Origin of the sequence: Pseudomonas sp. B34(2017) (assembly GCF_002112915.1) — a bacterium.
Taxonomy (GTDB): domain Bacteria; phylum Pseudomonadota; class Gammaproteobacteria; order Pseudomonadales; family Pseudomonadaceae; genus Aquipseudomonas; species Aquipseudomonas pharyngis.
Genome location: NZ_NEJA01000001.1, coordinates 791,141 through 848,207, shown reverse-complemented (window position 1 = coordinate 848,207; position 57,067 = coordinate 791,141). Strand labels below are relative to the sequence as shown.

Sequence of the window (57,067 nt, the reverse complement as noted above, 5' to 3'; positions counted from 1 at the left end):
CGCTGGCCCCGGTGCTCGCGCGGCGTTTCGGTGCCGAGCGGGTGGTCTTGGGGATTCTTCTGACACTGGCCGGCGGCATTATCCTGCGCAGCAATTTCGGTGAGATCGGTCTGTTCGCCGGCAGTGTGGTGGGTGGCGCGAGCATCGGCATCATCGGCGTGTTGCTGCCGGGCATCGTCAAGCGTGACTTCGCCAAGCATGCCGGCACCATGACCGGTGTCTACACCATGGCCCTGTGCCTGGGTGCGGCGATGGCGGCGGGGTCCACCGTGCCACTGAGTGAGCACTTCAACCACAGCTGGGCCATGGGATTGGGGTTCTGGGTGATTCCGGCGCTGGTTGCTGCGGTTTTCTGGCTGCCGCAAATCGGCCAGAAGCACGGTGCGCACAACGTTGCCTACCGGGTGCGCGGTCTGCTGCGGGATCCGCTGGCCTGGCAAGTGACCTTGTACATGGGCCTGCAGTCGTCGCTGGCCTACATCGTGTTCGGCTGGTTGCCGTCGATCCTCATCGGTCGCGGGCTGACGCCAACCCAGGCCGGTCTGGTGCTGTCCGGTTCGGTGATCATCCAGCTCGCCAGTTCCCTGGCGGCACCGTGGCTGGCCACCCGGGGCAAGGATCAGCGCCTGGCGATCGTGGTAGTAATGGCGCTGACCCTTGGCGGCCTGTTCGGTTGCCTGTACGCGCCGATCGAAGGTCTGTGGGGCTGGGCGATCCTGCTGGGCCTGGGGCAGGGCGGTACGTTCAGCCTGGCGCTGACCCTGATCGTGCTGCGCTCGCGGGATTCCCACGTGGCGGCGAACCTGTCGAGCATGTCCCAAGGCTTTGGCTACACCCTCGCGTCCATGGGGCCGTTCGCGGTCGGCGTGGTGCACGACTGGACCGGCGGCTGGAACGCCGTGGGCTGGATCTTCGGCATCATCGGTGCCGGGGCAATCCTCGCCGGCCTCGGTGCCGGTCGCGCGCTGTACGTGCAGGTGACAAGCGAAAAGGTCTGACGCGCACACATTGTCGGTATTCGGAATGCGAATGCCGATAGTGTTTCGCGCGGTTGCGGATTATCGTGCTGGCAATCTGTACATTTCCTGGAGATTGCCCATGAGTGAAGTAGCCCACAGCGCCCTGATCACCCGTTTCTACCAGGCTTTCCAGCGCCTCGACGCCGAGGCCATGGCCGCCTGCTACACCGACGACGTAGTGTTCAGCGATCCGGCCTTCGGCGAACTGCGCGGGCGCGATGCCGGCGACATGTGGCGCATGCTCACCACCCGCGCCAAGGACTTCTCCCTGACCTTCGACAACGTCCGCGCCGACGAACGCAGCGGCGGCGCCCACTGGGTGGCGACCTACCTGTTCAGCCAGACCGGCAACGTCGTGATCAACGACATCCAGGCACGCTTCGTCTTCCGTGACGGCAAGATCTGTGAACACCACGACCAATTCGACCTGTGGCGCTGGTCGCGTCAGGCGCTGGGCTTCAAGGGCCTGCTGCTTGGCTGGACGCCACTGGTGCGCAACGCCGTCCGCGCCCAGGCGCTGAAAGGGCTGAAGGCATTTCAGGCGAGTCGCTGATAAGATCGCCGCCTGTTTTCCTTACGCCTGAATTGTCCCGTGATCAGCCTCAGCGAAAATCCTCCCGATGCCGACGTTCCAGTGAACAAGGCCTGGTTCGTCTACCTCGTACGCGCCGCCAACGGTTCGCTGTACTGCGGGATCAGCGATGATCCCGTGCGCCGTTTTGCCAAGCACCAGAGCGGCAAGGGCGCGCGGTTCTTTCTCTCAAGCCCGGCGATGGCGCTGGTCTACACCGAGCGTTGTCGCGACAAGGGTGATGCGTTGCGTCAGGAGCGGTTGATCAAGAAGCTCAGGAAGAGTGCGAAGGAATGTCTGGTGGCGTCTTATCGGCCTGATTGATCGGGGGCAGGCGGTAGAAGTCCCTGCATGTCGAAGGCGCTGCCTCAGGCAAGCGGCAGGCGAAAAAAAACCGCCTTTGCGGGGCGGTTTTTTCGGCAAGCATCGGTTTGCGGCCGCGCTTGGTGCATCTCACTGAATACACTGGCGTGGCTGAAGACTATTCGCCTTTGCGCCCATTATCAACCTGACTGATCAGTTCCCATCAGCCGGATCCGTAGGCTGCGAACGAATTGCGCGCTAAGCTGCTGGCTCACTTTCTGTGCGGCGGAGCCGAGCATGTCCGAGTTGATTCTGCATCATTACCCGACCTCTCCATTCGCCGAAAAGGCCCGGCTGCTGTTGGGTTTCAAGGGCTTGTCCTGGCGTTCGGTGCACATCTCGCCGGTGATGCCGAAGCCGGACCTGACTGCCCTGACCGGTGGCTACCGCAAGACCCCGGTGCTGCAGATCGGCGCCGATATCTACTGCGACACCGCGTTGATCGCCCGCCGCCTCGAGCAGGAAAAGGCCCAGCCGTCGTTCTTCCCGGAAGGTCAGGAGATGATCGCCGCCAGTTTTGCCGCCTGGGCCGATTCGGTGGTGTTCCAGCATGCGGTGAGCCTGGTGTTCCAGCCGGAATCGGTGGCGGTGCGTTTCGGCAAGTTGCCGCCGGAAGCGATCAAGGCCTTCCTCGCCGATCGGGCCGGGCTGTTCAGTGGTGGCAGCGCGACCAGGCTGTCGGCCGAGCAGGCCAAACACAACTGGCCGACTGTCATGGCACGTCTGGAGCAACAGTTGCAGCGTGAGGACGGTGACTTCCTGTTCGGTGAGCCTTCGATTGCCGACTTCGCCATGGCCCATCCGCTGTGGTTTCTCAAGGCCACGCACGTGACGGCGCCCTTGGTGGATGCTTATCCGGCAGTGTCGGCGTGGCTGGGGCGTGTGCTCGGTTTTGGCCATGGCGCGGCCAGCGAGATGAGCTCGGAGGAAGCACTGGAGATCGCGCGCAGTTCGAAGCCAGCGGCGTTGCCGGACGAGGAATTCACTGATCCGAACGGGTTCGTGGCAGGTCAGCAGGTGCTGATCGCCGCGACAGACTACGGCGTTGATCCGGTGGCCGGTGAGCTGGTGTTTGCCGGTCGAGAGGAGCTGATCCTGCGCCGTGAAGACGAACGTGGCGGGGTGGTGCATGTGCACTTCCCGCGTTTCGGTTTCCGAATCGAGAAACGCTGAAACAAATGAGGGAGCTCTTGGGCTCCCTCGTTCATTTCAGTGCAGCGAGAATCTCGTCCGGATCGAACCCGCGAATCAACGTGCCATTGACGTCGATCAGCGGGATCCCGCGCCCGCCCAGCGCTTCGTACGCCTTGCGTGCCTCGGTATCCTTCTCGATATCGAATTCCTTGAACGCAATGCCTTTCTGGTCGAGAAAGCGCTTGGTCTGCTTGCAGTAGCCGCACCAGTCCGTGGCGTACAGCACGACATGGGCGTTGGCGCGAACCTGCTCGGACGACATCTGCGACGGGTTGAACACCCGCTCGATCTTGCCCCAGTTCTGATAGACCACAACCACCAGCAGAACCAGCAGAACCTTTTTCAGCACATTGCCGAGCATCAGTTGCGGCGCTTGAGCTGATCGGTCAGCGAGGTCGGCAGACCTTTGATGACCAGGGTCCCGGCTTCTTCGTCGTACTCGATTTTCGAGCCCAGCAGGTGCGCTTCGAAGCTGATCGACAGGCCTTCGGCGCGACCGGTGAAGCGGCGGAACTGGTTGAGGGTGCGCTTATCCGCCGGGATCTCCGGCGACAGGCCGTAATCCTTGTTGCGGATGTGATCGTAAAAGGCTTTCGGGCGTTCTTCGTCGATCAACTCCGAGAGTTCTTCCAGGCCCATTGGCTCGCCGAGCTTGGCCTGGCTGCTGGCGTAGTCGACCAGGGTCTTGGTCTTCTCGCGGGCGGAATCTTCCGGCAGGTCTTCGCTCTCGACGAAGTCGCTGAAGGCCTTGAGCAGGGTGCGGGTCTCTCCGGGGCCGTCGACGCCTTCCTGGCAGCCAATGAAGTCGCGGAAGTACTCCGAGACCTTTTTGCCGTTCTTGCCCTTGATGAACGAGATGTACTGCTTGGACTGCTTGTTGTTCTGCCACTCGGAAACGTTGATCCGCGCTGCCAGGTGCAGTTGACCGAGATCGAGGTGGCGCGACGGCGTCACATCCAGTTCATCGGTCACCGCCACGCCTTCGCTGTGGTGCAGCAGGGCGATGGCCAGGTAATCGGTCATGCCTTGCTGATAGTGGGCGAACAGCACGTGGCCGCCGACCGACAGGTTCGATTCTTCCATCAGCTTTTGCAGGTGCTCGACCGCGACCTTGCTGAACGCAGTGAAGTCCTTGCCGCCTTCCATGTATTCCTTCAGCCAGCCGCTGAACGGAAACGCACCGGACTCCGGATGGAACAGCCCCCAGGCTTTGCCCTGTTTGGCGTTATAGCTCTCGTTGAGATCGGCGAGCATGTTCTCGATGGCTGCGGACTCAGCCAGTTCGGAGTCACGGGCGTGCAGAACTGCGGGTGTGCCGTCGGGTTTTTTGTCGATCAAATGGACGATGCAATGACGGATCGGCATAGGCTTCTCGGCTGGTGGAAGGGAGGAGGGCGGGCTCCCCCGAAAAAGCGCCCAGTGTATCGCAACCACTGGATTTGGCGCGGGGTGAAGGGCAAATCCGGGTCAGCCGACCGCCCTTATGCATTTATTTACCGATTTAGCGCAATAAACCTGACCATTTGGCTAGCTGGAGGCGGATATTTCCTTGTCTCTGTGCTAGTTTTGCCCGGTCTTGTGCGAAGTCACCGCGACAAGCATGCATTCAGCTTTTGTCAGGTCGAACCAAACCTTGATTTCGGCATCTATAACCCCGACTCGTCGTGGTTATCGCCGAGGGTGCCAGATCCAGAAGATCGGGCTCGATGGCTGACACTGCACTCTGCAATCCATATGAATTTGATAGGGAAGGAACACTACATGGCTCTTACTAAAGACCAACTGATCGCCGACATCGCTGAAGCTATCGACGCGCCGAAAACCACCGCGCGTGCCGCTCTGGACCAACTGGGCCAAATCGTTGCCGATCAGCTGGAAAACGGTGCCGAAATCACTTTGCCAGGTATCGGCAAGCTGAAAGTGACCGAGCGTCCTGCCCGCACTGGCCGTAACCCATCGACTGGCGCTGCCATCGAAATCCCTGCCAAGAAAGTGATCAAGCTGGTTGTGGCCAAAGGCCTGACCGACGCTGTGAACAAGTAAGACGCAGCGATAAAAGAAAACCGTGCACCGGAGTGATCCGGGCACGGTTTTTTTGTGCCTGCCGATTGTGTTTCAGCAGTAGCAGCGGCTGCTTTGCGAATTAGCGCCGCCCCAGCTGAAACGTATTACGTGCGCACCCAGCGTTCGCGCCGCCAGATCTGCTGCTCGGACTTGGTCTGGAAGGTCCAGGCGACGAAGCGGCTCTGCTTTTGCCCCTGTGACATCTCCACCACCTGGCTTTCCAGCGCGCCGGCCTTCTTCAGTGCGGTTTCGATGGCAGGCAGGTTCGAGGCTTTCGAGACCAGGGTGCTGAACCACAACACCTTGTGCGCAAAGTTCGCGCTTTCGGCGATCAGTTGCGTCACGAAACGCGCTTCGCCGCCTTCACACCACAGCTCGGCCGACTGACCGCCGAAATTCAGCACCGGCAGTTTGCGTTTCGGGTCGGCCTTGCCCAGGGCTCGCCATTTACGCTCGCTGCCCTTGGTGGCCTCTTCCATCGAGGCATGGAACGGCGGGTTGCACATGGTCAGGTCAAAGCGCTCGCCGGGTTCCAGCAGGCCGATGAGGATGTGCTTGCGGTTCTCCTGCTGGCGCAGCTGGATGACCTTGTTCAGGTCGTTGGACTGGACGATAGCCCTGGCGGCGGCCACGGCGGTCGGATCGATCTCCGAGCCGAGGAAGTGCCAGCGATATTCGCTGTTGCCGATCAGCGGATACACGCAGTTGGCGCCCATGCCGATATCCAGCACGTTGACGATGGCGCCGCGCGGAACCACGCCGTCGTTGTTGCTGGCCAGCAGGTCAGCCAGGAAGTGGATGTAGTCTGCACGGCCCGGCACCGGTGGGCACAGATAATCGGCCGGGATGTCCCAATGCTGGATGCCGTAGAACGACTTGAGCAGCGCCCGGTTGAACACACGCACTGCATCGGGACTGGCGAAGTCGATGCTTTCCTTGCCGTACGGGTTGGTGATCACGAACTTCGCCAGTTCCGGCGTGGTCTTGATCAGCGCCGGGAAGTCGTAACGACCCTGATGGCGATTGCGCGGATGCAGGCTGGCCTCTTTACGCGGCGCCACGGGCTTGGCCGGGGTGGCGGAGTCAGGCTTCTTGCGCGCAGGTTTCGGTGTACGTGGGGCGTTCATGGGCGTGGTCGATTCGGGTAGGGCTGAAAGTGGCGGCCATTGTCCCACAGGGAGCCGTGTTGTTGGCCGGAAAAGTGCCGGGCACAAAAAAGGGAGGCCGTTGCGGGCCTCCCTTTTCAGTGCGATACGCCGTTACAGGCTGGCAATCCGCGCGTGCTGCTCGGCCAGTTTGCCCAAGGCCTGTTCAGCCTCGGCCAGTTTGGCGCGCTCCTTCTCGATGACTTCGGCCGGGGCCTTGTCAACGAAACCGGCGTTGGACAGCTTGCCGCCGACCCGCTGGACTTCGCCCTGCAGACGCAGGATTTCCTTGTCCAGGCGCGCCAGCTCGGCGCCCTTGTCGATCAGACCGGCCATCGGCACCAGCACTTCCATCTCGCCGACCAGCGCAGTGGCGGACAACGGTGCTTCTTCACCAGCGGCGAGAACGGTGATCGATTCCAGACGCGCCAGCTTCTTCAGCAGCGCTTCGTTTTCGGTCAGGCGACGCTGGTCTTCAGCGCTGACGTTCTTCAGGTAGATCGGCAGTGGCTTGCCCGGGCCGATGTTCATTTCGCCACGGATGTTGCGCGTGCCGAGCATCAGACCCTTGAGCCATTCGATGTCGTCTTCGGCCGCCGGATCGATACGCTCTTCGTTGGCCACCGGCCAAGGTTGCAGCATGATCGTCTTGCCCTGAATGCCGGCCAGCGGCGCGATGCGCTGCCAGATTTCTTCAGTGATGAACGGCATGAACGGATGCGCCAGGCGCAGCGCCACTTCCAGTACCCGAACCAGTGTGCGACGGGTGCCGCGCTGGCGCTCGATCGGTGCGTTTTCGTCCCACAGCACGGGTTTGGACAGTTCCAGATACCAGTCGCAGTACTGGTTCCAGATGAACTCGTACAGCGCTTGCGCCGCCAGGTCGAAACGGAACTGATCCAGTTGACGGGTCACTTCGGCTTCGGTGCGTTGCAGTTGCGAGATGATCCAGCGATCCGCCAGCGACAGCTCGTAGGCTTCGCCGTTCTGGCCGCAGTCTTCGCCCTTGTCCAGAACATAACGCGCGGCGTTCCAGATTTTGTTGCAGAAGTTGCGATAGCCTTCGACGCGGCCCATGTCGAACTTGATGTCGCGACCGGTGGACGCCAGCGAGCAGAAGGTGAAGCGCAGGGCGTCGGTGCCGTAGCTGGCGATGCCGTCGGCGAATTCGTCACGGGTCTGCTTCTCGATCTTCTTCGCCAGTTTTGGCTGCATCAGACCGGAAGTGCGTTTCTGCACCAGGGTTTCGAGCTCGATACCGTCGATGATGTCCAGCGGGTCCAGGACGTTGCCCTTGGACTTGGACATCTTCTGGCCCTGGCCATCACGCACCAGACCGTGCACGTAAACGGTCTTGAACGGAACCTGCGGCGTGCCGTCCTCGTTCTTGATCAGGTGCATCGTCAGCATGATCATCCGGGCAACCCAGAAGAAAATGATGTCGAAACCGGTAACCAGCACGTCGGTGGAGTGGAATTTCTTCAGGAACTCGGTCTTTTCCGGCCAGCCCAGGGTGGAGAAGGTCCACAGGCCCGAACTGAACCAGGTGTCGAGAACGTCGTTGTCCTGTTGCAGCGCAACGTCCGGGCCGAGGTTGTGCTTGGCGCGCACTTCGGCTTCGTCGCGACCGACGTAGACCTTGCCCGACTCGTCGTACCAGGCCGGAATCCGGTGGCCCCACCACAGCTGACGGCTGATGCACCAGTCCTGGATGTCGCGCATCCACGAGAAGTACATGTTTTCGTACTGCTTCGGCACGAACTGGATGCGACCGTCTTCAACGGCAGCAATCGCAGGCTCGGCCAGCGGCTTGGTGGACACGTACCACTGATCGGTCAGCCACGGCTCGATGACGGTGCCGGAGCGGTCGCCTTTCGGCACTTTCAGATTGTGGTCGTCGACGCTGACCAGCAGGCCGGCGGCGTCGAACGCGGCAACGATCTGCTTGCGCGCTTCGAAACGCTCGAGACCGGCGTATTCGGCCGGGATCTTGCCGTCGATGCTGTCGTTCAGCGTGCCGTCGAGGTTGAACACCTGCGCTGCCGGCAGCACGTTGGCGTTCTTGTCGAAGATGTTCAGCAGCGGCAGGTTGTGGCGCTTGCCGACTTCGTAGTCGTTGAAATCGTGGGCCGGGGTGATTTTCACGCAACCGGTGCCGAATTCAGGATCGCAGTAATCGTCGGCGATGATCGGAATGCGGCGGCCGACCAGCGGCAGCTCGACAAATTTGCCGATCAGGGCTTTGTAGCGCTCGTCGTTCGGGTTCACCGCGACGGCGGAGTCGCCGAGCATGGTTTCCGGACGGGTGGTCGCGACGATCAGGAAATCGTTGCCTTCAGCGGTTTTCGCGCCGTCGGCCAGCGGGTATTTCAGATTCCACAGGAAACCTTTCTCGTCGTGGTTTTCCACTTCGAGGTCGGAAATCGCCGTGTGCAGTTTGGTGTCCCAGTTGACCAGACGCTTGCCGCGATAGATCAGACCGTCTTCGTGCAGGCGCACGAAGGCTTCTTTAACGGCTTCCGAGAGGCCGTCGTCCATGGTGAAGCGCTCGCGGCTCCAGTCCACGGACGAGCCGAGACGGCGGATCTGACGGCTGATGTTGCCGCCGGACTGATCCTTCCATTCCCAGACTTTCTCGAGGAATTTTTCGCGGCCCAGATCGTGGCGATTCTGGCCCTGGGCTTCGAGTTGACGCTCCACCAGCATCTGCGTGGCGATACCGGCGTGGTCGGTGCCCGGCTGCCACAGGGTGTTGCGACCCTGCATGCGGCGGAAACGGATCAGGGCGTCCATGATCGCGTTGTTGAAACCGTGACCCATGTGCAGGCTGCCGGTGACGTTCGGCGGCGGAATCATGATGGTGTAGGAGTCGCCCGCGCCTTGCGGGGCGAAGTAGTTCTCGGACTCCCAGGTGTTGTACCAGGAAGTTTCAATGGCGTGCGGCTGGTAGGTCTTATCCATGCGCGGCGGGACCCTATTGGCATTTATTCAGGAAAAGCCGGGAAGTATAGCTGGGGGGGCAGCGGCAGGCTACAAGCTGCGAGCCGCAAGCTATTGTCTGCGGACTCAGGCAGCTGTGGATTTCAGAAGGTATGCGGCTTTTGCTCGCCGCTTAAAGCTTGCCGCTCGAAGCTGCGGCGAGAAGCCGTTCCATCCGCGCCTCGAGGCGACGTTTGATTTCGGTTTCGATGTGCGGAGCGAAGTCGTCGATCACGTCCTGCATGATCAGTTGCGCAGCGGCGCGCAGTTCGCTGTCCAGGTGCAGGATAGCGTCGGGGCCTTTCTCCACAGGCGCAGCGGCAGATTGCGGAGCAGGCGTTGGCGCGGGTGCAGCTTCGACGGCTTGCGGTGTGTTGTCGACCGAATCGAACAACATCGGAATCTGTTCCTGTTCGCCATCATCGACCGTGTCGGTCAAAAGCGGCGGTTGCAGGTTGTCATCGCCGAGCAACTGGCGGATCGACTCGAGGTCGTCCAGCAGGTGCGCGGGTTTTTGCAGCGGTTTTGGAGTGTCCATCGGCGTACTCAGAGTCGCTGTAAACGGTGGTCTTGCAGAGGATAGCCCTGTTCGCGGTAGAAACGGAAACTCTCCCGCGCCGCAGTGCGGATCGCCGGATCTTCCACCACCACCTCGGCAACGCGGGCGAATTTATTGGCGAAAACCGGGACTTTCAGGTCAAGGTTGACCAGTAAGTCTGTGTGCTGGCCGCAGTCATCGCCCAGTCCCAGCACGATCAGTCCTTCCGGTTCGCTGTCGGCCGGGCCATGAGGCACGAAGGTTTCGCCCTTGAATGCCCACAGTCGCGCATCGAGATCATCACGCTGGGCGGCATCGCTGCAATGCAGATAGATGCGATGGCCCATGCGCCAGGCTTTATCGGTGAGCTTGCAGGCAAAATCCAGGCGAGCCGAAGGATCGGCGCTGGGCAGGATATAAAAGTCGACTTTGGTCATTGCGGTTCCTGAGCTGCAAGCGGCGCCCCTCAAGAGAGGCGCCGCTCGCAGTCATCGGTTTCAGGCTTTGGCGCGGTCCAGCAGGTACTGGGTCAGCAGGGGAACCGGACGGCCAGTGGCGCCCTTGTCCTTGCCGCCACTGGTCCACGCGGTGCCCGCGATATCCAGGTGCGCCCAGTTCAGGTTCTTGGTGAAGCGCGACAGGAAGCAGGCGGCGGTGATGGTGCCGGCTTTCGGACCGCCGATGTTGGCGATGTCGGCGAACGGGCTGTCCAGTTGCTCCTGGTACTCATCGAACAGCGGCAGTTGCCAGGCGCGGTCGTCGGCAGCCTTGCCGGCGCTCAGCAATTGCTCGATCAGCTCGTCGTTGTTGCCCAGCAGGCCCGACGTATGGGCGCCCAGAGCAACGACGCAGGCACCGGTCAGGGTGGCGATGTCGATCACCGCTTGCGGCTTGAAGCGCTCGGAGTAGGTCAGTGCATCGCACAGCACCAGACGGCCTTCGGCGTCGGTGTTGAGGATTTCCACGGTCTGGCCGCTCATGGTGGTGACGATGTCGCCCGGGCGCGAAGCGGTGCCGCTCGGCATGTTCTCGGCGCAAGCCAGGATGCACACCAGGTTGATCGGCAGTTTCAGTTCCAGCACGGCGCGAAGGGTACCGAACACGCTGGCGGCACCACCCATGTCGTACTTCATCTCGTCCATGCCGGCGCCCGGTTTCAGGCTGATACCGCCAGTATCGAAAGTGATGCCTTTACCGACCAGTGCGTACGGCTTCTCGGATTTCTTGCCGCCGTTGTATTGCATGACGATCAGGCGCGGCGGCTGGGCGCTGCCCTGGCCGACGGCGTAGAACGAACCCATGCCCAGGGATTTGATCTTCTTCTCGTCGAGGACTTCGACTTTCAGATCCTTGAACTCTTTACCGAGGTTTTTGGCCTGTTCGCCCAGGAAAGTCGGGTGGCAGATGTTCGGCGGCAGGTTGCCCAGGTTACGGGTGAACGCCATGCCGTTGGCGATCGCGGTGGCGTGGTTCACGGCGCGTTGCACTTCGGCCTGAGCGGCCTTGATGGTCAGCAGGGTGATTTTTTTCAGGGCGCGCGGTTCGGCTTTCTGGCTCTTGAACTGGTCGAAGGTGTATTCGCCATCGACCAGGGTTTCGGCCAGCAGACGGGTCTTGCCGTAGCTGTCGCGGTTCTTGATGATGATTTCATCGAGCGCCAGCACGGCGTCGCTGCCACCCAGGCCTTTAAGCGTGTTGAGGATGCCGGCGACGATCTTGCGGAACGGACGGTCGCCCAGTTCTTCATCCTTGCCCACGCCGACCAGCAGCACGCGTTCGGCTTTCAGGTTCGGCAGGCTGTGCAGCAACAGGCTCTGGCCGACCTTGCCGGCCAGGTCGCCACGCTTGAGCACGGCGCTGATGGCGCCGCCGCTCAGTTCGTCGACCTGTTTGGCGGCAACGCCGAGTTTGCGGCCTTCGCCGACGGCAACCACCAGGGTGGCGGTTTTCAACGTTTCTGGGCTAACGCTTTTTACAACCAGTTCCATGTCCGGATCCCTGAATGAATGGTCAACACGCAGGCGTTCGACGTGTCCGCCGTCGCCTGCTTATAGAGAGAAGAGGCGCAGGCCAGTGCCTGCGACAGAGGCGGCAGTTTGAACCTCGCTCACCGCGCCTGACAACCCTCGGTTGTACGATCTTCAACGGATTGCATGCTTGCGTGAGTGTGCGCAGTGACAGGCGCCCTCAATCACAGGATAATGCCGCATCTTTTTTGACGGCTCTGCCTTGCGGGCCCGTCGATACGTTTGCTTGTTTGGCCGCCTTAGCCTGACAACCCTGGAGTGTCTGGTTTGATCGTCTTCCGTTATCTGTCCCGCGAAGTCCTGTTGACCCTGAGTGCGGTAAGTGCCGTGCTGCTGGTCATCATCATGAGCGGTCGCTTCATCAAATACCTTGCCCAGGCCGCCGCGGGCCAGCTCGATCCGGGATCGCTGTTCCTGATCATGGGCTACCGTCTGCCGGGCTTCATGCAATTGATCCTGCCGCTGGGGTTGTTCCTCGGGATTCTGCTGGCCTACGGCCGGCTGTATCTGGAAAGCGAAATGACCGTGCTCTCGGCCACCGGCATGAGTCAGCAACGGCTGTTTCGCATGACCCTGTTCCCGGCCACCCTGGTGGCACTGGTGGTTGCGTGGCTGAGCCTGAGCCTGGCCCCGCAAGGCGCCAACCAGTTCCAGCTGCTGCTGAACAAGCAGGACGCCCTGACCGAATTCGACACCCTCGAGCCAGGCCGCTTCCAGGCCCTGCGCGACGGTACGCGGGTGACCTACACCGAAACCCTGAGCGACGATCGGGTCAACCTTGGCAGCGTGTTCATTTCGCAGAAGAACCTCGGCGCCAACCAGAAAGATCGCGGGATTTCCGTGCTGGTGGCGGAGAAAGGTCGTCAGGAAGTGCGTCCCGACGGCAACCGCTACTTGATCCTCGACAATGGCTACCGCTACGACGGCAGCCCGGGTCAGGCCAACTACCGCGCCATCCACTACGAAACCTACGGCGTACTGCTGCCCAAGCCGGATGTCAGCGAGGAAGTCACCGACCGTGACGCCATGCCGACTTCGTCCCTGCTGGGCAGCGACGACATTCGCTCGAAAACCGAACTGCAATGGCGTCTGTCGCTGCCGTTGCTGGTGTTCATCGTGACCCTGATGGCGGTGCCGCTGTCGCGGGTCAACCCGCGTCAGGGGCGTTTCCTCAAGCTGCTGCCGGCGATTCTTCTTTATATGGCTTACCTGACCATCCTGATTGCCGCCCGCGGCGCCCTCGAGAAAGGCAAGATTCCACCGGCGCTCGGCTTGTGGTGGGTGCATGCGATCTTCCTGGTCATCGGTCTCGGTCTGCTGTACTGGGAGCCTTTGCGCCTGAAGCTGGCCAGCCGTCGCAGCGCAGCGCTGGAGGTGGCCCGTGGTTAAACTCGACCGCTATATCGGCAGCAGCGTGTTCATGGCGATCATCGCAGTGCTGGCGATCATTCTCGGCCTGGCCACCTTGTTCGCCTTCATCGACGAGATGGGCGACGTCAGTGACACCTACACCCTGGTCGACGTTCTGAGCTTCGTGCTCCTGACCGCGCCGCGTCGGCTCTACGACATGCTGCCGATGGCGGCGCTGATCGGCTGCCTGATCGGTCTCGGCAGTCTGGCGAGCAGCAGCGAGCTGACCGTCATGCGCGCCGCCGGTGTGTCCATCGGGCGTATCGTCTGGGCGGTGATGAAGCCGATGCTGGTGCTGATGCTGGCCGGTGTGCTGATCGGCGAATACGTGGCGCCGGCCACCGAAAGCATGGCCCAGGCCAACCGTTCGCTGGCGCAAGGTAGCGGCGACGCGCAAAGCGCCAAGCACGGCATGTGGCACCGCCAGGGTGACGAATTCATTCACATCAACTCCGTGCAACCCAACGGTCGTCTGTACGGCGTGACCCGCTATCACTTCGACAAGGAGCGTCATCTGCTCAGCTCGAGCTTCGCCAAGCGCGCCGAGTTCGACACCGATCACTGGCAGCTCACCGACGTGACCACCACCAAATTCCACGAGCGCAGCACCGAAGTGGTCAATACGCCGGTCGAGCGCTGGGACGTTTCCCTGAGCCCGCAACTGCTGAGCACCGTGGTGATGGCGCCGGAATCGCTTTCGATTACCGGTCTGTGGGGTTACATCCACTATTTGGCTGATCAGGGCTTGAGCAACGGTCGTTACTGGCTGGCATTTTGGGTCAAGGTGTTGCAGCCGCTGGTGACCGCCGCGCTGGTGCTGATGGCAATCTCCTTCATCTTCGGTCCGCTGCGTTCGGTGACCCTCGGTCAGCGGGTGTTCACCGGTGTGCTGGTGGGCTTCACCTTCCGCATCGTTCAGGATCTGCTGGGCCCGTCCAGTCTGGTGTTCGGCTTCTCGCCGCTGTTCGCGGTGCTGGTGCCGGCTGGCGTGTGTGCGCTGGCAGGTGTCTGGCTGTTGCGCCGAGCCGGTTGATGAACAAGGTTTCACCCACGCTTTAGCCTTGAAAACGCCTCGGTCGCCAGACCGGGGCGTTTTTGCATGCAATCCGGGTGACAGGCGAACGTGACGCTTGCGCCGTGTATCAGGTACAATTCCCGGCTATTTTTCGGCGGGCCAAGCCTGCAGCCTTTTTGAGTGTTGATCCGTGAGTGATTTGAGTCATATCCGCAATTTCTCCATCATCGCCCACATTGACCATGGCAAGTCGACGCTGGCTGACCGTTTCATCCAGATGTGCGGTGGCCTGGCCGAGCGTGAAATGGAAGCCCAGGTACTGGATTCCATGGATCTGGAGCGCGAACGCGGGATCACCATCAAGGCCCACAGCGTTACCCTCTATTACAAGGCCAAAGACGGCGTCACCTATCAGCTGAACTTCATTGACACCCCGGGCCACGTCGACTTCACCTACGAAGTCAGCCGTTCCCTGGCGGCCTGTGAAGGTGCGCTGCTGGTGGTCGATGCGGGGCAGGGCGTGGAAGCCCAGTCCGTGGCCAACTGCTACACCGCCATCGAGCAGGGCCTCGAGGTCATGCCGGTCCTGAACAAGATCGACCTGCCACAGGCCGAGCCCGAACGCGTCAAGGACGAGATCGAGAAGATCATCGGCATCGACGCCACCGACGCCGTCACCTGCAGCGCCAAGACCGGCCTGGGTGTCGACGAAGTGCTCGAGCGTCTGGTCGCCACCATTCCTGCGCCGACCGGCAACATCGAAGATCCGCTGCAAGCGTTGATCATCGACTCCTGGTTCGACAACTACCTGGGCGTTGTCTCCCTGGTGCGCGTGCGTCATGGCCGCGTGAAGAAGGGCGACAAGATTCTCGTCAAGTCCACCGGCAAGGTGCATCTGGTCGACAGCGTGGGTGTGTTCAACCCGAAACACACCGCCACCGCTGACCTGAAGGCCGGCGAAGTGGGCTTCATCATCGCCAGCATCAAGGACATTCACGGTGCGCCGGTCGGTGACACCCTGACCCTGAGCTCCACCCCGGACGTTCCGGTGCTGCCAGGTTTCAAACGCATCCAGCCGCAGGTTTACGCCGGTCTGTTCCCGGTCAGTTCCGACGACTTCGAGGACTTCCGCGAAGCGCTGCAGAAACTGACCCTGAACGACTCGTCGCTGCAATACACGCCGGAAAGCTCCGACGCGCTGGGCTTCGGCTTCCGTTGCGGCTTCCTCGGCATGCTGCACATGGAAATCATCCAGGAGCGCTTGGAGCGCGAGTACGACCTGGACCTGATCACCACGGCGCCGACGGTAATCTTCGAACTGGTGCTGAAAACCGGTGAAACGATTTACGTCGACAACCCGTCGAAGCTGCCGGACGTCTCGTCGATCGAAGACATGCGCGAGCCGATCGTGCGCGCCAACATTCTGGTGCCGCAGGAGCATCTGGGCAACGTCATCACTCTGTGCATCGAGAAACGCGGTGTGCAGGTCGACATGTTGTTCCTCGGCAATCAGGTGCAAGTGACCTACGACCTGCCGATGAACGAAGTGGTGCTGGACTTCTTCGATCGTCTGAAATCCACCAGCCGCGGCTATGCTTCGCTGGACTACCATTTCGATCGTTACCAATCGGCTAATCTGGTGAAACTGGACGTGCTGATCAACGGCGACAAGGTCGACGCTCTGGCGTTGATCGTGCACCGTGACAATTCGCACTTCAAAGGTCGCCAGTTGACCGAGAAGATGAAAGAGCTGATTCCTCGTCAGATGTTCGACGTGGCCATCCAGGCTGCCATTGGCGGTCAGATCGTCGCCCGGACAACCGTCAAGGCACTCAGAAAGAACGTATTGGCCAAGTGCTACGGCGGCGACGTCAGCCGTAAGAAAAAACTGCTTGAGAAGCAGAAGGCCGGTAAGAAACGCATGAAACAGGTCGGCAACGTGGAAATCCCGCAAGAAGCCTTCCTCGCCGTGCTCAGGTTGGAATAGTCAGGTCCTATGTCACTAAATTTCCCGCTGTTGCTGGTCATTGCCGTGTTCGTCTGCGGTCTGTTGGCGTTGCTCGATCTGTTGATCCTGGCACCGCGTCGGCGTGCCGCCATCGCCTCCTATCAGGGCAGCGTCAGCCAGCCTGATGTGGTGGTGGTCGAGAAGCTGAACAAGGAACCGCTGCTGGTCGAATATGGCAAGTCGTTCTTCCCGGTGCTGTTCATCGTGCTGGTGCTGCGTTCGTTCCTGGTGGAGCCGTTCCAGATTCCGTCCGGCTCGATGAAACCGACCCTGGACGTCGGCGACTTCATTCTGGTGAACAAGTTTTCCTACGGGATCCGTTTGCCGGTGATCGACAAGAAGATCATCGAAGTCGGTGACCCACAGCGCGGCGATGTGATGGTGTTCCGCTACCCGAGCGACCCGAACGTCAATTACATCAAGCGCGTGGTCGGCCTGCCGGGCGATACCGTGCGGTACACCGCCGACAAGCGCCTGTTCGTCAACGGCGAGTCGATTGCCGAGCAACTGGTCGGCTCCGAGCCGGGTACGTTGGGCAGCGCGGAACTCTACAAGGAAAAACTCGGCGCCGCCGAGCACCTGATCCGCAAGGAAATGAGCCGCTACCGCGCCACGCCGGACCATAGCTGGACCGTGCCGGCCGGTCACTACTTCATGATGGGCGACAACCGCGACAATTCGAACGACAGTCGCTACTGGGATGATCCGAACATTCCCAAGGATCTGCTGGGCATGGTTCCCGACCAGAACATCGTCGGCAAAGCCTTCGCGGTCTGGATGAGCTGGCCGGAACCGAAACTCAGCCACCTGCCGAACTTCTCGCGGGTCGGCCTGATCAAGTAAACAAACACGGCGCTGTTGACCACAGCGCCGAATGCATTTCTGGCGTCGGCACAACCGGCTCCGGGGCATGAAGCCACGATATTCAGGACGTCATTTTTGAACACAGCGTTAATTGTCCCAGGCCTGCGCCGTATCCCGGCGATGGCAGTGGAATCCAGCCACGAACTCAGCGTGGGTAAACCGTGAGCGTTTCTCTAAGCCGTCTCGAGCGTCAGCTCGGTTACACCTTCAAAGACCAGGAACTGATGGTCCTGGCCCTTACGCACCGCAGCTTTGCCGGACGCAACAACGAGCGTCTGGAATTCCTCGGCGATGCGATCCTCAATTTTGTTGCCGGCGAAGCCTTGTTCGACCGTTTCCCGCTGGCGCGCGAAGGCCAGTTGTCGCGTTTGCGCGCACGACTGGTGAAAGGTGAGACGCTGGCGGTGCTGGCCCGCGGTTTCGATCTGGGCGATTACCTGCGTCTGGGGTCCGGCGAGTTGAAGAGCGGCGGTTTCCGTCGCGAGTCGATTCTGGCCGACGCCCTTGAAGCGCTGATCGGTGCGATCTACCTCGACGCCGGCATGGAAGTCGCCCGCGAACGTGTACTGGCCTGGCTGGCCGGCGAGTTCGAAGGCCTGACGCTGGTCGACACCAACAAGGATCCGAAGACCCGCCTGCAGGAATTCCTGCAATCGCGCGGCTGCGAATTGCCGCGTTATGAAGTGGTGGATATCCAGGGCGAGCCGCACTGCCGTACTTTCTTCGTCGAGTGCGAAGTTGTCCTATTGAATGAAAAAAGCCGGGGTCAGGGTGTGAGCCGTCGTATTGCCGAACAGGTAGCGGCCGCCGCAGCACTGATTGCCCTGGGTGTGGAGAATGGCAATGACTGATACAAACGCAACGCGCTGTGGCTATGTTGCCATCGTCGGCCGTCCCAACGTGGGCAAGTCCACGCTGCTGAACCACATCCTCGGCCAGAAGCTCGCGATCACCTCGCGCAAGCCGCAGACCACTCGCCACAACATGCTCGGGATCAAGACCGAAGGCGACGTGCAGGCGATCTACGTCGACACTCCCGGCATGCACAAGGGTGGCGAAAAGGCCCTGAACCGTTACATGAACAAGACTGCTTCGGCCGCGTTGAAAGACGTCGATGTGGTGATTTTCGTCGTTGACCGCACCAAGTGGACCGACGAAGACCAGATGGTGCTCGAGCGCGTGCAGTACGTGACCGGCCCGCTGATCGTCGCACTGAACAAGACCGACCGCATCGAAGACAAGGCCGAGCTGATGCCGCACCTGTCGTGGTTGCAGGAACAGCTGCCGAATGCGCAGATCATTCCGATCTCGGCGCAACACGGGCACAACCTCGACGCGCTGGAAAAGGTCATCGCCGACCATCTGCCGGAGAACGATCACTTCTTCCCGGAAGACCAGATCACCGACCGCAGCAGCCGCTTCCTCGCCGCCGAACTGGTCCGCGAGAAAATCATGCGCCAGCTCGGCGCCGAGCTGCCGTACCAGATCACCGTGGAAATCGAAGAGTTCAAGCAGCAGGGGGCGACGCTGCACATTCATGCGCTGATCCTCGTCGAGCGTGACGGCCAGAAGAAAATCATCATTGGCGACAAGGGCGAGCGCATCAAGCGCATCGGCACCGAGGCGCGCAAGGACATGGAGCTGCTGTTCGACTCCAAGATCATGCTCAACCTGTGGGTCAAGGTGAAGGGCGGCTGGTCCGACGACGAGCGTGCGCTGCGTTCGTTGGGTTACGGCGACCTGTAAGCGCTGATCCCGAGAACACCGATACCCACTGTGGGAGCGAGCCTGCTCGCGATAGCGGTATTTCAGTCGACATCCTTGTTGTCTGATACACCCTCATCGCGAGCAGGCTCGCTCCCACATTAGTTTTGGGTTTGTGTGTAAAACTGCGTTTCGTCATCGAGAACTCAATGTCGCAAAGCCCGCCTCCCGCCCAACCCGCCTACGTCCTCCACTCCCGCGCCTACCGCGAAACCAGCGCCTTGGTGGACTTCCTCACGCCACAAGGTCGGCTGCGGGCGGTGTTGCGCAGTGCACGGGGCAAGGCCGGGACATTGGCGCGGCCGTTCGTGCCGCTGGAAGTGGAGTTTCGCGGCAAGGGTGAGTTGAAGAACGTGGGGCGCATGGAGAGTGTCGGCAACGCCACGTGGATGGTCGGCGAGGCGCTGTTCAGCGGCCTGTATCTCAACGAACTGTTGATTCGCCTGTTGCCCGCCGAAGACCCACACCCGGCAGTATTCGATCATTACGCGGCGACCTTGCTGGCATTGGCCGAAGGCCGGCCGCTGGAGCCGCTGCTGCGTTCTTTCGAATGGCGGCTGCTCGACGACCTCGGTTACGGCTTCTCCCTGAACACCGACATCAACGACGAACCCATCGCTGCGGATGGCCTATACCGTTTGCAGGTGGATGCCGGGCTCGAACGGGTCTATCTGCTGCAACCCGGCCTGTTCAACGGCACCGAACTGCTGGCCATGGCCGAAGCCGACTGGTCGGCACCGGGCGCGCTGTCCGCCGCCAAGCGCTTGATGCGCCAAGCTTTGGCCGTGCATCTGGGCGGTCGTCCTCTCGTCAGTCGCGAGCTGTTTCGCAAGCCCTGATCTCGCCGTATGCTGTGCGCCGAATCTTTCCATTCAGGAGCGCATCCGTGACCACCAGCAATCGCATTCTTCTTGGCGTGAACATCGACCACGTCGCCACCCTGCGTCAGGCCCGGGGCACGCGCTATCCGGATCCGGTCAAGGCAGCGCTGGACGCGGAAGAGGCGGGCGCTGACGGCATCACCGTGCACCTGCGCGAAGACCGTCGGCACATTCAGGAGCGCGACGTGCTGCTGCTCAAGGATGTGCTGCAAACCCGCATGAACTTCGAAATGGGCGTCACCGAAGAGATGATGGCGTTCGCCGAGCGCATCCGTCCGGCGCACATCTGTCTGGTCCCGGAGACTCGTCAGGAGTTGACCACCGAAGGCGGTCTGGATGTGGCAGGGCAGGAAGAGCGGATCAGGGCGGCGGTCGAGCGTCTGTCGAAGATCGGCAGCGAGGTATCGCTGTTCATCGACGCCGACGAGCGGCAGATCGCTGCGTCGAAGCGCGTCGGCGCACCGGCCATCGAGCTGCACACCGGGCGTTACGCGGATGCCGAAACGCCGACCGAAGTGGCTGAAGAGCTCAAGCGTGTCGCGGACGGCGTAGCGTTCGGTCTGGCCCAGGGCCTGATCGTCAATGCCGGCCATGGCCTGCACTATCACAACGTCGAGGCGGTTGCCGCAATCAAGGGCATCAACGAGCTGAACATCGGTCACGCGCTGGTGGCGCACGCGTTGTTCGTAGGCTTCAAGTCTGCTGTCTCTGAAATGAAAGCGCTGATCCTGGCCGCCGCCAAGCACTAAGCCTCGACAAAAAAGCTGTGGGAGCGAGCCTGCTCGCGAAAGCGCTGTATCAGTCAACGATGATGACGGCTGACACGACGCCTTCGCGAGCGGGCTCGCTCCCACATTTATTTTGGGGTGTTTGTTACAACGGGGCGGGCTCTTGAGCCGGTTTCGACTTGTCGATCCCCGGCACATGCAGATTGCCCTCTGCCACCTGATCGCCTTCAAGCTGCGGCTGGGTCACCCAGGTGAGGATGTCGTAGTAGCGACGGATGTTCGCCACGAAATGCACCGGTTCGCCGCCCCGGGCATAGCCGTAGCGGGTCTTGCTGTACCACTGCTTCTGCGACAGGCGCGGCAGGATCTTTTTCACATCCAGCCACTTGTCCGGGTTCAACCCTTCCTTGGCCGCCAGTTTGCGTGCGTCATCCAGATGACCGCTGCCGACGTTGTAGGCCGCCAGAGCAAACCAGGTGCGATCCGGTTCCTGGATCGACTCGTCGAGCTGATCCTTCATGTAGGCCAGGTACTTGGCGCCGCCCATGATGCTCTGCTTCGGATCGAGGCGGTTGGACACGCCCATGGCCTGGGCAGTGTTCTGGGTCAGCATCATCAGCCCGCGCACGCCGGTCTTCGAGGTGACCGCCGGTTGCCACAGCGATTCCTGATAACCGATCGCCGCCAGCAGGCGCCAGTCGACTTTCTCTTTCTTGGCGTAGGCCTTGAAGTGCTGTTCGTATTTGGGCAGCCGCTGCTGCAAATGTTGGGCGAAGGTGGTGGCGCCCATGTAGCCGAGGACGTCGACGTGGCCGTAATAACGGTCTTTCAGACGTTGCAGGGTGCCGTTCTTCTGCACCTTGTCCAGATAACTGTTGATCTCGTTGAGCAGGCTGTTGTCTTCGCCGGCGGCCACGGCCCAGCTCTGGCTGCGCGCGTCGCCGAGGTCGAAGGCCACGCGGATGTTGGTGAAGTACACCTGGTTCATCGCCACTTCGTTGGAATCGACCAGGGTCAGGTCGATCTGACCTTCATCGACCATGCGTAGCAGGTCGACCACTTCAACGGCGTCGGACTCTTCGTACTGGATGCCAGGATATTTCTGTTTCAGCTCCGCCAGTTGTTCGGCGTGGGTGCTGCCCTTGAGCACCATGATCTTCTTGCCCACCAGATCGCCGGCGTCGGTGGGGCGTGACTGGCCGTTGCGATAGATGATCTGCGGGGTGACTTCGAGGTAGGAGCGGGAGAAGCGCACCTGCTTCTTGCGCTGTTCGCTGCTGACCAGGCCGGCGGCCGCCAGTACCGGACCGTTCGGCTTGCCGACCTGGTTGAACAGATCGTCGAGGTTGTCGGCGGTTTCAATCTTGAGCTCGACCCCCAAATCGTCGGCGAAGCGCTTCACCAGCTCGTATTCGAAGCCGGTTTCACCGCTGCGATCCTGAAAGTAGGTGGCGGGGCTGTTTCGGGTGACCACCCGCAGCACGCCATCCTCCTTTACGCGCTCGAGTGTGTTGGGTTTATCAACACAGCCACTGAGCATCAGGAAGAGTCCGGTAGCGATCAGCCATTTGGCGTATCGCGGACGCAAAGCCGTTGGGGAAAACATGTGCGCAGTATACGCAAAGGACAACGGGCGCCATATCTCGACAGTCGAGGGGTTGTCTGCTAGGCATCACAAAACCGCGCGAAACCCCGCAGAAACGGGCCCGAAAGGCATTTTGTGACAGAAAAAATAACCCGCCTTGCAACACCCGATAAATTTGACCCTCAAGGCAGGAACACCACTCGACATCCGGGTGCAACCGTGCGTAGCGTTTCGGGTGATGTTGAGGGCGGTTTAGGCTAGAATGCACGGCCTCAAAGCACACCCCTTCCCGAGGCTGTCCCGAAGATGTTGATCCTGCGCGGCGCTCCTGCCCTTTCTGCCTTTCGCCACAGCAAACTCCTTGAGCAACTGAGCCAGAAGGTTCCAGCTGTCAGTGGCCTGTATGCTGAATTCGCTCACTTCGCCGAAGTCACCGGCGTCCTGACCGGCGACGAACAGCAGGTGCTTGCGCGCCTTCTGAAGTACGGTCCAAGCGTTCCGGTTCAAGAGCCGACCGGTCGTCTGTTCCTGGTGTTGCCACGTTTCGGCACCATCTCGCCATGGTCGAGCAAGGCCAGCGACATCGCCCGCAACTGCGGCCTGAGCAAGATCCAGCGCCTGGAGCGCGGCATCGCGTTCTACGTCGCCGGCCAGTTCAGCGAAACCGAAGCGCAGCAGATTGCAGACGTACTGCATGACCGCATGACGCAGATCGTTCTGGCCAACCTCGAGCAGGCCGCCGGTCTGTTCAGCCACGCCGAACCGAAGCCGCTGACCGCCATCGACATCCTCGGCGGCGGTCGCGCCGCGCTGGAAAAAGCCAACGTCGAACTGGGCCTGGCCCTGGCCGAAGACGAGATCGACTACCTGGTCAACGCCTTCAACGGTCTCAAGCGCAACCCGCACGACATCGAACTGATGATGTTCGCCCAGGCCAACTCCGAGCACTGCCGCCACAAGATCTTCAACGCCAGTTGGGATATTGACGGCGAGAGCCAGGAAAAAAGCCTGTTCGGCATGATCAAGAACACCTATCAGATGCACAGCGAAGGCGTGCTGTCCGCTTACAAGGACAACGCCTCGGTGATCGTCGGCAACGTCGCCGGCCGCTTCTTCCCGGATCCGGAAACCCGCCAGTACGGCGCGGTGCAGGAGCCGGTGCACATCCTGATGAAGGTCGAAACCCACAACCACCCGACTGCGATCGCTCCGTTCCCGGGCGCGTCCACCGGTTCCGGTGGCGAGATCCGCGACGAAGGTGCAACCGGCCGTGGCGCCAAGCCGAAGGCCGGCCTGACCGGTTTCACCGTGTCGAACCTGCAGATCCCTGGCTTCGAACAGCCATGGGAAGTGCCGTACGGCAAGCCTGAGCGCATCGTCAACGCGCTGGACATCATGATCGAAGGCCCGCTGGGCGGCGCTGCGTTCAACAACGAATTCGGCCGTCCGGCCCTGACCGGTTACTTCCGTACCTTCGAACAGTCGATCACCACCCCGCACGGTGACGAGGTTCGCGGTTACCACAAGCCGATCATGCTGGCTGGCGGCATGGGCAACATCCGTGAAGAACACGTCAAGAAAGGCGAGATCGTTGTCGGCTCCAAGCTGATCGTGCTCGGCGGCCCGGCGATGCTGATCGGCCTGGGCGGCGGCGCTGCTTCCTCCATGGCCACCGGCACCAGCTCGGCGGATCTGGACTTCGCTTCGGTTCAGCGTGAAAACCCTGAAATGGAACGTCGCTGCCAGGAAGTCATCGACCGTTGCTGGCAGCTGGGTGACAAGAACCCGATCAGCTTCATCCACGACGTGGGTGCGGGCGGTCTGTCCAACGCCTTCCCGGAACTGGTCAACGACGGCGACCGTGGTGGCCGTTTCGAACTGCGCAACATTCCGAACGACGAACCGGGCATGGCCCCGCACGAAATCTGGTCCAACGAATCCCAGGAACGTTACGTTCTGGCGGTCGGCCCGGCCGACTTCGAGCGCTTCAAGGCGATCTGCGAACGTGAGCGTTGCCCGTTTGCCGTTGTCGGTGAAGCCACCGCCGAGCCGCAACTGACCGTGACCGACAGCCACTTCGGCAACAACCCGGTGGACATGCCACTGGAAGTGTTGCTGGGCAAGGCCCCGCGCATGCATCGTTCGGTGGTTCGCGAAGCCGAGCTGGGCGATGACTTCGATCCGTCGAACCTCGACATCGGCGAAAGCATCGAGCGCGTTCTGCACCACCCGGCCGTGGCAAGCAAAAGCTTCCTGATCACCATCGGCGACCGCACCATCACCGGCCTCGTGGCCCGTGACCAGATGGTCGGCCCTTGGCAGGTTCCGGTGGCCGACGTGGCCGTCACCGCCACCAGTTTCGACGTCTACACCGGTGAAGCGATGGCGATGGGCGAGCGCACTCCGCTGGCGCTGCTGGATGCGCCGGCGTCGGGCCGCATGGCCATCGGCGAAACCCTGACCAACATTGCCGCTTCGCGCATCAACAAGCTCTCCGACATCAAACTGTCGGCGAACTGGATGTCCGCTGCCGGCCACCCGGGCGAAGACGCGCGTCTGTACGACACCGTGAAAGCGGTCGGCATGGAACTGTGCCCTGAGCTGGGCCTGACCATTCCGGTTGGCAAGGACTCGATGTCCATGGCCACCCGCTGGAACGACAACGGCGAAGACAAGACCGTCACCTCGCCAATGTCCCTGATCGTGACCGGTTTCGCGCCAGTGGCTGACATCCGTCAGACCCTGACTCCGGAACTGCGCATGGACAAGGGCACCACCGACCTGATCCTGATCGACCTCGGTCGCGGCCAGAACCGCATGGGCGCCTCGATCCTCGCGCAGGTTCACGGCAAGCTCGGCAAGCAGGCTCCGGACGTCGACGACGCCGAAGACCTGAAAGCGTTCTTCGCCGTGATCCAGGGCCTCAACGCCGACGGTCACCTGCTGGCTTACCACGACCGTTCCGACGGTGGTCTGCTGACTTCCGTGGTGGAAATGGCCTTTGCGGGTCACTGCGGTCTGAGCCTGAACCTGGACAGCGTTGCCGAAAGCTCCGCTGAAATCGCCGCCATCCTGTTCAACGAAGAACTGGGTGCCGTGATCCAGGTTCGCCAGGACGCCACCCCGGACATCCTCGCCCAATTCAGCGCTGCCGGTCTGGGCGACTGCGTGTCGGTGATCGGTCAACCGATCAACAACGGCCAGATCAACATCACCTTCAACGGTGACACCGTGTTCGAAGGCCAGCGTCGTCTGCTGCAACGTCAGTGGGCCGAGACCAGCTACCAGATCCAGCGTCTGCGCGACAACGCCGACTGCGCCGAGCAAGAGTTCGATGCGCTGCTGGAAGAAGACAACCCGGGCCTGAGCGTCAAGCTGAGCTACGACGTCAACCAGGACATCGCCGCGCCTTACATCAAGAAAGGCATTCGCCCACAGGTTGCCGTGCTGCGTGAGCAGGGCGTCAACGGTCAGGTGGAAATGGCGGCAGCGTTCGACCGCGCCGGTTTCAATGCGATCGACGTGCACATGAGCGACATTCTGGCCGGCCGCGTCGACCTGAACGAGTTCAAGGGTCTGGTGGCCTGCGGTGGTTTCTCCTACGGCGACGTTCTCGGCGCCGGTGAGGGCTGGGCCAAGTCCGCACTGTTCAACAGCCGTGCCCGCGATGCGTTCCAGGGCTTCTTCGAACGTAACGACAGCTTCACCCTCGGCGTGTGCAACGGTTGCCAGATGATGTCCAACCTGCACGAGCTGATCCCGGGCAGCGAGTTCTGGCCGCACTTCGTGCGCAACCGCTCCGAGCAGTTCGAAGCGCGCGTGGCGATGGTACAGGTTCAAGAGTCGAACTCGATCTTCCTGCAGGGCATGGCCGGTTCGCGCATGCCGATCGCCATCGCTCACGGTGAAGGCCATGCCGAATTCGAAAGCGAAGAGGCACTGCTGGAAGCCGATCTGTCGGGTTGCGTGGCGATGCGTTTCGTCGACAACCACGGCAAGGTCACCGAAGCTTACCCTGCCAACCCGAACGGTTCGCCGCGCGGGATCACCGGCCTCACCAGCCGCGACGGTCGCGTGACGATCATGATGCCGCACCCGGAGCGTGTGTTCCGTGCCGTGCAGAACTCGTGGCGTTCGGAAGACTGGAACGAAGACGCACCCTGGATGCGTATGTTCCGTAACGCTCGTGTGTGGGTGAACTAAGCGCTGTGTACAAGCTCGCGTTTTTTGTTCCCGACAGCCATGTCGAGGTGGTCAAGGATGCTGTGTTCGCTGCCGGTGGTGGGCGGATTGGTGACTATGACCACTGTGCGTGGCAGGTGCTTGGTACGGGTCAGTTTCGGCCTCTGGACGGGAGTCAGCCGTTCATTGGTCAGGCTGGGCAGGTTGAGCGGGTCGAGGAGTGGAAGGTTGAGCTTGTCGTTGGCGATGAGTTGATTCGCTCGGTAGTGGCGGCTCTTAAGTTGAGCCATCCCTATGAGACGCCGGCTTATGAAGTGTGGCGGTTGGAGGATTTTTGATCTTCCTTGGCTGCTGATACGGGAAACCCGCTGGGAGTGATTTCAGCGGGTTTTTTGGTTTTTGGGATTGAGTGAATATCCGTTGCTTCGGGTGTTGCCACTGGCGGTTTCGCCCTTACGGCGAGTCACTTTTTTCAAACGCCCGGAATGCCGGCCCAGAAAAAAGTAACCAAAAACGCTGGGCCCCCGGCGTTCGGCACCTCGCTTTGGCTCGGTGTTCCTTCGTTCCGGGATTCATCCGGGGGCATCGCCTACGGTTTGCTTCGCTGCACCTCCTCTCGATGCATGCGGCTTCGCCGCACGGTCGCTGCGCTCCCACCCCCGGATAAATCCCTCCACTCAGCCTGCCGATGGGGCCGGCACGTCAAAGCCTTACTCGAGCTAACGCTCATCGTGTTGAGTGGTGGGGAGCGAAAGCAGAAGCGGAAGCAGGAAGCAGGAAGCAGGAAGCAGGAAGCAGGAAGCAGGAAGCAGAAGGTAACTTTGTACTGCTTGATCGTTCCCACGCTCCGCGTGGGAATGCAGCCTGGGACGCTCCGCGTTCCATTTTCGAATGTTTAAAGATGTGTGGGTTTTACCGAATCTTCCCATTTGGTTTTAGCTTGCCCCTCGGAAGCTCCGGTCCTGCGGTGGTTGCTTCAAATGAAACAGGAAACCCGGCCTGGGCCGGGTCTCTTGTTTGTAATCGCTTAAAGTCAAAACTGGATGGCGACCATCAGACTTTTGCACTCACCTCACTCCGATTAACCAACCCCTCCAACGCCGCACTCAGGCTCTGCGCCCGATCCCCCACCAGCAAGTGCCATACGCCATCTTCCAGCGCGCTCACACCCAGACATCCAAGTTCTTTCAATCGGCTTTCCGACAGCGCTTTGCCATCGGCCAGTTGCAGGCGGATCCGGCTCATGGCGATGCAGTCGAGTTGCAGCACGTTGTCGCTGCCGCCCAGGGCGCTCAGCCATTGCTGGACCTGGGGTGCGGCTATAGCAACGGGCTCGCTGGTTTCGACGACGGCGACAGGAGCAGTCGCTGCGGCTCGGCCCAATGCGGGCATCGCCAGGCGGATTTCGTCGGCAATGCTGTCGGCCATCGGCCCGACGACCACCTGCAGACTGCCGCCCTTGCCCGGACGTACCACGGCCATTGCACCCAGTGCTTTCAAATCGGCATCGGAGGCTTTGTTGCGATCGACCATTTCCAGTCGCAGCCGCGTGGTGCACGCGCCGACGGTGACCAGATTCTCGGCACCTCCCAAGGCTTTGATGTACGCAGCGGCGCGCTCGTTTTCTGTCAGCACGGATTTCTCGGCAGCGGTCACGTCTTCACGTCCCGGCGTTTTCAGATTGAAACGGCGGATACAGAAGTCGAACACCGCGTAATAGATGACGGCATAAACCAGTCCCACCGGCACCACCAGCCAGCCGTTGGTGGAGCGTCCCCAACCCAGCACCATGTCGATGAAACCGCCGGAGAAGGTGAAGCCGAGGTGAATGTTCAGCGCATTGGTAATCGCCATCGACAACCCGGTCAGCAACGCATGCACCAGATACAGCAGCGGCGCCAGAAACATGAAGGCAAATTCGATGGGCTCGGTCACCCCGGTCAGGAAAGAAGTCAGGGCCATCGACAGGAAGATCCCGCCCATGACCTTACGGCGTTCCGGCAGGGCGTTGCGGTACATCGCCAGGCACGCGGCCGGCAGGCCGAAGATCATCATCGGGAACATGCCGGTCATGAACTGGCCGCCCTTGGGATCGCCGGCGAAGTAACGCGACAGATCGCCAGTGACCAGAGCACCGGTGGTCGGGTCGGTGAAGTTGCCGAACACGAACCACGCCATGTTGTTGAGGATATGGTGCAGGCCGGTGACGATCAGCAGGCGGTTGAACACGCCGAAGACGAAGGCGCCGAAGCTGCCGCTTTCCATCATCAGGCTGCCGAAGCTGTTGATGCCTTGCTGGATCGGCGGCCAGATGTAGCCGAACACCACGCCCAGACCGACCGCCGCGAACCCGGTGACGATCGGCACAAAACGCCGACCACCGAAGAAGGCGAGGTACTCCGGCAGTTTGATGTCCTTGAAGCGGTTGTACAGCGCGCCGGCCATCAGGCCGCTGACGATCCCGGCGAGCATGCCCATGTTGATGCTGGCGTCGAGCACCTTGAGGGTGGAGATCATCACCAGGTAGCCGATCACTCCGGCGAGGCCGGCGGTGCCGTTGTTGTCACGGGCGAAGCCGACCGCGATGCCGATGGCGAAGATCATTGCCAGGTTGGCGAAGATCACCTGGCCGGCGTCGTGGATGATCGCGATGTTCAGCAGGTCAGTGTCGCCCAGGCGCAGCAGCAGGCCGGCGATCGGCAGGATCGCGATCGGCAGCATCAGCGCGCGGCCGAGGCGTTGCAGGCCTTCGATGAAGAGTTGGTACATGGCGTTTGTCCTTGTTGTTTTTGTTAGCGCAGAGGCCAATGTTGATGACAGGCATGACGCACCGCGGCGGCGCTGCTCAGCTTGAGCAAGTCCCGGGCGAGGCGTTGGCATTCGGCTTCGTGCAACTGGCGCACGCGGTCCTTGATTTCGCCGATCTGTACCGGGCTTACCGACAACTCAGTCACGCCCAGGCCGATCAACACCGGCGTCGCCAGCGGGTCGGAAGCCAGGGCGCCGCACACACCGACCCAGCGTTTATGCACCGCCGCGCCTTCGCAGGTCATGGCGATCAGGCGCAGCAGCGCCGGGTGCAAGGCATCGACCCGTGCGGCGAGGCCGGCGTGGTCGCGGTCCATGGCCAGGGTGTATTGCGACAGGTCGTTGGTGCCGATGGACAGGAAGTCGGCGTGCTCGGCCAGTTGTTCGGCTTGCAGGGCGGCGGCCGGGACTTCGATCATCACGCCGATTTCCGGACGTTGATTGATGCCCAGTTCCAGACACAGCGCATCGACCCGCTGGCGGATGTGCAGCAGTTCGTCGACCTCGGTGACCATCGGCAGCAGGATCCGGCAGCGCTGCAGCGGGCTGACTTGCAGCAGTGCGCACAGTTGCTGGTCGAGGATTTCCGGGCGGGCCTGGGCCAGGCGAATGCCGCGCAGGCCGAGTACCGGGTTGGCTTCGACCGGCAGCGGCAGGTAGTCGAGTTGTTTGTCGCCACCGACGTCGATGGTGCGGATGATCACCGACTTGTCGCCCATGGCATCGATCACCGCTTGATAGGCGGCGCGTTGTTCTTCGACGTCCGGCGCAGTCTGGCGGTCGACGAACAGAAATTCGGTGCGCAACAGGCCGACGCCGTCGGCGCCGTTGGCAAACGCATCCGCCGCTTCGTGGCTGGAGGCGACGTTGGCGACCACTTCGATGGATACGCCGTTGCGGGTTTCGGCCGGCAGATGGGCCTGGGCCTGCTGGGCGTCGCGCCGTTGTTGACGGTCGATTTGCGCCTGCTGCACTTCGGCCAGACGCTCGGCATTCGGCGTCAGCTCGAGGCGACCGCCGTCGGCGTCGAGGACCACCGACAGGCCTTGCGCTTGATCGAGCAGCGCCGAGCCCAGTGCGACCACGCACGGCAGGCCTTTGCCCCGAGCCAGAATCGCCACGTGGGAAGTCGCGCCACCTTCGGCCATGCACAAACCGGCGACGCCTTGCGCGCTCAGTTGCAGCAGGTCCGACGGCGTCAGTTCGTGGGCGGCGACGATGGCGCCGACCGGCACGTCGTAGTGCCAGGCTTCGCCGAGCAGGGCGCGCAGCACTCGTTGCCTGAGGTCGCGCAGATCGTTGGCGCGCTCGGCCAGCAGTGGGCTGCCGGTGTTTTGCAGCACTTGGCATTGCGCATCGATGGACTGGCTCCAGGCGTGGGTCGCCGCCGTGCCGGTTTCAATCGATTGCTGGGCGGCGTCGAGCAAGGCCGGGTCTTCCAGCAAGGCCAGGTGCGCGGCGAAGATCGCTTCTTCGTCGGCATTGCGCTGTTTTTTCGCCTGGGCGAGGGTGCCGTCGATTTCGCTGCGAACCTGATTCAGCGCGGTGTCGAGAATCTGTAGTTGATGTTCGGGCTGATGATTGCCGCTGTCGGCCGGCAGGCTGATCGCGTTCAGACGAAACAGCGGCCCGCCGACCAGGCCCGGTGCGGCGCACACACCGTGCAACACGCCAGCCTCTGCCGGGCGATTGCGTGGAGCGGCGGCAACCGGTGCGGCGGCATGATGGTCTTCGGGCAGTGCGGTGGCCAGCGCAGTGAGCAAGGCTTGCAGCGCAGCCTGTGCGTCCGGGCCCTGGCAACTGACTTGCACTTCGTCCTGCTCGCCAATCGCCAGGCCCATCAAGCCGATGAGGCTGTTGCACGATGCCGACTTGCCGGCGAAATGCAGCTGCGATTGGCTCTTGAACCCTTGCGCGGTCTGGCGGATCAACGCCGCCGGGCGCGCATGCAGACCGCCGCGATGGGCAACCTGCACGTGACCGAGAACTTCCGGGCCGCCGAGTTCTTCTGCATTCGCCGCTGTGCTGTGACGAGCGACGATGTGCAGCAGCGGCTCGCCGACCTTCACCGTTTTCAGGGTGATGGGGCGCGCCTGGAAATCCTGGCTGTTGGTCAGGATCAGCAGGCTGACCAGGCTTTTGCACTGGCGGCCGACCTTGTCCAGGTCATAGCGCAGCAGCGGCTGGCCATTGCTGACCCGCGCGCCTTCCTTGACCAGCATCGAGAAGCCTTCACCTTGCAATTCCACTGTGTCCAGACCGAGGTGCAGCAACAGCTCGGCGCCGTTGTCGGCGCGTACGGTCAGCGCATGGCCGGTGCGGGCGACGTGGATCACCACCCCGGCGCAGGGCGAATACAGGGTGTCGTTCAGCGGATCGATGGCAATGCCGTCGCCCATCGCGCCGCTGGCGAACACCGCGTCCGGAACGTTGGCGAGCGTGAGCACCGGGCCGCTGAGCGGGGCGCTTAAAGTCAGCTCTTTATTGTTGTTGTGCATGGCTCGGTCTCATCAGGAAAACGTTCGGTTCGGACTCAGTGCGTACGGGTGACTTTGCTCAGGTGTCGCGGCTGATCCGGGTCCATGCCACGGGCCACGGCCAGACCGGCCGCCATCACGTAGAAACTCTGGATCGCGAGGATCGGATCGAGGGCCGGGTGCTCGGCGCGGCTCAGGGTCAGGTCGCGCTCGCTGACGTCATCCGGTGCGGCCAGCAGCACGCGGGCGCCGCGCTGACGCATCTCGGCTGCCAGGCTCAGCAGACCGGCCTGTTCGGCACCGCGCGGGGCGAACACCAGCAACGGGTAGTGTTCGTCGATCAGGGCCATCGGGCCGTGTCGGACTTCGGCGCTGCTGAAGGCTTCGGCCTGGATTGCCGAGGTTTCCTTGAATTTCAGCGCGGCTTCCTGAGCGATGGCGAAACCGGCGCCACGGCCGATCACCATTAACCGCTCGCAATCGCGCAGGGCGTCGATGGCCAGGCTCCAGTCCTGTTGCGCAGCTTCGCGCAGGCCTTCGGGCAGGGCGTTGTGCGCCTCCAGCAATTCGGCGTCTTCTTTCCAGTGGGCGATCAGACGGGCGCTGGCGCTGAGGGTGGCGATGAAACTCTTGGTCGCGGCGACGCTGCTTTCGGTGCCGGCCAGCAATGGCAGGCTGAATTCACAGGCAGCCTCCAGCGGCGAATCGGCGGCGTTGACCATCGACACACTGAGCGCGCCACGTTTGCGCAGCAGGCGCAGGCTGTTGACCAGATCCGGGCTCTGCCCCGATTGGGAAAACGCGAACGCAACCTGACCGCTGACCTTCAACGGCGCCTGTTGCATGGTCACCACCGACATCGGCAGCGACGCCACCGGAACCCCCAGTTGCTGCATGGTCAGGTAGGCGAAGTAGCTCGCCGCATGGTCGGAGCTGCCTCGGGCGACGGTCATTGCCACTTGCGGCGGCTGACGGCGCAGGCGCCCGGCGATCTCGATCATTGGCGGGTCGAGCTGCTGCAGTTGGGCTTGCACGGCCTCGAACGAGGACAGCGCCTCCTCAAGCATTTTTGAAGTCAATGTCTTCTCCTTCGACCATGACGGCGGTCAGTGTGAGTGAGCGATCCAGCCGCACGCAGTCGGCCCAGGCGCCAGGTGCAAGGCGCCCGCGTTCGGTGATGCCGAGGTAGTCGGCGGGGAATTGCGAAAGACGCTGTGAGGCCTCGGCGATCGGCAGACCGATTTTCACCAGATTGCGCAGGGCCTGATCCATGGTCAGGGTGCTGCCGGCCAGCGTGCCGTCGGGCAGGCGCACGCCGCCCAGGCATTTGGTGACGGTGTGGCTGCCGAGCTTGTACTCGCCGTCGGGCATGCCGGCGGCGGCGGTCGAGTCGGTCACGCAGTACAGGCACGGAATCGAACGCAGGGCCACGCGGATCGCGCCGGGGTGCACGTGCAGCAAATCCGGAATCAGCTCGGCGAATGTGGCGTGGGCGAGGGCGGCGCCGACGATGCCCGGCTCGCGGTGATGCAGCGGGCTCATGGCGTTGTACAAGTGGGTGAAACTGGTGGCGCCGGCTTCGAGGGCGGCGACGCCTTCCTCGTAACTGCCGAGGGTGTGGCCGATCTGCATGCGGATGCCACGGCTGCTGAGTTCACGAATCAAGCCGTCATGGCCGGCGATTTCCGGGGCGATGGTGATCACGCGGATCGGTGCTAGCGCCAGATAGTCTTCGACTTCGGCCATCAACGCGGTGTGGGCGAAGTTCGGCTGGGCGCCGAGTTTGCCGGGATTGATGTACGGGCCTTCGAGGTGAACGCCGAGGACTCGGGCGGAGCCTTTCGGGCGCTGTTCACAGAACTCGCCGACTTCCCTGAGCACGCTGGAAATCTCGGCACTCGGCGCGGTCATGGTGGTGGCCAGCAGCGAGGTGGTGCCGAAGCGCACGTGGGTCTTGGTGATGGTCTCGAACGCGCTGGCGCCTTCCATGATGTCCTTGCCGCCACCGCCGTGGACGTGCAGGTCGATGAAACCCGGCAGCAGATACGGCAAGTCATTGGTCACCGGATCGCAAGGCACGCCTTCGATCGACACGACCCTGCCGTGTTCGTGGATCAGCCGGCCGCGAATCCAGCCGCCAGCGGTGAGGATGTTGTCTTCAGACATTTCGCTTCTCTCGTTTGGCCTGGCTGCTGATCAGCGGCGAAGCTCTGCAACAAAGTCGTAGTAGTCGTTGCGGCAATAGGTGTCGGTGACTTCGATCGGCGTGTTGTCTTCCAGGTAGCCGACCCGGGTCATCAGCAGCATCGCGGTGCCGGGGGCGATGCCGACGAGTGCGGCGAACTCGTCCGAGGCGTTGATCGCCTGGATGTGCTGCAAGGCGCGCACGATCGGCTTGCCGATGCTGTCGAGGTGTTCGTAGAGGGAATCGCCCACCACCTGTGGCTTGGGCATGATCGAGGCGGGCAGGGTGCTCATCTCGATGGCCATCACGGTGTCGTCGGCCTTGCGCAGGCGTTTCATGCGCGCGACCTTGTCGTTCGGCGACAGGCCGAGGCGGATCAGTTCTTCGTGGGTGGGCAGGGTGATTTCCCGTTCCAGCCATTGCGAGCTGGGCACGAAGCCCTTGAGGCGCAGCATTTCGCTGAAACCCGACAAGCGTGACAGCGGTTGTTCCAGGCGTGGGGTGATGAAGGTGCCGGAACCTTGCAGGCGGCGGATCAAACCTTGGTCGAGCAGAACCTCCAATGCCTTGCGCGCGGTCACTCGGGAAATCCCCAGCAGTTCGCTGAGATTGCGCTCCGACGGCATCGCCTGTTCGGCTTTCCACTGGCCGGCATGGATCGCCGCTTCCAGGTTGCGCGCCAGTTGCAGGTATAGCGGCGTCGGCTGGGAGTCGTCGGGGCGTAGGGCGTGGAGGTCGTTCATGTAAGGCATTTCCGGCGCTGATGTAGGATTGTTGTCGCTCGGTTGTCGGGCGAAAACTAATACCACTTGCATACCATGTCAACGCGTCGGAAATGCCTGTAGGCCTATGGGTTCGAGGGTTTCAAGGTGGGTGGTTTCAAGTGGTATTAGAGGTGGACTGTGAAACGCAAAAGATCGCAGTCTGCGGCCGTTCTGGCGGGTGAAAGTGGTATCACCGTTCAGGCCTGGCCGCAGGCTGCGATCTTTTGAATTTATTTTTTACGGGCGACCAATGGTCAGGAGAAAGGGCCGCATCGCGGCCCGCAGAGAGCTGGCACCCTGGTGAAAGAATCAGGGGCGGATTTCGATCATCGTGCCATCCGGCACCAGGTTCCAGACTTCGCGCATGTCGATGTTGCGCATGGCAATGCAGCCGTCGGTCCAGTCGAGGGTGTGGAACAGTTGTTCCGGGGTGTCCTCGGAGTCGGGTGTGCCATGGATCATGATCATTCCGCCAGGCTCGACGCCTTCGCGCCGTGCGCGGGCGGAGTCGCTGATGTTCGGGTAGGAGATGTGCATCGACAGGTTGAATTTGTCACTGGTCTTGCGCCAGTCGATCCAATAGAAACCTTCCGGTGTGCGTTTGTCGCCTTCAATCAGTTTCGGGCCTTTTTTCGCCCCTTTGCCCAAGGAAATACGATAGCTCTTGAGTGGCTTGCCGTCGGCTATGAGCTGCAGTTGATGAGCCGATTTGAGCACCAGTACTTTTTCGATGAATGGGGTGTTCGAAGGCGTCACGGTGGTCACGAATGACGCTTGGGAGGCGGTGACGAATGACAGGCAGAACAGGGCAAGCAACCAGCGCATTGAAACGATTCCCCGGAAATGAAGCAGATACTTTATTTATAGATAGTGTGCAGGCGCTGTCGCGGGCTGCGTTAGCCGGTTATCGGCCGGCCGCCGCCGAAATCAAGTGATGGCCGGTTGAGCGAGCGGCGGGATCGATTCGGAGCGAACCGGATAGACCTCGACGCGCCGGTCAGCGAAGAAGCATTCCAGAGTACGGCCCACCGTGCGGAAAGCCAGCTCGTCCCAGGGAATGTCTTTCTCGTCGAACAATTGCACTTCCAGGCTTTCGGGTCCGGCGGCGAAGTCCAGATCCGCCAGCTCGGCGCGGAAAAACACATGCACCTGACTGATGTGCGGCACGTCGATCAGGGTGTAGATGCTCAGGTTGCGCACCCGGGCGCAGGCTTCCTCGGCGGTTTCGCGGATGGCGGCCTGTTCGATGGTCTCGCCGTTCTCCATGAAACCGGCAGGCAGGGTCCAGTAACCGAGGCGTGGCTCGATGGCGCGGCGACACAGCAGGACCTTGGTGCCCCAGGTCGGTACACAACCGGCCACGATATTGGGGTTCTGGTAGTGAATCGTCTGACAGCTGTCGCAGACGAATCGCAGCCGCGAGTCGCCTTCGGGAATGCGCTGGGTCACCGGGTTGCCGCACTGGCTGCAAAATTTCATGCTGGGGTTCCTGAATGCTGCGCCTATCTTGGCGTGCAGCGGTGTCAGTCGGCAAGTTGTCGTTTCGCGACATGACCCCCGTTCGGGGGTTGGGCGGTCGCAATGATTGGTGCATGATGCAGGGTAAGGCACCGATCGAGAACACTTATGCTGGACGAGCTACTGCACCGGGTAAGCAATCACACGCCGCGCACGCTGGAGACCGACACGCGTTTCCCCGAGGCCGCTGTCCTGGTGCCGATTACTCGCAGTGACGAACCCGAACTTGTCCTCACCCTGCGGGCCAGCGGCCTTTCGACCCACGGCGGCGAAGTCGCCTTCCCCGGTGGACGACGGGATCCGGAAGACCCGGACCTGGTGTTTACCGCTCTGCGTGAAGCCGAAGAGGAAATCGGCCTGCCGCCGGGACTGGTCGAAGTGATCGGTCCGCTCAGCCCGCTGATTTCCCTGCATGGCATCAAGGTCACTCCGTATGTCGGGGTGATTCCCGATTTTGTCGAATACCAGGCCAATGATGCCGAGATCGCTGCGGTGTTCAGTGTGCCGCTGGAGTTCTTCCGCAAGGATCCGCGCGAACACACCCACCGCATCGACTATCAGGGTCGCAGTTGGTACGTGCCGAGCTATCGTTACGGCGAATACAAGATCTGGGGGCTGACGGCAATCATGATCGTCGAGTTGATCAACCTGCTCTATGACGCCAGAATCAGCCTGCATCAACCGCCCAAAAGCTTCATCAATACCTGAAGCCATCGTTCGAACGGCCAGCCATCGTGAGCCCTGAGGAAAACAAGATGAAATACCGCCTGGGCGACGCCCGTGTCGACACCCATCCGCAGAGCTGGGTCGCCCCCAATGCCGTGCTGGTGGGCAAGGTCAGACTGGAAGAGGGCGCCAACGTCTGGTTCAACGCCGTGCTGCGCGGCGACAACGAACTGATCCTGATCGGCAAGAACAGCAATGTTCAGGACGGCACGGTGATGCACACCGACATGGGCTATCCGCTGACCATCGGCACCGGCGTGACCATCGGCCACAACGCCATGCTCCACGGCTGCACGGTCGGCGACTACAGCCTGATCGGCATCAACGCAGTCATTCTCAACGGCGCGAAGATCGGCAAGAACTGCATCATCGGCGCCAACTCGCTGATCGGCGAAGGCAAGGAAATTCCTGACGGCTCGCTGGTGATGGGCTCGCCGGGCAAGGTGGTGCGCGAACTCACTGAGCCGCAGAAGAAAATGCTCGAAGCCAGTGCCGCGCACTATGTGCATAACTCCCAGCGCTATGCGCGCGATCTGGTCGAGCAGGAAGAATGACAACCCCGGAAAGACCTGTCGCCTCGCCGTGCGTGAGCATTTGCGCGCTGGACGAAGACGATATTTGCACCGGTTGCCAGCGCACGGTCGAGGAGATCACTCGCTGGAGCCGCATGACCAATGATGAACGCCGGGTTGTGCTCGGGCTGTGCCATGAGCGGGCCAAGGCCAGTGGCCTGGTCTGGATGATCGGCAAAACGCCGGGGCAATAGCCGATTTGATTGGCGTCATCGAAGGGCTGAAGTAACCTGTGCGCCAAATTGACAGGTCACGCCCCATGATTTTCCTCATCTCTTACATCAGCAGCGTCGTGCTGATCAACTTCGCCTTCTCCACCGCGCCGCACCTGGACATCATCTGGTCGGCCTGGGGCGGGTTGGTGTTCGTGCTGCGCGACATGGTGCAGACCCGTTTCGGTCATGGCGCGATCGTGGCGATGCTGGCGGCACTGGTGCTGTCTTATGTCACGTCCGATCCATCGATTGCGCTGGCCAGCGCCACGGCGTTCGCGGTCTCCGAGTGCATTGACTGGCTGGTATTCACCATCACCAGGCGCCCGTTGCGCGACCGCTTGTGGATCAGTTCGGCGCTGAGCATTCCCCTCGATACCTTCATCTTCTTTGGCATGATCGACCTGCTGACGCCGCCAGTGCTTATCACCGCGCTGGCCTCGAAGTTCGCCGGTGTTACCGCCGTCTGGCTGATCATGGCCTGGCGCGAACGCAAACAGGCTGTCGCCGGCTGAAGCCAAACCCTCAGGTTCATGTAAAATGCCGCGCTTTCTCCCCATGGAAAGCGCGTCTGGCGTTGCTTTCCTCGATGATCCGCTTCTTTGAGGACCTGAGATGACCCGTATCGGAACTCCATTGTCGCCGACCGCGACCCGCGTATTGCTGTGTGGCTGTGGTGAGTTGGGCAAGGAAGTGGTGATCGAGCTGCAACGCCTGGGCGTTGAAGTGATCGCCGTTGACCGTTACGCCAACGCGCCGGCCATGCAGGTTGCCCATCGCAGCCACGTGATCAACATGCTCGATGGTGCCGCCCTTCGTGCAGTGATCGAAGCCGAGAAGCCGCACTTCATCGTGCCGGAAATCGAAGCCATCGCCACTGCCACGCTGGTCGAACTGGAGGCCGAAGGCTTCACCGTGATCCCGACCGCTCGCGCCGCGCAACTGACCATGAACCGCGAAGGCATCCGTCGACTGGCTGCCGAAGAGCTGGACCTGCCGACTTCGCCGTACCACTTCGCCGACACCTTCGAGGATTACAGCAAGGCCGTTCAGGACCTCGGCTTTCCGTGCGTCGTAAAACCGGTGATGAGTTCTTCGGGCAAGGGCCAGAGCCTGCTGCGCAGCGCCGATGACGTGCAGAAAGCCTGGGATTACGCGCAAGAGGGCGGTCGCGCCGGCAAAGGTCGGGTGATCATCGAAGGCTTTATCGATTTCGACTACGAAATCACTCTGCTGACCGTGCGTCATGTCGGCGGCACGACGTTCTGTGCTCCAGTCGGCCACCGTCAGGAAAAGGGCGACTATCAGGAATCCTGGCAGCCTCAGGCGATGAGCCCGGTGGCGCTGGCTGAATCCGAGCGCGTTGCCAAAGCCGTGACCGAAGCGTTGGGCGGTCGTGGCCTGTTCGGCGTCGAGCTGTTCATCAAAGGCGATCAGGTGTGGTTCAGCGAAGTGTCGCCGCGCCCGCACGACACCGGTCTGGTGACCCTGATTTCCCAGGACCTGTCGCAGTTCGCCCTGCACGCCCGGGCGATCCTCGGTCTGCCGGTGCCGCTGATCCGTCAGTTCGGCCCATCGGCTTCGGCGGTGATTCTGGTGGAAGGCCAGTCGACCCAGACCGCATTCGCCAACCTCGGTGCTGCACTGAGCGAGCCGGATACCGCGCTGCGTCTGTTCGGCAAGCCTGAAGTCAATGGTCAGCGTCGCATGGGTGTTGCGCTGGCGCGTGACGAGTCGATTGAAGCGGCCCGCGCCAAGGCGACCCGTGCTTCCCAGGCTGTTGTTGTAGAGCTGTAATCACGCCATCTGATCGCTCCCGCCCGGGAGCGATCTTTGCGCTTACACCACCTGATTCAGGTCGTTATTGCGCGTCTCCTTCAGGCACAGCACAGCGATCAAGCTGAGCACCGCTGCCGCCGACACATACCCGCCGACGTAACTCAAACCACCCGTCGCCACCAGTTTCTGCGCGAAGAACGGCGCCGCCGAGGCTCCGACGATGCCGCCGAGGTTGTAGGCTGCCGATGCGCCGGTATACCGCACGTGCGTCGGAAACAGTTCCGGTAGCAATGCTCCCATCGGGGCGAATGTCACGCCCATCAGAAACAGTTCGATGCACAGGAACAGCGCCACGCCCCAGGTCGATCCCTGAGTCAGCAGCGGCTCCATCAGAAATCCGGAAAGAATCGCCAGCACACCGCCGACGATCAGCACCGGTTTGCGTCCGTAACGATCACTGGCCCATGCCGACAGCGGCGTCGCGGCTGCCATGAACAGCACCGCGAAGCACAGCAGTCCGAGGAAAGTCTCGCGGCTGTAACCCAATGTTGATACGCCATAGCTCAGGGAAAACACGGTCGAGATGTAGAACAGCGCGTAACACACCACCATGGCGGCGGCGCCCAGCAGCGTCGGCGCCCAGTATTGGCTGAACAGCTCGACCAGCGGCACTTTCACTCGTTCCTGGCGGGCAATGGCATTGGCGAACACCGGGGTTTCGTGAAGCTTGAGGCGCACGTACAGCCCGACCATCACCAGCACGGCGCTGAGCAGGAACGGAATCCGCCAGCCCCAGCTGCGGAATTGATCGTCGCTCAGGCTCATGGCCAACGTCAGGAACAGACCGTTGGCAGCCAGAAAACCAATCGAAGGGCCGAGTTGCGGGAACATGCCGAACCACGCCCGTTTGCCTTTCGGGGCGTTTTCGGTCGCCAGCAGCGCCGCGCCACCCCATTCGCCCCCCAATCCCAGGCCCTGGCCGAAGCGCAGCACGCAGAGCAGGATCGGTGCCCAGGCGCCGATAGTGTCATAACCCGGCAGCACGCCGATCAGCGTGGTGCAGACACCCATCAGCAGCAGTGAGGCCACCAAAGTGGATTTACGCCCGATGCGGTCGCCGAAGTGGCCGAACAGCGCCGAGCCCAGCGGTCGTGCAAGGAAGGCGATGCCGAAGGTAAGGAATGCCGAGAGCATCTGCGCCGTGCCGGAGGTCTGCGGGAAGAACACCGGCCCGATCACCAGCGCAGCGGCGGTGGCGTAGACGTAGAAATCGTAGAACTCGATGGCCGTGCCGATGAAACTCGCGGTGGCCACGCGGGTGGCGGAGTTGGTCGGTTGGGCGGGCGTGGTGTCGCTGTAAGCGGTACTGGTCGTCATGCGGTGATCCCTGACAGTCATGAGCTCCGTTGGAGCGAATTATTATGGTCGAACACCCAGGGATGTGGGATGAGGCGCGATCGCTGCTTCAGGTAGGAACAGTCGTCGGTGTGGTGCGGATATTGCCAATGAACCGGCCGGAATTTGTCGGGTGCGGGGTAAGCACGCGGTTCGGCGGGGCTTGGGTAAGCACCGCGATTATAGGAAGGTGGCTAACGATTGAACAAGGGGCTGCCTAGCGGGCAGGGGCGAGCGCCGGGGCTGAGGAGGTGTGCCAGATCAGGACCTTGCTGACCCGGTTCTCTTCGGTTTCGAGAATCTCCAGCCGGTAGCGGCCGATCTTCAGGCAGACCGCGCTTTCCGGGATGGTTTCCAGCGCTTCGGTCACCAGGCCATTGAGGGTCCGGGGGCCGTCGCTGGGCAGGTGCCAGCCCAGGCATTTGTTCAGTTCGCGAATCGACGCCGCGCCATCGATCACCATGCGGCCATCGGCTTGCGGGTGGATGTGCGGGTTGTCGAGGCTGTGCTCGCTTTCGAATTCGCCGACGATCTCTTCGAGAATGTCTTCCAGGGTGACAATCCCCAGTACTTCGCCGTACTCGTCCACCACCATGCCCAGCCGCCGCTGCTGCTTGTGGAAGTTCAGCAGCTGCAGTTGCAGCGGGGTGCTTTCGGGAACGAAGTAGGGCTCGTAACTGGCCGCCAGCAAGGCTTCGCGGGTCAGGTTGCCATTGTCCAGCAAATGGCGGACCTGCCGGGTGTTGAGCACCGCCTCGACCTGATTGATATCGCTGTGAAACAGCGGCAGACGAGTACGACGGTTGTGGCGCAGTTGCTCGGTGATTTCTTCGATCGGATCGTCGAGGTTGATGCCGTCGACATCGCTGCGCGGCACCAGAATGTCGTTGACCGTGATGTTATCCAGCGCATGGATGCCCGAAACCGGGTGCGGGCGCACTGGATGATCGGGGTCATCATGACGCTCCGCCGGCACATCGTCTTCGCTTTGTTGCACCACCTGGGCCTTGCGGATGAACGGGCGCATCAGCAAACCACTGACGCGGCTGAGCAGCCAGGCAAGCGGGTAAACGACCTTCAGCGGTACCGCCAGCAGCGTATTGCCGAACGACAACACCGCATCCGGATAACGCTGGGCGAGGGCGCGGGGGAAATAGTCGGCAAAAACCAGCAGCAGGGCGCCGGCGCCAAGGCAAGCCGCCCAGGGGCCGTTTTCTTCACAGAGAAAGATTGCCAGCAGCGTGGCCAGAATGACGGCGAGGGCGCGGCACAGGGTATTGCAGAGGATCAGGCTGTCGAGCGGGAAGCTGAGCCTGGCCAGGGGCTTGTCGCTGGCGCGGGAAGCGGTGCGTTGCGCGAGCAGGTGCTGTTGCGCCGCTTCGACGGCGGTAAACAGCCCTGACCAGAGAATCAGCAGGGCAAATACCGCGAGCATCGGCCCTATGGGCAAACCGTCCATTTATGCCGCCCGTCAGATGTGCAGGATGTATTCACGGACCAGTTTGCTGCCGAAATACGCGAGCATCAGCAGGCAGAAACCGGCGAGGGTCCAGCGGATTGCCTTGTGTCCGCGCCAGCCGAGGCGGTTACGGCCCCACAGCAGGACGCTGAACACGATCCAGGCCAGGCAGGCCAGCAGGGTTTTATGCACCAGATGCTGGGCAAACAGGTTCTCGACGAACAGCCAGCCGGAGATCAACGACAGCGACAGCAATGTCCAGCCAGCCCAGAGGAAGCCGAACAGCAGGCTTTCCATGGTTTGCAGTGGCGGGAAGTTCTTGATCAGCCCGGACGGGTGCTTGTGCTTGAGCTGATGATCCTGCACCAGCAGCAACAAGGCCTGGAACACCGCGATGGTGAACATGCCGTAGGCGAGGATCGACAACAGGATGTGCGCGAGGATGCCCGGTTCTTCATCGATGATCTGCACCGTACCGGCCGGCGCGAACTGCGCCAGCAGCACCGTGATCGCACCCAGCGGGAACAGCAGCACCAGCAGGTTTTCCACCGGAATCCGCGAGCAGGCGAGCAGGGTCAGGGCAATGACCGCCGCAGCGATCAGGCTCGAAGCGCTGAAGAAATCCAGGCCCAGACCGATCGGTGTCAATAAATGCGTAAGCAGGCTGGCGCTGTGGGCCAGCACGGCGAGAACGCCGAGCGAGACCAGCAGGCGCTTGTTGGCCTTGGCGCCAGTGGCCAGGCGGGTGCCCTGATAGAGGGTCGCAGCGGCGTAGAGAAGGGCGGCGGCGAGGGTGGTCAGCAAACTCGGTGACAAGGGGAGCATAAATCCTGTTAGGCAAGCCCGAAAGGGGCTGAGTTTGGCATAGAACCGCCGTTGCACGAAAGACCGGCAAGCTGACAGCGAGGTGTCCGCCAGCCGCAGTCTTCGCTATAATCCGCGACCTGCCCACGCCGCAGGCTCGCCGAGCACATGTTGATTCCGGTCTGGGCCGCCATTATCCCGGTCTACACAGGGCCTGAAAGGATCGCGCAATGTTTGAAAACTTAACCGACCGTCTCTCGCAGACGCTGCGCCATGTCACCGGCAAGGCGAAGCTGACCGAGGACAATATCAAAGACACCCTGCGCGAAGTGCGCATGGCGTTGCTCGAGGCCGACGTCGCCCTGCCGGTGGTCAAGGACTTCGTCAATTCGGTCAAGGAGCGCGCTGTCGGCACCGAGGTGTCGCGCAGCCTGACGCCGGGCCAGGCGTTTGTGAAGATCGTCCAGGCCGAACTGGAAAGCCTGATGGGCGCGGCCAACGAAGACTTGAACCTGAGCGCCGTGCCGCCTGCCGTCATTCTGATGGCCGGTCTGCAGGGTGCGGGTAAAACCACCACCGCCGGCAAACTGGCGCGCTTCCTTAAAGAGCGCAAGAAAAAGTCGGTCATGGTCGTGTCGGCGGACATCTACCGTCCTGCTGCTATTAAACAGCTGGAAACTTTGGCCAACGACATCGGCGTGACGTTCTTCCCGTCCGACCTGAGCCAGAAACCGGTCGACATCGCCAGCGCAGCTATTAAAGAAGCAAAACTGAAATTCATCGACGTGGTCATCGTCGACACCGCCGGTCGTCTGCACATCGATGAAGAGATGATGGGCGAGATCAAGGCGCTGCACGCCGCGATCAATCCGGTTGAAACCCTGTTCGTGGTCGACGCCATGACCGGTCAGGACGCGGCCAACACGGCCAAGGCCTTCGGTGATGCGCTGCCGCTGACCGGCGTGATCCTGACCAAGGTCGACGGTGATGCCCGTGGCGGTGCCGCGCTGTCCGTTCGCGCTATCACCGGCAAGCCGATCAAGTTCATCGGTATGGGCGAGAAGAGCGAAGCGCTCGATCCGTTCCACCCCGAGCGTATCGCTTCGCGGATCCTCGGCATGGGCGACGTGCTCAGCCTGATCGAACAGGCTGAAGCGACCCTCGACAAGGACAAGGCCGACAAGCTTGCCAAGAAGCTGAAGAAGGGCAAGGGCTTCGACCTCGAAGACTTCCGCGATCAGCTGCAACAGATGAAGAACATGGGCGGCCTCGGCGGGCTCATGGACAAGCTGCCGAGCATCGGCGGCGTCAATCTCTCGCAAATGGGCAATGCCCAGAGCGCCGCAGAGAAGCAGTTCAAACAGATGGAAGCCATCATCAATTCCATGACCCCGGCCGAGCGCCGCGACCCTGAGCTGATCAGCGGTTCGCGCAAGCGCCGGATCGCCATGGGTTCCGGCACCCAGGTGCAGGACATCGGTCGCTTGATCAAGCAGCACAAGCAGATGCAGAAGATGATGAAGAAATTCTCCGCCAAGGGCGGAATGGCGAAAATGATGCGCGGCATGGGCGGAATGTTGCCCGGCGGCGGCATGCCAAAGATGTAAAAGAACTCGCCGGTCGTCGCACCGGCGCAGTCCCGCAAGGAAGCGGGATCCACAGCAAACCCGCACTCGGCGGGAGCTGACTGGCCGTTTTGAACGACGGCCCCATATGCAAATCTGCACGGCATGCCACAGGCGCCGGAAAAAGTCATTTGCAAAAGTCCGGATATTCCTTAGAATATGCGGCCTTTCGGGCACCCATGCCCGCTGTGCATTTAGATTTGCAGCACCGACTACAGGAACGATGTTCACATGCTAACAATCCGTCTTGCCCTTGGCGGCTCCAAAAAGCGCCCGTTTTACCACCTGACCGTAACCGACTCCCGCAACCCGCGTGACGGTTCCCACAAAGAACAGGTTGGCTTCTTCAACCCTGTTGCCCGTGGTCAGGAAATCCGTCTGTCCGTGAACCAAGAGCGCGTTGCCTACTGGCTGAGCGTTGGTGCACAGCCTTCTGAGCGTGTTGCTCAGTTGCTGAAGGAATCTGCCAAGGCTGCAGCCTGAGCAGTATGAGCGCGACGCCAGAAAAAGCTGATGATCTGATCGTTGTCGGCAAGATTTTTTCGGTTCACGGCGTTCGCGGCGAGGTGAAGGTCTTTTCCTTTACCGATCCGATTGAAAACCTGTTGGGCTATCGCAACTGGACGCTTCGGCGCGAAGGCGTGGTGAAACAGGTCGAGCTGGTCAGCGGCCGATCCACTCAAAAGGATCTGGTTGTGAAGCTCAAAGGCCTCGACGATCGCGATGAAGCCCGTCTTCTGAGCGGTTACGAGATTTGCATCCCGCGAAGCCTTTTGCCCGACCTGACCGCCGACGAGTACTACTGGTACCAGTTGGAAGGTCTGAGCGTCATCAATCAGGACGAACAATTGTTCGGCAAGGTTGATCACCTGTTGGAGACCGGCGCGAACGATGTATTGGTGGTCAAGCCCTGCGTTGGCAGCCTGGATGATCGCGAGCGGTTGTTGCCCTATACGGAGCAATGCGTGCTGGCAATCGACCTGGAAGCAGGCGTGATGAGGGTGGAATGGGACGCGGACTTCTAAGCAATGGCCAGCCTGCGCGTAGACGTCATTACGCTGTTCCCCGAGATGTTCTCGGCCATCAGTGAGTACGGCATTACCAGTCGTGCGGTCAAACAGGGGCTCTTGCAGCTGACCTGTTGGAATCCGCGGGATTACACGACGGATCGACATCACACTGTGGACGATCGCCCGTTTGGCGGTGGTCCGGGCATGGTGATGAAGATCAAGCCCCTGGAAGATGCACTGGTTCAGGCCAAGGCAGCAGCCGGGGAGGCGGCGAAGGTGATTTACCTGTCCCCCCAAGGCCGTCAACTGACTCAGTCGGCGGTACGCGAACTGGCGAAATCGGATGCATTGATCCTGATTGCCGGTCGCTATGAAGGCATTGACGAGCGCTTTATTGAGGCTCATGTCGATGAAGAGTGGTCGATTGGTGACTATGTGTTGTCTGGCGGCGAGCTGCCGGCCATGGTCATGATCGATGCGGTTACACGACTGCTGCCCGGAGCTTTAGGGCATGCGGATTCCGCTGAGGAAGATTCCTTTACGGATGGTCTGCTGGATTGCCCGCACTACACCCGACCTGAGGTGTATGCGGATCAGCGTGTTCCCGACGTGTTGCTGAGTGGCAATCACGCGCATATCCGGCGTTGGCGTTTACAGCAGTCCCTTGGCAGGACCTTTGAACGACGCGCCGATCTTCTGGAAAGCCGCTCGCTTTCTGGAGAAGAGAAGAAGCTGCTCGAGGAATACATCCGCGAGCGGGACGATAGTTAACAACGTATCGATGGTAGATCAGACGATTTACCTTAGGAGCACAGCATGACCAACAAAATCATCCTTGCACTCGAAGCAGAGCAGATGACCAAAGAAATCCCTACCTTTGCCCCAGGCGACACCATCGTCGTTCAGGTGAAAGTGAAGGAAGGCGATCGTTCCCGTCTGCAAGCGTTCGAAGGCGTTGTAATCGCCAAGCGTAACCGCGGCGTGAACAGTGCGTTCACCGTTCGTAAAATCTCCAACGGTGTTGGCGTAGAACGTACTTTCCAGACCTACTCCCCGCAAATCGACAGCATGGCTGTCAAGCGTCGCGGTGACGTACGTAAAGCCAAGCTGTACTACCTGCGCGACCTGTCGGGTAAAGCAGCTCGCATCAAGGAAAAACTGGCTTAAGTCCAGCTTCCGATGCAGAAAAAAGCAGCCTACGGGCTGCTTTTTTGTTGCCCGCAATTTATCCACCGCATTTCTGTTTCAGGCCTGACCCATGACCCCTCGCGAGCAAGAAATCGAACGCCGCACCGAACTCTCGGTGACCCGCGTGACCAAGGCGGTGTTCCCGCCGACCACCAACCACCACAACACCCTGTTCGGCGGCACTGCGCTGGCCTGGATGGACGAAGTGTCGTTCATCACCGCCACCCGGTTTTGCCGTTTGCCGCTGGTGACGGTGTCGACCGATCGCATCGACTTCAATCACGCGATCCCGGCAGGTTCCATCGTCGAGCTGGTTGGGCGGGTGATCAAGGTTGGCAACACCAGTCTCAAGGTCGAGGTGGAAGTGTTCGTCGAAAGCATGAGCTGTGACGGGCGTGAGAAAGCCATTCATGGGCAGTTCAGCTTTGTTGCCATCGATGATGACAAGCGTCCGGTGCCGGTGCTGCCGGGTTTCGCGGCCTGATCCAGCACCGAGCCGCGAATCTATTTATGCAGCGGCGTTGGCCTCAGGCTGAATCAGCGCCAGCAACGTCCACCCAGGCCCCGGCTTCAACACGGTTTCCGGCGTCACGACATGCACCCAGCCGCTGTCATCGCGCATGAACAGCAGCGTCGCGCGATTGCCATGCAGCGCGCGGTAATCGTCCCAGCCAAACCCGTCCGTCAGCGTCGTGCTGTAAAGATCGGCACCTTGCCCCAGTTGACTGGCGAGTCTGGCGTAAGTCAGCGCCTCGCTCCCCAGTTGATTGCCTCGATGTTCGAGGCTGGCGCGGTGCTTGTCGCTGCGACGGCTTTCCTGACCGCTGGCCAGCCCGAACAGCCGCTGATGGCCAAATTCATGACGAAAGCGCATGGCCGCCAGTGTATTGAGTTCGCCCGACGGTGACAGCGCCAGCAAATGCCCCAGTCCGACCAGGTCCAGATGCGCATCGGCGTGCTGTGAGGCCGGATTGCCGAAGTAGGTCGGCAAGCCATCCATGCGCGCGGCGCGGATATTTTCCCAGCTTGAATCCGTCAGCAGCACCCGGCTGCCCAGCTGTTGCAGCGACTTGCCGAGCAAGCGCGCAGGCCCGTTCGCCCCGACAATCAGGAACCCGCTCGGCGCCGGTTCCGCAACCTTCAACAAGCGCGCCAGTGGCCGGGCCGTCGCACTTTGCAGCACGACAGTGCCTATGATCACCGCGAAAGTCAGCGGTACCAGCAACAGCGCACCTTCATGGCCCGCTTCATCCAGGCGAATCGCGAAGATCGCCGAGACCGCCGCCGCGACGATCCCGCGCGGGGCAATCCAGCACAACAGCGCACGTTCACGCCAACTCAGGCTCGAACCGGCGGTGCTCAGCACCACGTTCAACGGTCGGGCGATCAGCTGAATCACCAGCAACAGGATCAACACCAGCGGCCCGAGACCGATCAACGCGTTCAGATCCAGTCGTGCCGCCAGCAGGATGAACAGTCCGGAAATCAGCAGCACGCTGAGATTTTCCTTGAAGTGCAGGATGTGCCGCACATCCACCCCCTTCATGTTCGCCAGCCACATGCCCATCAACGTCACCGCCAACAGCCCGGATTCGTGCATGACCTGGTTGGCGGCGATGAATATCCCCAGCACCGCGGCGAGCGATGCCAGATTGTGCAAATACTCCGGTAGCCATTGGCGCCGGATGATCGTGCCGAGCAGCCAGCCACCGGCAACGCCGAACGCACTGCCGCAGACAATCACACCACCGAAGGTCAGCAGACTCTGTTCCAGGCCGTGGCCTTCGGCCCGGGCGATGATGAAGCTGTAGACCACCACCGCGAGCAGCGCGCCGATCGGGTCGATCACAATCCCTTCCCAGCGCAGGATGTTGGCGATCGAAGCCTTCGGCCGCACCACGCGCAGCATCGGCACGATCACGGTCGGCCCGGTCACCAGGGTCAGGCTGCCGAACAGGATCGCCAACAGCCAGTCGAAGCCCAGCAGCCAGTGGGTCGCGACCGCAATCACTACCCATGTCGAGAGCGCACCGATTGTGACCAGCCGATGCACGACGCTGCCGATCTCGCGCCATTCCGACAGGTGCAGGGTCAGGCTGCCTTCAAACAGAATCAGCGCCACCGCCAGCGACACCAATGGCATCAGCAACGGGCCGAACATTTCCTGCGGGTCGAGCCAGCCCAGCACGGGGCCCGCCAGAATGCCGGTCAGCAGCAGAAACAGAATCGCCGGCAGCTTAAGGCGCCAGGCGAGCCATTGGCAGCCCAGTGCGGCAGCGCCGATACCACCGAAAGCCAACAGAATTTGCTGCTCGTTCATTGAAGCTCCCTGTTCCTTGAAATAGCGGGCTATGAAAGACTAGCGGCCATTTCAACCGTTCACTCTTTATTTGCGCGCAGTGCCAAGCCTGCGTGTCTTGAGCGCCCATGCCTGCCATCGACCACCCACTGATCGACCAGTTTCTCGACGCCCTCTGGCTGGAAAAAGGTCTCTCCGACAACACTCGCGACGCCTACCGCAGTGATCTCGCGCTGTTCAATGGCTGGTTGCAGGACAAAGGTCTCGAACTGGTCAATGCCGGTCGCGAACTGATCCTCGATCACCTGGCCTGGCGTCTGGAACAGAACTACAAACCTCGCTCTACGGCGCGATTTCTCTCCGGTGTGCGTGGCTTTTATCGCTATCTGCTGCGGGAAAAGCTGATTTCGGTTGATCCAACTTTGCGCGTGGATATGCCGCAACTCGGTCGGCCGCTGCCCAAATCCCTGTCGGAAGCCGACGTCGAAGCGCTGCTGAAGGCGCCGGACTTGAGCGAAGCCATCGGCCAGCGCGATCGCGCCATGCTCGAAGTCTTGTATGCCTGCGGCCTGCGTGTCACCGAGCTGATCAGCCTGACGCTGGAACAGGTCAACCTGCGTCAGGGCGTGTTGCGGGTGATGGGCAAGGGCAGCAAGGAGCGGCTGGTGCCGATGGGCGAGGAGGCGATTGTCTGGGTCGAGCGCTACCTGCGTGACGGTCGCGGTGAGCTGCTCGGCGGGCGCCCGAGCGATGTGCTGTTCCCCAGTCAGCGCGGCGAGCAGATGACTCGCCAGACTTTCTGGCACCGTATCAAGCATCAGGCCAAGGTTGCCGGAATCGGCAAGTCACTGTCACCGCACACCCTGCGTCACGCGTTTGCCACACACCTGCTCAACCATGGCGCCGACCTGCGGGTGGTGCAGATACTGTTGGGCCACAGCGACCTGTCGACCACGCAGATCTACACTCACGTCGCCCGGGCACGTTTGCAGGATCTGCATGCCAAACATCACCCGCGTGGCTGAGCGCATTTTGTCTTGCGACAGGCGCATTCGGCCACGGGAGCCTTATGTGGTAGGCTTTGCCGGTTTGCACGATGGGCGGTTATGACCCGGTGTTCCGGCACGGGCGTTCTGATCGTTCCATTTGTCCGCCTTCAGGAGTTCTCATGCGTCTGACCCAGATTTTCGCCGCCGCAGCCATTGCGTTGGTCAGCACCTTTGCCGTCGCCGATGACGCGGCCGACAAAGCGATTCGCCAAAGCCTGGAAAACCTCCAGCTCGATGTGCCGGTCGATACCATCACCGCCAGTCCGCTGCCAGGCCTGTACGAAGTCAAGCTCAAGGGCAGTCGCGTGCTCTACGCCAGCGCCGACGGCCAGTACATCGTTCAGGGCTACATGTTCCAGCTCAAGGACGGCAAACCGGTCAACTTGACCGAGAAGACCGAGCGCCTGGGCATTTCCAAACTGATCAATGCGATCCCGGTAGCCGAGACCGTGGTTTACCCGGCCGTGGGTGAAACCAAGTCGCACATCACCGTTTTCACCGACACCACTTGCCCGTACTGCCACAAGCTGCACGCTGAAGTGCCCGAGCTGAACAAGCGCGGCATCGAAGTGCGTTACGTCGCGTTCCCGCGTCAGGGCCTGAATTCGCCGGGTGACGAACAGCTGCAAGCGGTGTGGTGCTCGAAAGACAAGAAAGCGGCCATGGACAAAATGGTCGATGGCAAGGAAATCAAGGCCGCCAAGTGCGATAACCCGGTTTCCAAACAGTTCGCCCTCGGTCAGTCGATCGGCGTGAACGGTACACCGGCCATCGTTTTGGCCGACGGACAAGTCATTCCGGGCTACCAGCCTGCGCCACAAGTCGCCAAACTGGCGCTGGGCGCGAAGTAATTCGCATCGTCACGCTCAGGCGTTGACGAGCGTGGTCCGGCGGCAGGATTGCCGGGCCATCAACAGAGAGCCGCGAACCTGCGGTTGTTTTCACGGCCGGCCTCGTGTCGGCCGTTTTATGGGGAGTTCACAGTGAAACCGGTCAAAGTAGGCATCTGTGGGTTAGGGACCGTCGGTGGCGGAACCTTCAACGTACTTCAGCGCAACGCCGAGGAAATTGCTCGTCGTGCCGGGCGTGGAATCGAAGTGGCACAAATTGCCACGCGCACGCCAAAGCCTCAGTTCCAGACGACCGGTATTGCGATTACCAACGATGTCTTCGAAGTGGCCACGAACCCTGAGATCGACATCGTCATAGAGCTGATGGGCGGCTACACCGTTGCCCGCGAGCTGGTACTCAAGGCCATCGAGAATGGCAAGCATGTGGTCACCGCGAACAAGGCTCTGATTGCCGTTCACGGTAATGAAATTTTCGCCAGGGCACGCGAGAAAGGCGTGATCGTGGCATTTGAAGCGGCGGTCGCCGGCGGCATTCCGGTGATCAAGGCGATCCGTGAAGGCCTGTCCGCCAACCGTATCAACTGGGTCGCCGGGATCATCAACGGCACCGGCAACTTCATCCTCACCGAAATGCGCGAGAAGGGTCGCACCTTCGAAGACGTGCTGGCCGAGGCGCAAGCGCTGGGTTACGCCGAAGCCGATCCGACCTTCGACGTCGAAGGCATCGACGCGGCGCACAAGCTGACGATCCTGGCGTCAATCGCATTCGGTGTTCCGCTGCAGTTCGACAAGGCTTACACCGAAGGCATCACCAAGCTGACCACCGCCGACGTGAATTACGCCGAAGCGCTGGGCTACCGCATCAAGCATCTGGGCGTGGCACGCAGCACCGCCGCCGGTATCGAGCTGCGCGTACACCCGACGCTGATCCCGGCTGATCGCCTGATCGCCAACGTCAACGGTGTGATGAACGCGGTGATGGTCAACGGTGACGCTGCCGGTTCGACCCTGTTCTACGGCGCCGGCGCCGGCATGGAGCCGACCGCTTCGTCGGTGATCGCGGATCTGGTGGACGTGGTTCGCGCCATGACCTCCGATCCGGAAAACCGCGTGCCGCACCTGGCTTTCCAGCCGGATTCGCTGTCGGCCCATCCGATCCTGCCGATCGAAGCCTGCGAAAGCGCCTACTACCTGCGCATCCAGGCCAAGGACCATCCGGGCGTACTCGCTCAGGTGGCGAGCATCCTCTCGGAGCGTGGCATCAACATCGAGTCGATCATGCAGAAGGAAGTCGAGGAACACGACGGCCTGGTGCCGATGATCCTGCTGACACACCGCGTGCTGGAACAGCACATCAACGATGCGATCGCCGCCCTCGAAGCGCTGGCGGGCGTGGTCGGTCCGGTCGTGCGGATCCGTGTCGAGCACTTGAACTAAACAGAAACAGCTGCAAGCTTCGAGCTGCAAGCAGCAAGAGAAAAGCAGTCCGGCTTTTACTTGAAGCTTGTAACTCGTAGCTTGAAGCTCAAACCGAAGGTTTGCCCCTATGCGTTACATCAGTACCCGCGGCCAGGCACCGGCCCTGAATTTCGAAGACGTCCTGCTGGCCGGTCTCGCCACCGACGGCGGTCTGTACGTCCCGGAAAACCTGCCACGTTTCACCCAGGAAGAAATCGCTTCCTGGGCCGGCCTGCCGTATCACGAGCTGGCTTTCCGCGTCATGCGCCCGTTCGTCACCGGCAGCATTCCGGACGCCGATTTCAAAAAGATTCTTGAAGAAACCTACGGTGTGTTCGCCCACAACGCCGTTGCGCCGCTGCGTCAGTTGAACGGCAACGAATGGGTGCTGGAGCTGTTCCACGGCCCGACCCTGGCGTTCAAGGACTTCGCCCTGCAACTGCTCGGTCGCTTGCTCGACTACGTGCTGGAAAAGCGCGGCGAGCGCGTGGTGATCGTCGGCGCCACCTCCGGTGACACCGGTTCGGCCGCCATCGAAGGCTGCAAGCACTGCGAAAACGTCGACATCTTCATCCTGCACCCGCACAACCGTGTGTCCGAAGTGCAGCGTCGGCAGATGACCACCATTCTCGGTGAGAACATCCACAACATCGCCATCGAAGGCAACTTCGATGACTGCCAGGAAATGGTCAAGGCCAGCTTCGCCGACCAGAGCTTCCTCAAGGGCACCCGCCTGGTGGCAGTGAACTCGATCAACTGGGCACGGATCATGGCCCAGATCGTTTACTACTTCCACGCGGCCCTGCAATTGGGCGGCCCGGCGCGTTCGGTGTCGTTCTCGGTGCCGACCGGCAACTTCGGCGACATCTTCGCCGGCTATCTGGCGCGCAACATGGGCCTGCCGATCAACCAGTTGATCGTCGCCACCAACCGCAACGACATCCTGCACCGCTTCATGAGTGGCAACCAGTACGTCAAGGAAACCCTGCACGCCACGCTGTCGCCGTCGATGGACATCATGGTCTCGTCGAACTTCGAACGCCTGCTGTTCGACCTGCACGGCCGCAACGGTGCGGCAATTGCCGGGCTGATGGATTCGTTCAAGCAGGGCGGCGGTTTCAGCGTCGAACAGGAACGCTGGACCGAAGCACGCAAACTGTTCGACTCGCTGGCCGTGGACGATGCGCAAACCTGCGAAACCATCGCCGAAGTCTACGAGCAGACCGGTGAGGTGCTGGATCCGCACACCGCCATTGGCGTGAAAGCCGCGCGCGAATGCCGTCGCAGCCTGGACATCCCGATGGTGATTCTGGGCACGGCGCATCCGGTCAAGTTCCCGGACGCGGTGGAGAAAGCTGGTGTAGGAAAAGCTCTCGAACTACCTGCACATCTTTCTGATTTGTTTGAGAGAGAAGAGCGCTGCACAGTGCTGGCAAACGAGCTGAAAGCCGTGCAGGCCTTTGTCAGTCAGCATGGCAACCGCGGCAAGCCTCTTTAAGCCCGCAAAGCTGTCACATTTTGAAGCCCGTCTCCTGACGGGCTTTCTTGTTTTTGCATGCCACACTGCGCGCGTTTCGCCCACGAAGGACGGGCGAGTCGATGACGAAGGATGTGGCAATGCGGTTTTTTTCAGGATTGAAAGCAGCTCTGTGCTGGTTGTTTTTATTGGGGGGCTTCGAGTTGTCGCAGTCGAGCGAAGCTGCCCATCTGGCGAGGCATTCCGAAGGGGGGGAGAGTGTCCAGCCCATCGAGCTGGATGAAAATGAGCGTCAGTGGATTCGGGACAATCCCCGGGTGACGGTCGCCTCGGTGCAATACCCGTTGTATCTGTTTCAGGACGAACATGGTCAGTGGAGCGGCTTGAACAACGATGTGCTCACGCATATCAGCGCCATGACCGGATTGCAGTTCGTCCATCAGGAGTCGTTTTCCACCGATCACATGCTGGAACGGCTCCAGAGTGGCGTGGCCGACATCAGCACGACGTTGGCAATGAATGACGAGCGCAAGGCATTCCTGGACTTCAGTCACGCGTTCGGCGGTGCCGGCTGGGTATTCGTCGGTCGTTCGGGCGAGCCGCCGATAAAGTCGCTCGAAACGCTGGCCAAACGGGTGTTGGTCCTGCCGGCAAGGCACGCGCTGGAGGACAGCATTCGACGCGACTATCCGTCCATCGAGATCCGCTCGGTCAAGACCTATGCCGAGGCCCGGGCGCTGGTCGAGAGTGGTGAGGCCTACGCCACCATCGAAAACGAGATCGGCGCGCAGCTGTTTCCCTCCGGCCTGCTCAGGGTCTCGGGTCTCGTGGAAGGCAAGTGGGAGGCCGATCATCTGGCGGTGCGCAAGGGGCTGCCAGAGCTTGTGAGCATCCTCAACAAGGCACTGGGCGCTTTCTCGGCAGCCGAACTGCGCGCCATGCGCCTGAAATGGCTGGATGGCATTTCTCCCGCTCCGGTACCCTCGATCAGCTCGCTCCTGATCAAGTGGGGGTGCTGGGCGATGGGCGGGCTCGGTGTGTTCGGGCTGTTGCCGTTGCTGTGGAACCGTCGATTGACGGTCGAGGTAAAACAGCGGCGTGCGGCCGAAAAAGATCTAAGTGATCAACTGGCTTTCCAACATGCATTGATCGATGCGATGCCCGACCCCGTGTTCGTGCGCGATCTGCAGGGGCGGTTGATCATGTGCAACCGCAGCTATGAAGATGCGCTGTCGGTTCGGCTGGAGCAGGTACAGGGCCGGAAGCTGTTCGAGATCGATGCGCTTCCACAGGCCACGGCACTGATGTTGCACGACGAGTTCATGGCGCAGTTGGGCACTCGTAAAACACGTTTCAGCAAACGACAGCTGATGTTCAAGAGCGGCCCCCGTCAGATTTATCAGTGGACGGTGCCGTTTTACAGTGCCGATGGAAAACTGCGTGGCCTGCTCGGAGGCTGGACCGACATCACCGAGCGGCGGAAGGAGAGCGGGTGTCAATGTCTGCATTAAAGATGGGAAAAGTCCTATAAACCGCGATTCCTTTTCTGATGGGAGGCTTAGGACGACTGCCCTAGAGTGACAGGCCACTGCGGCGTGAATCCGCGATTGTCGCTCCAGAGGTCGTCCCATGCGCTCGCTCAAGATCCTGATTCTAGAACCCAATCCGTTCCAGTTGATGGCGTTGCACCAGATGCTCAACGCCATCGGTATCTACGATGTTCTGACCGCGCCGTCGCTGGGCTCGGCAAAGCGCTCACTGGAGCGTCGCGGAGCCGTGGACATCACCCTGTGCAATCCACAATTGCAGAACGGTGACGGGCTTGCGCTGATTCGGCATCTGGCCGACCGACAGAAAGCGCGGGCGATGATTCTGCTGGGGGCCGTGGCACCCAGCCTGCTGGACGATCTGGAAACCTTGCTGGGCGAGCACCGGATCACCTTGCTGGGCCGTTTGCACACGCCAGTCTCGGCGGTGTTGATGAGGGCGCTGCTGGATGCCTACATGACCCTCCCCAGGCATTCCGTCGACGCCTGAGCCCCCGATTATTTTTCTGTCATCTTCCCCATGCATGCTCCGATAGGCCGGTGACGCTCCGGGAGAAGCCGGCGACAAGCAGAACTTTCCTCTCGGGCCGGTGGTCATTTACTGTGAACACGCCCCAGGCACTGTGTTTTCGGACTATTGAGTGGAGATCGAGATGGAAAGTATCAGTCTATTGCTCGGTGAGGCTCTAAGCCCGTATCAAGTGACGTTGACCCCTCGGGGTCGCCATGGCGAATGCCTGGTGACCTTGAAGAACGGCAGCGGCGCGATCGTGGTGGAGCGCGAATTCAATCAGGCGCAATTGAGCGACAAGCGCCAACTGACGGATGTGGTCGATGGCCTGCACCGTGACATCCTGATTGCCGAAGGCCGGCTGGAACCCTGTGTGATCGCCGCGTTGCGAAACGCAGCCCTCGACAAGCACCCGGCCCTCTGAAACTGATTTTTCATTTGTGGGAACCTTCCTGCATTCAGGTCGGTCAGACCCCGTAACAGCAGGAGCAAGCATTGTGCTCCGGTGCTTGTCGCTTGCTGCTACGGGTCTTTGATACAGGCCACGTTTAACCCCGAGTCGTCTCCCCACTTCTCGGGGTTTCTTTTTGCCCGGATTTTACTGCGCGGCTTGTCGCTGGAAGAAAATCCGCGCCTGTTCCAGATAATCCTGACGCCTTTCGGGGTCGAGCCAGTCGGCGTAGAGCTGGTTGAGGTGATCGTGGGGCAGGGTGCGCAACAGCTGATTGATCTCGGTGATCGCCTGGCGACCCGCCGTGGTGTCGGTGCAGCCGACATGGCCCGACAGGTACTTGCCCGTGCCGCGAATCGGGAAGAACAGCAGTTCGTCCTCGGTGATCTCGGCCTGGCGCGCCTGATAGCGGATTTCCGGCCAGTAACCCAAAACTACCTGCAAACGTCCCAGGCGCTGCATCGACAGCAGGCTGCTGAGCGCGTCGTTGCCGTAATGGGGCGTCAGCGCGCCGCTCGGTGCCTGATGCAGTAATGTATCGATGTACTCGCCATAACTGCGCTCG

Annotated in this window: 53 protein-coding genes (2 of these 53 cut by a window edge); 33 read left to right on the top strand and 20 right to left on the bottom strand. The window is 61.3% G+C overall.

The genetic code is table 11. The features are described from left to right. The 4 genes from CAF80_RS04095 to CAF80_RS04080 form a co-directional block, all read left to right on the top strand. On the top strand, positions 1-998 hold the 3' portion of the coding sequence (locus CAF80_RS04095; RefSeq protein WP_039769487.1) for a CynX/NimT family MFS transporter. It extends 307 nt beyond the left edge of the window; the window shows 998 of its 1,305 coding nt (coding positions 308-1,305); its start codon lies off the left edge, out of view; it ends in the stop codon at positions 996-998. A gap of 100 nt (positions 999-1,098) precedes the next feature. Next, positions 1,099-1,572, top strand: a complete 474-nt coding sequence (locus CAF80_RS04090) for a nuclear transport factor 2 family protein (RefSeq protein WP_085666865.1) — start codon at positions 1,099-1,101, stop codon at positions 1,570-1,572. Between the two features lie 39 nt (positions 1,573-1,611). Further along, on the top strand, positions 1,612-1,914 hold the full coding sequence (locus tag CAF80_RS04085) for a GIY-YIG nuclease family protein (RefSeq protein WP_039769491.1): 303 nt from the start codon (positions 1,612-1,614) through the stop codon (positions 1,912-1,914). A gap of 276 nt (positions 1,915-2,190) precedes the next feature. Further along, the gene (locus CAF80_RS04080) at positions 2,191-3,126 is read left to right on the top strand and encodes a glutathione S-transferase family protein (protein WP_039769493.1); all 936 of its coding nucleotides are present in this window, start codon (positions 2,191-2,193) and stop codon (positions 3,124-3,126) included. Positions 3,127-3,157: 31 nt separating this feature from the next. On the opposite strand, the gene CAF80_RS04075 is transcribed toward CAF80_RS04080, so the two are convergent. Continuing rightward, on the bottom strand, positions 3,158-3,508 hold the full coding sequence (locus tag CAF80_RS04075) for a glutaredoxin family protein (protein WP_039769495.1): 351 nt from the start codon (positions 3,506-3,508) through the stop codon (positions 3,158-3,160). Further along, positions 3,508-4,512 carry a nucleoid-associated protein YejK gene (gene yejK, locus CAF80_RS04070; protein ID WP_039769496.1) on the bottom strand — a complete coding sequence of 335 codons (1,005 nt, stop codon included), beginning with the start codon at positions 4,510-4,512 and terminating at the stop codon, positions 3,508-3,510. Before yejK ends, CAF80_RS04075 begins: the two co-directional genes overlap by 1 nt. 396 nt (positions 4,513-4,908) lie before the next feature. Between yejK and CAF80_RS04065 the strand changes: the two genes are divergently transcribed. Then, complete coding sequence (locus tag CAF80_RS04065; RefSeq protein ID WP_007957357.1) at positions 4,909-5,190, top strand: HU family DNA-binding protein; 282 nt, start codon at positions 4,909-4,911, stop codon at positions 5,188-5,190. 125 nt (positions 5,191-5,315) lie between these two features. On the opposite strand, the gene rlmF is transcribed toward CAF80_RS04065, so the two are convergent. The 5 genes from rlmF to CAF80_RS04040 form a co-directional block, all read right to left on the bottom strand. Continuing rightward, entirely contained in the window at positions 5,316-6,338 is a 1,023-nt protein-coding gene (gene rlmF, locus CAF80_RS04060; RefSeq protein ID WP_074691199.1) for a 23S rRNA (adenine(1618)-N(6))-methyltransferase RlmF, read from the bottom strand. Positions 6,339-6,470: 132 nt separating this feature from the next. Then, positions 6,471-9,317 (bottom strand): valine--tRNA ligase, encoded by a 2,847-nt coding sequence (locus CAF80_RS04055; protein WP_039769500.1) that lies wholly within the window; start codon positions 9,315-9,317, stop codon positions 6,471-6,473. 151 nt (positions 9,318-9,468) lie between these two features. Continuing rightward, a complete protein-coding gene (locus CAF80_RS04050) occupies positions 9,469-9,873 on the bottom strand; it encodes a hypothetical protein (protein WP_039769501.1) in 405 nt (134 codons plus the stop codon). Positions 9,874-9,881: 8 nt separating this feature from the next. Then, positions 9,882-10,310: a DNA polymerase III subunit chi gene (locus CAF80_RS04045; RefSeq protein WP_074691201.1), complete on the bottom strand. Its 429-nt coding sequence runs from the start codon at positions 10,308-10,310 to the stop codon at positions 9,882-9,884. 60 nt (positions 10,311-10,370) lie between these two features. Further along, a complete protein-coding gene (locus CAF80_RS04040) occupies positions 10,371-11,861 on the bottom strand; it encodes a leucyl aminopeptidase (RefSeq protein WP_039769503.1) in 1,491 nt (496 codons plus the stop codon). A 306-nt stretch (positions 11,862-12,167) separates the two neighbouring features. On the opposite strand from CAF80_RS04040, the gene lptF reads away from it, so the two are divergent. The 8 genes from lptF to pdxJ all read left to right on the top strand — a co-directional run bounded on the left by lptF (position 12,168) and on the right by pdxJ (position 20,591). Further along, the gene (gene lptF, locus CAF80_RS04035; protein ID WP_039769504.1) at positions 12,168-13,289 is read left to right on the top strand and encodes an LPS export ABC transporter permease LptF; all 1,122 of its coding nucleotides are present in this window, start codon (positions 12,168-12,170) and stop codon (positions 13,287-13,289) included. Then, the gene (lptG, locus tag CAF80_RS04030; protein WP_074691203.1) at positions 13,282-14,343 is read left to right on the top strand and encodes an LPS export ABC transporter permease LptG; all 1,062 of its coding nucleotides are present in this window, start codon (positions 13,282-13,284) and stop codon (positions 14,341-14,343) included. The genes lptF and lptG overlap by 8 nt, the downstream gene beginning before the upstream one ends. Positions 14,344-14,515: 172 nt before the next feature. Further along, positions 14,516-16,312 carry a translation elongation factor 4 gene (lepA, locus tag CAF80_RS04025; RefSeq protein WP_074691205.1) on the top strand — a complete coding sequence of 599 codons (1,797 nt, stop codon included), beginning with the start codon at positions 14,516-14,518 and terminating at the stop codon, positions 16,310-16,312. Between the two features lie 9 nt (positions 16,313-16,321). Next, on the top strand, positions 16,322-17,176 hold the full coding sequence (gene lepB / locus CAF80_RS04020) for a signal peptidase I (RefSeq protein WP_074691207.1): 855 nt from the start codon (positions 16,322-16,324) through the stop codon (positions 17,174-17,176). A gap of 182 nt (positions 17,177-17,358) precedes the next feature. Beyond that, the gene (rnc, locus tag CAF80_RS04015) at positions 17,359-18,048 is read left to right on the top strand and encodes a ribonuclease III (protein WP_011332589.1); all 690 of its coding nucleotides are present in this window, start codon (positions 17,359-17,361) and stop codon (positions 18,046-18,048) included. Further along, positions 18,041-18,943, top strand: coding sequence for a GTPase Era (era, locus tag CAF80_RS04010; protein ID WP_007957369.1), 903 nt, complete (start codon positions 18,041-18,043; stop codon positions 18,941-18,943). Before rnc ends, era begins: the two co-directional genes overlap by 8 nt. A gap of 167 nt (positions 18,944-19,110) precedes the next feature. Continuing rightward, complete coding sequence (gene recO / locus CAF80_RS04005; RefSeq protein WP_039769514.1) at positions 19,111-19,800, top strand: DNA repair protein RecO; 690 nt, start codon at positions 19,111-19,113, stop codon at positions 19,798-19,800. A gap of 47 nt (positions 19,801-19,847) precedes the next feature. Continuing rightward, positions 19,848-20,591: a pyridoxine 5'-phosphate synthase gene (pdxJ, locus tag CAF80_RS04000; RefSeq protein ID WP_064382428.1), complete on the top strand. Its 744-nt coding sequence runs from the start codon at positions 19,848-19,850 to the stop codon at positions 20,589-20,591. A gap of 124 nt (positions 20,592-20,715) precedes the next feature. On the opposite strand, the gene mltF is transcribed toward pdxJ, so the two are convergent. Further along, on the bottom strand, positions 20,716-22,176 hold the full coding sequence (gene mltF / locus CAF80_RS03995) for a membrane-bound lytic murein transglycosylase MltF (RefSeq protein ID WP_011332593.1): 1,461 nt from the start codon (positions 22,174-22,176) through the stop codon (positions 20,716-20,718). A 285-nt stretch (positions 22,177-22,461) separates the two neighbouring features. Here mltF and purL point away from each other — a divergent pair, with 285 nt between their 5' ends. After that, positions 22,462-26,358, top strand: a complete 3,897-nt coding sequence (gene purL, locus CAF80_RS03990) for a phosphoribosylformylglycinamidine synthase (protein WP_074691210.1) — start codon at positions 22,462-22,464, stop codon at positions 26,356-26,358. 5 nt (positions 26,359-26,363) lie between these two features. Continuing rightward, positions 26,364-26,675: a YqfO family protein gene (locus CAF80_RS03985; RefSeq protein WP_074691212.1), complete on the top strand. Its 312-nt coding sequence runs from the start codon at positions 26,364-26,366 to the stop codon at positions 26,673-26,675. Between the two features lie 715 nt (positions 26,676-27,390). Here the strand turns inward: CAF80_RS03985 and nagE are convergent. From nagE to CAF80_RS03950, 7 genes are all read right to left on the bottom strand, one after another. Continuing rightward, a complete protein-coding gene (nagE, locus tag CAF80_RS03980) occupies positions 27,391-29,106 on the bottom strand; it encodes an N-acetylglucosamine-specific PTS transporter subunit IIBC (RefSeq protein WP_074691214.1) in 1,716 nt (571 codons plus the stop codon). A gap of 23 nt (positions 29,107-29,129) precedes the next feature. Next, on the bottom strand, positions 29,130-31,643 hold the full coding sequence (gene ptsP, locus CAF80_RS03975; RefSeq protein ID WP_085666864.1) for a phosphoenolpyruvate--protein phosphotransferase: 2,514 nt from the start codon (positions 31,641-31,643) through the stop codon (positions 29,130-29,132). A gap of 35 nt (positions 31,644-31,678) precedes the next feature. Further along, the gene (locus tag CAF80_RS03970) at positions 31,679-32,701 is read right to left on the bottom strand and encodes an SIS domain-containing protein (protein WP_134334043.1); all 1,023 of its coding nucleotides are present in this window, start codon (positions 32,699-32,701) and stop codon (positions 31,679-31,681) included. Continuing rightward, complete coding sequence (gene nagA, locus CAF80_RS03965; protein WP_085666862.1) at positions 32,682-33,788, bottom strand: N-acetylglucosamine-6-phosphate deacetylase; 1,107 nt, start codon at positions 33,786-33,788, stop codon at positions 32,682-32,684. The genes CAF80_RS03970 and nagA overlap by 20 nt, the downstream gene beginning before the upstream one ends. Before the next feature lie 30 nt (positions 33,789-33,818). Further along, positions 33,819-34,550: a GntR family transcriptional regulator gene (locus CAF80_RS03960; protein WP_039769530.1), complete on the bottom strand. Its 732-nt coding sequence runs from the start codon at positions 34,548-34,550 to the stop codon at positions 33,819-33,821. Between the two features lie 330 nt (positions 34,551-34,880). Further along, a complete protein-coding gene (locus CAF80_RS03955; protein WP_039769532.1) occupies positions 34,881-35,396 on the bottom strand; it encodes a murein L,D-transpeptidase family protein in 516 nt (171 codons plus the stop codon). Between the two features lie 102 nt (positions 35,397-35,498). Further along, complete coding sequence (locus CAF80_RS03950) at positions 35,499-36,050, bottom strand: NUDIX hydrolase (RefSeq protein WP_039769534.1); 552 nt, start codon at positions 36,048-36,050, stop codon at positions 35,499-35,501. A gap of 147 nt (positions 36,051-36,197) precedes the next feature. On the opposite strand from CAF80_RS03950, the gene CAF80_RS03945 reads away from it, so the two are divergent. The 5 genes from CAF80_RS03945 (at position 36,198) to purT (ending at position 39,396) form a co-directional block, all read left to right on the top strand. Then, positions 36,198-36,797 carry a CoA pyrophosphatase gene (locus CAF80_RS03945; protein ID WP_039769535.1) on the top strand — a complete coding sequence of 200 codons (600 nt, stop codon included), beginning with the start codon at positions 36,198-36,200 and terminating at the stop codon, positions 36,795-36,797. A 47-nt stretch (positions 36,798-36,844) separates the two neighbouring features. Then, positions 36,845-37,369 carry a gamma carbonic anhydrase family protein gene (locus tag CAF80_RS03940; protein ID WP_025112181.1) on the top strand — a complete coding sequence of 175 codons (525 nt, stop codon included), beginning with the start codon at positions 36,845-36,847 and terminating at the stop codon, positions 37,367-37,369. Continuing rightward, a complete protein-coding gene (locus CAF80_RS03935; RefSeq protein WP_007954618.1) occupies positions 37,366-37,581 on the top strand; it encodes a DUF1289 domain-containing protein in 216 nt (71 codons plus the stop codon). Before CAF80_RS03940 ends, CAF80_RS03935 begins: the two co-directional genes overlap by 4 nt. A gap of 65 nt (positions 37,582-37,646) precedes the next feature. Beyond that, entirely contained in the window at positions 37,647-38,114 is a 468-nt protein-coding gene (locus CAF80_RS03930) for a preQ0 transporter (protein WP_074691220.1), read from the top strand. Positions 38,115-38,214: 100 nt separating this feature from the next. Next, complete coding sequence (purT, locus tag CAF80_RS03925; RefSeq protein ID WP_039769540.1) at positions 38,215-39,396, top strand: formate-dependent phosphoribosylglycinamide formyltransferase; 1,182 nt, start codon at positions 38,215-38,217, stop codon at positions 39,394-39,396. A gap of 42 nt (positions 39,397-39,438) precedes the next feature. Here the strand turns inward: purT and CAF80_RS03920 are convergent, their stop codons facing one another. From CAF80_RS03920 to CAF80_RS03905, 3 genes are all read right to left on the bottom strand, one after another. After that, the gene (locus CAF80_RS03920) at positions 39,439-40,755 is read right to left on the bottom strand and encodes an MFS transporter (RefSeq protein WP_074691222.1); all 1,317 of its coding nucleotides are present in this window, start codon (positions 40,753-40,755) and stop codon (positions 39,439-39,441) included. Positions 40,756-40,990: 235 nt separating this feature from the next. Further along, a complete protein-coding gene (locus CAF80_RS03910; RefSeq protein WP_074691225.1) occupies positions 40,991-42,232 on the bottom strand; it encodes a transporter associated domain-containing protein in 1,242 nt (413 codons plus the stop codon). A 12-nt stretch (positions 42,233-42,244) separates the two neighbouring features. After that, a complete protein-coding gene (locus tag CAF80_RS03905) occupies positions 42,245-43,057 on the bottom strand; it encodes an inner membrane protein YpjD (RefSeq protein ID WP_039769548.1) in 813 nt (270 codons plus the stop codon). A 209-nt stretch (positions 43,058-43,266) separates the two neighbouring features. Between CAF80_RS03905 and ffh the strand changes: the two genes are divergently transcribed. From ffh to CAF80_RS03875, 6 genes are all read left to right on the top strand, one after another. Further along, positions 43,267-44,643 carry a signal recognition particle protein gene (gene ffh, locus CAF80_RS03900; RefSeq protein ID WP_039769551.1) on the top strand — a complete coding sequence of 459 codons (1,377 nt, stop codon included), beginning with the start codon at positions 43,267-43,269 and terminating at the stop codon, positions 44,641-44,643. 249 nt (positions 44,644-44,892) lie between these two features. Further along, on the top strand, positions 44,893-45,144 hold the full coding sequence (gene rpsP / locus CAF80_RS03895; RefSeq protein WP_003185073.1) for a 30S ribosomal protein S16: 252 nt from the start codon (positions 44,893-44,895) through the stop codon (positions 45,142-45,144). Between the two features lie 5 nt (positions 45,145-45,149). Beyond that, positions 45,150-45,686, top strand: coding sequence for a ribosome maturation factor RimM (rimM, locus tag CAF80_RS03890; protein WP_011332613.1), 537 nt, complete (start codon positions 45,150-45,152; stop codon positions 45,684-45,686). Positions 45,687-45,689: 3 nt separating this feature from the next. After that, positions 45,690-46,442 carry a tRNA (guanosine(37)-N1)-methyltransferase TrmD gene (gene trmD / locus CAF80_RS03885; protein ID WP_039769553.1) on the top strand — a complete coding sequence of 251 codons (753 nt, stop codon included), beginning with the start codon at positions 45,690-45,692 and terminating at the stop codon, positions 46,440-46,442. Between the two features lie 45 nt (positions 46,443-46,487). Then, complete coding sequence (gene rplS, locus CAF80_RS03880) at positions 46,488-46,838, top strand: 50S ribosomal protein L19 (protein WP_003175895.1); 351 nt, start codon at positions 46,488-46,490, stop codon at positions 46,836-46,838. A 91-nt stretch (positions 46,839-46,929) separates the two neighbouring features. After that, on the top strand, positions 46,930-47,343 hold the full coding sequence (locus tag CAF80_RS03875; protein ID WP_011332614.1) for an acyl-CoA thioesterase: 414 nt from the start codon (positions 46,930-46,932) through the stop codon (positions 47,341-47,343). A gap of 24 nt (positions 47,344-47,367) precedes the next feature. Here the strand turns inward: CAF80_RS03875 and CAF80_RS03870 are convergent, their stop codons facing one another. Continuing rightward, positions 47,368-49,179, bottom strand: a complete 1,812-nt coding sequence (locus tag CAF80_RS03870; RefSeq protein WP_085666861.1) for a sodium:proton antiporter — start codon at positions 49,177-49,179, stop codon at positions 47,368-47,370. 107 nt (positions 49,180-49,286) lie between these two features. Here CAF80_RS03870 and xerD point away from each other — a divergent pair, with 107 nt between their 5' ends. The 7 genes from xerD to CAF80_RS03835 all read left to right on the top strand — a co-directional run bounded on the left by xerD (position 49,287) and on the right by CAF80_RS03835 (position 56,475). Continuing rightward, entirely contained in the window at positions 49,287-50,183 is an 897-nt protein-coding gene (gene xerD, locus CAF80_RS03865; protein ID WP_085666860.1) for a site-specific tyrosine recombinase XerD, read from the top strand. Between the two features lie 143 nt (positions 50,184-50,326). Next, on the top strand, positions 50,327-51,058 hold the full coding sequence (gene dsbC / locus CAF80_RS03860; RefSeq protein ID WP_039769559.1) for a bifunctional protein-disulfide isomerase/oxidoreductase DsbC: 732 nt from the start codon (positions 50,327-50,329) through the stop codon (positions 51,056-51,058). Positions 51,059-51,190: 132 nt separating this feature from the next. Next, complete coding sequence (locus CAF80_RS03855; RefSeq protein WP_074691229.1) at positions 51,191-52,495, top strand: homoserine dehydrogenase; 1,305 nt, start codon at positions 51,191-51,193, stop codon at positions 52,493-52,495. 109 nt (positions 52,496-52,604) lie between these two features. After that, complete coding sequence (thrC, locus tag CAF80_RS03850) at positions 52,605-54,014, top strand: threonine synthase (protein ID WP_007954636.1); 1,410 nt, start codon at positions 52,605-52,607, stop codon at positions 54,012-54,014. A 119-nt stretch (positions 54,015-54,133) separates the two neighbouring features. Further along, positions 54,134-55,504 carry a transporter substrate-binding domain-containing protein gene (locus CAF80_RS03845; protein ID WP_039769565.1) on the top strand — a complete coding sequence of 457 codons (1,371 nt, stop codon included), beginning with the start codon at positions 54,134-54,136 and terminating at the stop codon, positions 55,502-55,504. Between the two features lie 118 nt (positions 55,505-55,622). After that, a complete protein-coding gene (locus CAF80_RS03840; RefSeq protein ID WP_039769567.1) occupies positions 55,623-56,030 on the top strand; it encodes a response regulator in 408 nt (135 codons plus the stop codon). A 163-nt stretch (positions 56,031-56,193) separates the two neighbouring features. After that, positions 56,194-56,475: a DUF3509 domain-containing protein gene (locus CAF80_RS03835; protein ID WP_064382409.1), complete on the top strand. Its 282-nt coding sequence runs from the start codon at positions 56,194-56,196 to the stop codon at positions 56,473-56,475. Positions 56,476-56,649: 174 nt separating this feature from the next. Here CAF80_RS03835 and CAF80_RS03830 read toward each other — a convergent pair whose 3' ends face one another. Then, on the bottom strand, positions 56,650-57,067 hold the end of the coding sequence (locus CAF80_RS03830) for a TIGR02285 family protein (protein WP_170844890.1). 476 nt of this gene lie beyond the right edge of the window; only the last 418 of its 894 coding nucleotides appear in the window; its start codon lies off the right edge, out of view; its stop codon occupies positions 56,650-56,652.

Excerpts from the sequence above, each read along its gene's own strand:
- rpsP (WP_003185073.1), top strand. The coding sequence starts at position 44,893 with ATGCTAACAATCCGTCTTGCCCTTGGCGGCTCCAAAAAGCGCCCGTTT.
- CAF80_RS03835 (WP_064382409.1), top strand. The coding sequence starts at position 56,194 with ATGGAAAGTATCAGTCTATTGCTCGGTGAGGCTCTAAGCCCGTATCAA.
- CAF80_RS03845 (WP_039769565.1), top strand. The coding sequence starts at position 54,134 with ATGCGGTTTTTTTCAGGATTGAAAGCAGCTCTGTGCTGGTTGTTTTTA.
- CAF80_RS03950 (WP_039769534.1), bottom strand. The coding sequence starts at position 36,050 with ATGAAATTTTGCAGCCAGTGCGGCAACCCGGTGACCCAGCGCATTCCC.
- dsbC (WP_039769559.1), top strand. The coding sequence starts at position 50,327 with ATGCGTCTGACCCAGATTTTCGCCGCCGCAGCCATTGCGTTGGTCAGC.
- trmD (WP_039769553.1), top strand. The coding sequence starts at position 45,690 with ATGGCCAGCCTGCGCGTAGACGTCATTACGCTGTTCCCCGAGATGTTC.
- CAF80_RS03930 (WP_074691220.1), top strand. The coding sequence starts at position 37,647 with ATGATTTTCCTCATCTCTTACATCAGCAGCGTCGTGCTGATCAACTTC.
- CAF80_RS04075 (WP_039769495.1), bottom strand. The coding sequence starts at position 3,508 with ATGCTCGGCAATGTGCTGAAAAAGGTTCTGCTGGTTCTGCTGGTGGTT.
- CAF80_RS03955 (WP_039769532.1), bottom strand. The coding sequence starts at position 35,396 with ATGCGCTGGTTGCTTGCCCTGTTCTGCCTGTCATTCGTCACCGCCTCC.
- CAF80_RS03840 (WP_039769567.1), top strand. The coding sequence starts at position 55,623 with ATGCGCTCGCTCAAGATCCTGATTCTAGAACCCAATCCGTTCCAGTTG.
- rplS (WP_003175895.1), top strand. The coding sequence starts at position 46,488 with ATGACCAACAAAATCATCCTTGCACTCGAAGCAGAGCAGATGACCAAA.
- CAF80_RS03935 (WP_007954618.1), top strand. The coding sequence starts at position 37,366 with ATGACAACCCCGGAAAGACCTGTCGCCTCGCCGTGCGTGAGCATTTGC.
- thrC (WP_007954636.1), top strand. The coding sequence starts at position 52,605 with ATGCGTTACATCAGTACCCGCGGCCAGGCACCGGCCCTGAATTTCGAA.
- nagE (WP_074691214.1), bottom strand. The coding sequence starts at position 29,106 with ATGTACCAACTCTTCATCGAAGGCCTGCAACGCCTCGGCCGCGCGCTG.
- CAF80_RS03945 (WP_039769535.1), top strand. The coding sequence starts at position 36,198 with ATGCTGGACGAGCTACTGCACCGGGTAAGCAATCACACGCCGCGCACG.
- CAF80_RS03910 (WP_074691225.1), bottom strand. The coding sequence starts at position 42,232 with ATGGACGGTTTGCCCATAGGGCCGATGCTCGCGGTATTTGCCCTGCTG.
- CAF80_RS04040 (WP_039769503.1), bottom strand. The coding sequence starts at position 11,861 with ATGGAACTGGTTGTAAAAAGCGTTAGCCCAGAAACGTTGAAAACCGCC.
- ffh (WP_039769551.1), top strand. The coding sequence starts at position 43,267 with ATGTTTGAAAACTTAACCGACCGTCTCTCGCAGACGCTGCGCCATGTC.
- nagA (WP_085666862.1), bottom strand. The coding sequence starts at position 33,788 with ATGTCTGAAGACAACATCCTCACCGCTGGCGGCTGGATTCGCGGCCGG.
- purT (WP_039769540.1), top strand. The coding sequence starts at position 38,215 with ATGACCCGTATCGGAACTCCATTGTCGCCGACCGCGACCCGCGTATTG.
- CAF80_RS04055 (WP_039769500.1), bottom strand. The coding sequence starts at position 9,317 with ATGGATAAGACCTACCAGCCGCACGCCATTGAAACTTCCTGGTACAAC.
- rlmF (WP_074691199.1), bottom strand. The coding sequence starts at position 6,338 with ATGAACGCCCCACGTACACCGAAACCTGCGCGCAAGAAGCCTGACTCC.
- era (WP_007957369.1), top strand. The coding sequence starts at position 18,041 with ATGACTGATACAAACGCAACGCGCTGTGGCTATGTTGCCATCGTCGGC.
- yejK (WP_039769496.1), bottom strand. The coding sequence starts at position 4,512 with ATGCCGATCCGTCATTGCATCGTCCATTTGATCGACAAAAAACCCGAC.
- CAF80_RS03875 (WP_011332614.1), top strand. The coding sequence starts at position 46,930 with ATGACCCCTCGCGAGCAAGAAATCGAACGCCGCACCGAACTCTCGGTG.
- purL (WP_074691210.1), top strand. The coding sequence starts at position 22,462 with ATGTTGATCCTGCGCGGCGCTCCTGCCCTTTCTGCCTTTCGCCACAGC.
- mltF (WP_011332593.1), bottom strand. The coding sequence starts at position 22,176 with ATGTTTTCCCCAACGGCTTTGCGTCCGCGATACGCCAAATGGCTGATC.
- CAF80_RS04050 (WP_039769501.1), bottom strand. The coding sequence starts at position 9,873 with ATGGACACTCCAAAACCGCTGCAAAAACCCGCGCACCTGCTGGACGAC.
- xerD (WP_085666860.1), top strand. The coding sequence starts at position 49,287 with ATGCCTGCCATCGACCACCCACTGATCGACCAGTTTCTCGACGCCCTC.
- CAF80_RS04045 (WP_074691201.1), bottom strand. The coding sequence starts at position 10,310 with ATGACCAAAGTCGACTTTTATATCCTGCCCAGCGCCGATCCTTCGGCT.
- recO (WP_039769514.1), top strand. The coding sequence starts at position 19,111 with ATGTCGCAAAGCCCGCCTCCCGCCCAACCCGCCTACGTCCTCCACTCC.
- CAF80_RS04090 (WP_085666865.1), top strand. The coding sequence starts at position 1,099 with ATGAGTGAAGTAGCCCACAGCGCCCTGATCACCCGTTTCTACCAGGCT.
- ptsP (WP_085666864.1), bottom strand. The coding sequence starts at position 31,643 with ATGCACAACAACAATAAAGAGCTGACTTTAAGCGCCCCGCTCAGCGGC.
- rimM (WP_011332613.1), top strand. The coding sequence starts at position 45,150 with ATGAGCGCGACGCCAGAAAAAGCTGATGATCTGATCGTTGTCGGCAAG.
- CAF80_RS03940 (WP_025112181.1), top strand. The coding sequence starts at position 36,845 with ATGAAATACCGCCTGGGCGACGCCCGTGTCGACACCCATCCGCAGAGC.
- CAF80_RS03920 (WP_074691222.1), bottom strand. The coding sequence starts at position 40,755 with ATGACGACCAGTACCGCTTACAGCGACACCACGCCCGCCCAACCGACC.
- CAF80_RS03960 (WP_039769530.1), bottom strand. The coding sequence starts at position 34,550 with ATGAACGACCTCCACGCCCTACGCCCCGACGACTCCCAGCCGACGCCG.
- CAF80_RS04065 (WP_007957357.1), top strand. The coding sequence starts at position 4,909 with ATGGCTCTTACTAAAGACCAACTGATCGCCGACATCGCTGAAGCTATC.
- CAF80_RS03870 (WP_085666861.1), bottom strand. The coding sequence starts at position 49,179 with ATGAACGAGCAGCAAATTCTGTTGGCTTTCGGTGGTATCGGCGCTGCC.
- lepB (WP_074691207.1), top strand. The coding sequence starts at position 16,322 with ATGTCACTAAATTTCCCGCTGTTGCTGGTCATTGCCGTGTTCGTCTGC.
- CAF80_RS04080 (WP_039769493.1), top strand. The coding sequence starts at position 2,191 with ATGTCCGAGTTGATTCTGCATCATTACCCGACCTCTCCATTCGCCGAA.
- CAF80_RS03905 (WP_039769548.1), bottom strand. The coding sequence starts at position 43,057 with ATGCTCCCCTTGTCACCGAGTTTGCTGACCACCCTCGCCGCCGCCCTT.